This is a genomic window from Streptomyces sp. PsTaAH-137 (assembly GCF_003259365.1).
Taxonomy (GTDB): Bacteria; Actinomycetota; Actinomycetes; order Streptomycetales; family Streptomycetaceae; genus Streptomyces.
Genome location: NZ_QLLY01000007.1, coordinates 56,170 through 113,840, shown reverse-complemented (window position 1 = coordinate 113,840; position 57,671 = coordinate 56,170). Strand labels below are relative to the sequence as shown.

The following is a 57,671-nucleotide window of genomic DNA, read 5'->3' as shown; positions in this document are numbered from 1 at the left end:
ACGGCCGCCGCACGCCGCCAAGCTCTCTTTCCTCTCCGGCCGGTCAGATCGCGATCGACTGCTGGAGCCAGCGGTTCACCCGATACGGCACCCACCAGGCGAACGCACCTATCTCCAGGATGAGTTGCTCGGCACGGAACTCCTCCAGGATGGGTGCGGGAACGGCCGAGCGGAGTGCGCCGTAGTCCAGGTCGCCGATCGCCGTGTCGTAGCCGGGCTCGTCGGCGGTGAATCGGCGTAGTTCGCCCCAGCGGCGGTCGCGGATCTGGATGAAGCCGGGGCCCTGGCGCCACAGGCACTTGCACAGGTAGTGGCCTCGTCGCCAAGTGCGTAGCGAGTCGTCGGCGTCGTCGGGGCCGTACAGGGCGGTGGGAGGTTGGAGATGGCTGAGCCGGCGCCAGGTCTGACCCGCACCGGGAGCGAGACGCAGCTCCCACTCGACCAGCACAGCCCGTGCGGTCAGGTCACGGACCAGAGACAGGCCGTACAGAGCGGCGGCCGGATCCGCGCCGTCCGTCAGATCGACGGGCACGGGCAAGTGCACCCGGCGCGCGCCGAGCCCCCACAAGCGGGCCGCCTGGCCGCGGGCCGGCCCGGGCAGTGCCACCTCGCCCAGGGACATGCCCGGCAGGGCGCAGGCTTCGAGGTCGTAGTCGCGCCACGCATGGACGGTGGGCGTGGTGAGCGTCGTCGTCATGTATCAGTTCCTCCGATCGCGTGCGGGACGGGTGGGGTCAGGCCGGCTCGGGGACGGCGGCGTGGGTGTGCCGCATGAAGTCCAGCCGGAGCAGGTCTTCGTTGACGGCCGCCGGAGCGATGTGCACGTACTGGCCGCCGTCGGTGAAGACGATGCCGAGCGCGAGCCAGGCGTCGAGCAGGTCCTGGACCTGCGCCTCGTCGCGGGCGGTGGCGGGGAGCAGAGCCCCTGCCTTGCGGGTGAGGGCCTGCACGCTGTGCGGCTGGTCGAGGAGGCGGAAGACGGCCAGCTCGAACGGATCGGTGAGTTCCATGGCGCGCCAGGTGAAGGTGCGGCGGCGGCTGACCAGGACGATGCGGTCGCCGTGGTCGTCGTGGGTGAGCCGGGCGTCGGTGTGATGCTTCTTCCAGTCCGCGAGCGCCGAGTTGAGGGCGCCGACGGTGGGCTCGCCGATGCCGCGGGCGGGCGCCTCGAAGACGTACGCCATGCCGTAGAGCTCCTCTTCGGGCAGGTCGTAGGTGAAGCGGTAGTGGGCCTCGGGGCGCAGCCCGGTGAAGCCCAGTTCGGGCCGCTCGAAGTAGGGGCTGAAGCGTTCGATGGCGATGCGGGCCGAGAGGTCGACCGGCGGGTCGAGGTGTTCGAGGGCGGGGAGCTGGGCGATGACGGGGTCGTAGTCCTCGGCGCTCTCCCCGGGGAAGCCGTGCAGGTAGTTCCAGGCGACGGAGAGGCCGGTCTCGGCACCGTCGCGGAGCATGCGGACGTTCTGGCAGCCGCTGACCCCCTTGTCCATCAGGTCGAGGACGCGGCTGTTGAGACTTTCGATGCCGGGCTGGACGTAGATGAGCCCGGCGTCGGCGAGGGTGCGCAGTTGGCTGCGCTTCATGTTCGCCTTGATCTCGATGTGCAGGCGCAGGTCGTAGCCGCTGTCGATGATGCGGGGCAGCACGGTGGTGAGGTAGCGCATGTCGAGGATGTTGTCGACGACGTACATGTCCAGGACCCGGTGGCGGCGGGCCAGTTCCATGATCTCGTCGTAGAAGGTGTCGGGGCTCTTGGAGCGGAACTCCATGAAGGAGCCGTTGAGCCCGCAGAACGTGCAGTGGTGCTTCTCGCCCCACCAGCAGCCGCGGGCTCCCTCGACCACGAGTTTCGGCTCGACCCAGTTGCGGGCGACGGACGAGGCGAGCCGTTCGAAGTAGCCGCTGTAGTCGGGCGGCAGGATCGCGGCGGGCGGCAGTGGGCGGGTGGCCATGGGGTTGGCGATGCTGCGGCCGTCCGCGTCGCGGTGGCACAGGCCGGTGATGGTGCCCAGGTCGCCGCCCTCGCCGAGCGCGGTGAGGAGTTCGGGGAAGGCGGCCTCGCCCTCGCCGCGCACCACGTGATCGACGAAGGGGAAGTTGCGGTGGACGGTGGCACCCTGTTCGCCGTCGCAGTTGGCGCCGCCCATGACCGTGACGATGTGCGGGGCCAGCTCCTTGACGCGACGGGCGGCGGCGAGCGCCGCGGTGTTCTGCTGGAACGTCGAGGTGAAACCGACGACGTCCGGGGCGCTCTCGACGATGCGGCGGGCGATCATCTCGACGAACTCCGGCGCGATGCGGTGCAGTTCGTGGGTCATCTTCATACGGGCGGACTTGAGCTTCCCGGTCATCGTGCGGGTGAACTCGTCCGTACGCCAGTCCGGGTCCGCGTACAGGGCGGAGGAGAAGACCCAGTCGCCGCAGCCCATGAAGTACGAGGACAGGGCGTAGTACTCGTAGTCGTCACCGGTGAACTCGGTGCGCTCGGTGATCCAGTCCGTGAACATGAGGTTGGCGTGCAGGACCTCGGCGCTCGCGCCGGGCACCCGCTCGTCCACGCTCCTTTTGAGGATGCCCAGTGCCAGCGACGGCAGGTCGATCGGTGACCAGGGCATGTTGACCAGCAGTACGCGCATGGGCGGTTCCTCCTGACGGTGGTAAGGGCCGGCCGGCCCCGGGCGCGGGGCCGGCCGGTGGAGGACTAGTCCTCGACGGTGTCGTCGCCGTCCTCGGCGTTGCGGAACGGGACGGTGACCGTGATGCCGACGCTCGGCTTGCGGTTCGTCTCGTCCTCGGCCAGCGGGTCGTTGTGGATGACGTCCTTGTGCATGGGCTTCTCCTTCGTGTCAGTGCTCTACGGGATGGTGCGCTGACCCCGCCGCGGGTGCGGCGGGGCGTCTGGGTGGGGTGGTGCGGGTGGTGCCGCGCAGCCGCTCGTCGAGGAAGTGCACCGAGCGGCGCAGTACGTGGACGTGGTCGGCGCCGTCGTAGCCGTCGTGTCCGGTGTCGAGCCACAGGGCTTCGTGGTCGGCGCCGGTCGCGCCGAGGGCGGCGAGGTAGGAACGGATCTGCTGCGGGGGGCACTTGACGTCGTGGGTGGCGGCGACGAGCAGCAGCGGGTCGCGAACGCGGTGGGCGTAGCGGATCGGGGAGCTGTGGGCGTAGGCGTCCGGAACCTGCTCGGGGGTGCCGCCGAACAGGCGCTCGTCCAGGGCGCGCACGGCGGGCGTGGCGGCGGCGTGCGCGGCTGCGTAGTCGGCGACGGGCTTCACGGCGACACCGGCCCGCCACACTCCCGGCCGGGTGCCGAGGGCGAGGAGGACGAGGTAGCCGCCCCAGGAGGTCCCCCACAGACCGCAGGCGTCGGGGCGGATCAGCCGACGGCGGGTGAGGTCCGCGTGGACGGCGGCGAGGTCGTTGACCTGGGTGTGGCCGACGCCGTCGCGGTAGGCGCGCTGCCAGCGGGGGCCGTATCCGGTGGAGCCGCGGTAGTTGACCCGGGCGACGGCGAAGCCGGATGCGACGAGGGAGTGCACGGTTCCGTCGTAGGCGTCGCGGTCGTGGTCGGCGGGGCCGCCGTGGACGAGAAACACGGCAGGGTGCGGGCCGGGCCGGTCCTCGGGGAGGCTGAGCAGGGTGTGCACCGGCCCGTCGGCTCCGGGGGTGCGCACGTCGCGCTGGATCGCGGGGACACGTCCCTCGACGGTGCCGAGCGGCGGCAGCGGGGTGTCGGCGGTGGAGACCATGCGGGGCGGGTGAGTGGTGTCGGTCCACAGTGTGTGCAGGTCGCCGCCCGGGCGCGGGGCCGCGTCGAGGAGGGTCCCGGCGCGGGTGGGAACGCGGTCCAGGGTGCGCCTGGTGAGGTCGGCGCGGTGCAGCAGCGAGACGCCGTGGCGGTCCTGGCGGACCAGGACGCCGTCGCCGTCGGGGTACCAGCGGGCGGTGAACTGGGTGTCCAGGGCGCTCCACTCGTGGGTGACGATGCCGGTGGCGGCCGTCCAGGTGGCGAGGACGTAGCGGTCCTGGTGCTCGCGGGCCAGGAGCAGGGTGGCGGGGGTGTCGGTGGCGGGGCTGAAGCCGAGGCTCCACAGCCTGCCGTGCGGACCGTCGCCCGGCAGGACGTCGGCGTCGGTGCCGTCGGGCGCGAGCAGGGTGACGGCGCGGGACGATCCGGCGGCGCGGGTGAGGGCGAGCAGATCGCCCCGGGGGGCGAGTCCGGCGAGGGACGCGGGACCGTCGACGCGCGTCACCTCGCGAGCCGGGCCGCCGCGCATTCCGATGTGCACCGCGGTGCCGGTGTCCAGGCCGGTGCCGACGGCCACGGTGCCGGAGGAGGTGACGGCCAGACCGCGGGCGGTGCCGTCGGGGGCTCCGGTCAGACCGGGCCGGTCGGGGCCGCCGTCGAAGGGCTGGAATCGCCAGTGACCCAGGCCGTGGGCGTCCTCGGCGAACCACCACACGTGGGCATCCGCGTCGATCGCCCCGTGCAGGGTGCCCTCGGGCCGGTCGGTGACCTGCCGCGCCCGGCGCGCGGCGGCGTCCCAGGCGAAGATCTCGCAGCGGCCCTCGGCGTCGGCGGTGACCACCATGCGGAGCGCGTCGGTGGGGCACACCTCCGGCAGTTGGGCGCGGTAGACCTGGAAGCGGCTCATGCGGACGCCCCGATCAGTGCGGAGCGCCGCGTGGTGTGCACGGCGAGCAGGGTGAGCAGGGCGGCGCAGCCCAGGGCGGGTACGGCGGCCGCTGTCTCAGCGGTCAGCAGACCGGCGAGAGCGGGGGCGAGCGCCGCGGCTGCTCCGGCGGCGGTCGCGAGCACCGCCCCCGCCCTGGCCTGGAGTTCGGGCCGGGTGGCCTGCAGAGCGCGGGACTGCAGCACGATCGCGGGAAGCGGTATGAGGAAGCTGAGTGCCCCGAGCAGGATCCCGTAGGTCCACGGCCCGTTGGCGAGGGCGAGGGAGGCGGCGAGCGGGATCAGCAGCCAGGTCGCCGCGACGAGGACGCGGGCGGCACCGAGGCGGGACGCCGCGCGCGGCGCGGCGAGGGACCCGGCGAGTCCCGCGGCGCCGGTGACGGCGAGCACGAGACCGACCGGGAGCGCACCGTTGCCGAAACGTTCCAGCGCGAAGAGGGTGCAGTAGTAGAGCGTCACGGCGACTCCGTTGACCAGCGCGATCCAGACGAGGACGAGACGCAGCAGAGGGTGGCCGCGCACCAGGCGCAACCCGGCCGCGGCTTCGCGCACCAGTCCGTCGCCGGATTGCGCGGCAGCGGCTTTCAGGTCCGTGCGCATCGCGCGGACGCACAGGGCGGCGACGGCGTAGGACAAGGCGTCGGCCAGGAAGGGCAGAGCGCGCAGGAGCTGGTAGGCGGCGCCGCCGAGAACCGGCCCGACGACGAGGGCGCCTTGGTCGGCCGCGGCGAGGCGTGCGACGGCGCGGGGCTGGCCGTCGGGCGGGCACAGGAGGACGACGGTGCCGCGCGAAGCGGCGTCGTGACAGGCGGTGGAGAAACGTTCCACCGCGAGGGCGGCCAGCAGATGCGCCAGGGTGAGTCGGCCCAGGACCAGGGCGAGGGCGACGGACCCCATGGCGAGGGCGGCGACGAGTGCGGACCAGAACATGATGGTCTTGCGGGCTCCGCGGTCGGCGGGCACTGCGGCGAGTGGCCCGAGAAGCAGGCCGGAGCCGACCGACAGGCCGGCGACGAGGCCGGCGGTCTGCGGGGAGTAGCCGAGGCTCAGCAGCAGAAGCGGGAGAACGACGCCTGACGTCTGGGTGCCGAGCGCGTCGGCGGCGTTCGCCCACCAGAAGAGGCGGAAGTCCCGTTCGGCTGCCTTCCTCGGCGGGCGGGCGGAGCTGCGGCCTTTGAACCACCGGGGCCGCGGTAACTCACCGCGCCGGTCCGGCACTCCCGCCTGGGTGGACGACTCCACGCATGTTCCTCACAAGCCGAAGGAGTTGTGCAGGATGTGTAGAAAGCGAAACGAGCGGGATCGTAGCCAGCGGTGCGAATGGCTCACAAGAAGGCGATGCGGATGGCCAGAAACCGGAGTGGGGCGAGGTGCGGGGGATGCGACTCGGCGCGGAGGTGAAGTGCGACGTCTTCGTGTGAGAGCAACGAGGTTGATGGGGCGCCAGAGTCTGATGTGACGGCTGAGGCGCCCTGTTTCATGATCATTGAGGTGCGTGCGGAGGTTTGAGCGAGCCGTCCGGGAGTCGCATCTCGTGTCGGCTGCGCCGGCTCGCTGGAGCAGCGACAGCCAGGATGGCCAGTTTCCTCCGTCCGTGGCGCGCTCCCGGGGCCTCGATCGGCCAGGTCGCCATGCGGTGCCGCGGCGCTTCGAGGTCGGGCGCCCCCGTGTGCAACTCCCCGCAGGGTGTCGGGCCCGCCTGTCTACAGAAAACGTTAGAGTCTAACAATTGTTAGTGACTTACATTTGTGCCACCATCGCCGCATCGACCTGGTGAGGGGAGCACGCGATGACGCGGCACGGCACAAGGGATCCACGGTTCACCGAAGTGGTGGATGCCTTCGAACAGTTGGCGGCAGACGACGATTTCCAGGCGCAGCTCGCGATTCGCCACCACGGTCGAACCGTTGTCGACCTTTCGACGGGCCTCGAACCCGACAACCTGCTGCCGGTGTTCTCGGCGGGCAAAGGAGCCATCGGCGTCGTCGTCGCTCACCTACTGAACGGCGGGCACCTCGACGCCGAGCGTCCGGTCGCCGACTACTGGCCTGAGTTCGCCGCGGCCGGGAAGAGTGCGATCACCGTCGGGCAGGTGCTCAGTCATCAGGCCGGACTCGTGACCGTCGACGGCGGCCTGCGGGACGCGGACTTCCTCCGCCACGAGCCGCTGGCCGTCCGGCTCGCCGCGCAGCGACCGCTCTGGCGGCCCGGCGCCGGCTTCGGCTATCACTGGCTCACCATCGGCACCCTTGCCGACGAGATCGTGCGGCGGTGCACCGGCCGCACCCTCGCCGACGTGTTCGCGCAGGACATCACGGGTCCCCACACGGTCGACGTGCATCTCGGCACGGACGCCTCGCTCGACGGACGAACGGTGGCCGTCGACGCGCCCGACGCCGAGGAACTGGCGCCGCTGGCCCAACTGCTCGCCGCGCGCCGCGACCGCGGCTGGTCCGCGGCCGACGACTTCCCGGTGCCGCTCTGGGAACGCGCCAACCACCGCGACCTGCAACGCGCGGGGGCGCCCGCCGCCGCGGCGGTGGCCTCGGCCCGCGGCCTGGCCGCGATGTACGCCGCCCTACCGAAAGTGGCGGGCCCGGACGCGCTGGCTCAAGTGAGTCAGCTTCAGGTGGCCGGCGACGACCTGACCACCGGCCGCTACTTCCGCTACGGCCTCGCGTTTCAGCTGCCCGGCGCCGATCACCTGCGCTACGGCAGCGCACGGGCGGTCGGCCACGACGGTGCCGGCGGCGCGATCGCCTTCTACGACCCCGCCGACGACCTCGCGTTCGGATACGTCCCCCGCCGCATCCCGCTGCCCGGCGGGGCCGACGCCCGCGCGATCCGCATCGCCGAAATCGCCCACCGTTGCGCGCGAGCCGCGCACCCGCAGGAGGCCTGATGCCTTTCCCCCTCACCGACTTCGAGCTGGCCGAGAGCGCCCCGTTCGGAGCGCTGCCCGACGAAGGATGGATCCCCGCGCCCGTGCCCGGCGGAGTGCACGCCGCGCTCGTCGCGGCCGGCCGGTTCGCCGACCCCTACCGCGACCGGAACGAGGAGGCCGCACGCTGGGTCGAGGCGCGGTCGTGGTGGTACCGCTGCCGCGTCGACCTGCCGGACGCCGGGGCCGGCGAGCGGCTGCGCCTGGTGCTGCACGGCCTCGACACGGTCGCCACCGTCTGGCTCGACGGGGATGAACTGGGACGGCACGCCAACATGTTCCGGCCCGCCGAGTACGACGTGACCCGCCACGCGGGAAGACCGGCCGAGCTTCTCGTACGGTTCGATCCGCCTCTGGCCGGGCTCGACCCCGACGACTCACCGCCCAGCGCACTCCTGTCCGGCGACCGGTTCGAACCGACGTCGGTGCAGCGCCGCAAGCCGACCTACTCGTGGGGCTGGGACTTCGCGCCGCGCCTGCCCTCGATCGGTCTGTGGCGACCGGTGGAACTGGTGCACGACCGGGGCGCCGCGCTCAACGAGGTCCACTTCCGCACCCGGGCTCTCGACACGACGGCCCGCACCGCGGACCTCTCGGTCGATGTCCAGGTCGACCGCCTCACCGACGCGCCGCTGACCGCCCGCATCCTGTGGGACGGCGAATGCGTCGCCGAGCAGCCGGTGCTCGACGCGCAGGCCTGCGCGACGTTCAGCGTCACCGATGTCAGGCCATGGTGGACCCACGATCTGGGCACCCCCGACCGCTACCGCCTCACCGTCGAGATCCGCGACGCGGACACGGTGGTGGCGAGGCGGTCCGAACTCGTCGGCGTGCGCACCGTCGAGCTGGACCGCTCGCCGGACCCGGACGGCGGACGGCTGTTCCGCTTCGTCCTCAACGGCGTTCCGCTCTACGCGCGCGGCGCCTGCGTCGTCCCCGCGTCGATGCAGCCCGGGTGCGTGCCGGACGAGACGCAGCACGAACTCGTACGCCTGGCCGCCACGGGCAACATGACGATGCTCCGCGTGTGGGGAGGCGGCGTCTACGGCGACGACGCCTTCTACGACGCGGCCGACGAACTGGGCGTCCTGGTCTGGCAGGACTTCATGTTCTCCTGCCTCGACTACCCCGACAACGCCGATGAATTGAACGCGGAGGTCGCTGCCGAGGCAGTCCACCAGGTCCGACGCCTGCGCAACCGGCCCAGCCTCGCGCTCTGGGCCGGCAACAACGAGGTCCAGGCGATCCACCAGCTGAGGAACGGCGACCTCGCGTCCGGCGAATGGGGCAGCCGCTTCTTCCACGAGACACTGCCCGCCGCGGTGTCCGCACACCACCCCGACGTGCCGTACTGGCCGGGCAGCCCGTGGGGACAGGACGATCCCGCCGGGGTCAACGGCGTGCTCGACGGCGACCGGCACGCCTGGGAGGTCTGGCACGGCCTGGACGTCGGCGCTCCGTCGCCGGTCGAGTACACCGACCGCGGCGAGGCCATGCACTTCGACCGCTACCGGTTCGACACCGGCAAGTTCATCAGCGAGTTCGGCATCATCGCCGCCCCCGAGCGGACCACCCTCGCGCAGTGGATCAGCCCCGACGAACTGACCCTGCACTCGCCCACGTTCGACGCACACGTCAAGGACAACCCGGTCCGCAAGGCCGAACTGCTGCTGGCGGCCGAGACCGGTCTGCCCACGGACCTCGACTCCTACATCGACGCGACGATGGCGGTACAGGCGGAGGGCCTGAAGTTCGGCATCGAGCACTACCGACGGCGTCAGCCCGGCAACTCCGGCGCCCTGATCTGGCAGCTCAACGACCCGTGGCCGGGCGTGAGCTGGTCACTCATCGACCACGCGCTGCGGCCCAAAGCCGCCTACCACGCGGTGCGCCGCGCCTTCCGGCCCGTCCTCGCGTCCTTCGTACGGGACGAGTCGGGAGGCCTCGACCTCTGGATCACCAGCAGCGGTGTCCGGCCGGTGCGCAGCGTGCTCGCCGTCGAGGTGCTCCGCCTCGACGGCTCGGTGATCCTCGCCGAGCACGTCACCGTCGACGTTCCGGCCGGGACCTCGCGCAAGGTGTGGAGTGCGCCAGCGGACCGGATCGGCAGCGGACCCGACCGGGTCGCCTGGGTGTCCAGCACCGACGGCGCCGTGCCCGGCAACCGCCTGCTGTTCGGGCGGATCAAGGACATCGACTGGCCCGCATCGACACTGGAGACCACCTACGAGGCGACCGGTCAGAGCAGCGGCGTACTGAAGCTGACCTCACGCGGTTACAGCTTTCAGGCGCGCGTGACCTGCGACGACCCGGGCGCGCGATTCTCCGAGAACTACCTCGATCTGCGGGACGGCGACACCGCCCACATCACCGTGACCGGCCTCTCCGCGCCCACGGACACCGCAACCTTCACCGCCCGCGCCTACCGCGGGCCGAGACCAGGAGCCCAGTCATGACCGAAGCGGTGCCCGTCGCCCCGACGACCTCGGCCCCAGCCGCCACCTCGGCCAAGAAGAACGTCATGGTCGGGACAGGGCTGTTCATCGGTGCATTCGGCCTGTCCCTCGCCAACCACGGCGTCTCGACGCTGCTTCAGGCCGCGTCGAAGAGCATCGCCCCGGACGACCCGATCGGCTTCTACGCCACGCTGACCACCTTCGGCGCGGTCGCCTCCGTCCTCGCGATCGTCTTCGCCGGGGCACTGTCCGACCGCACCCGCTCCCGGTTCGGCCGCCGGATCCCGTGGCTCGCCGGCAGCGGTCTGCTCGGCGCCACCGGGCTTGCCCTCGCCGGATTCGGCAGCGCGGGGTTCCTGGTCGTCATCGGCTACATCGCGTTCATGATGGCGCTCAACGCGAGCATCGCCGCGTCCACCGCCGTCGTACCCGACGTCGTCGACGCACGGCGACTCGGCCTGATCTCCTCACTCATGGGCGCGGGCAACCTGATCGGCGGCGTCATCGGCGGGTTCTTCGCCGCCGCCTACATCACGCGGCCACAGACGGGCCTCTCCGTCCTGCCCGCCGTCTTCCTGCTGACCGCGCTCGTGATGGTGGTCCTCCTGCCGCGCGTGTCGAGCCTCGGCCAGGCACGCACACCGGGCGGCATCCGCGGCTTCCTGCGCTCCTTCGAACTCCCCAAGGGCGGCCAGTTCTGGTGGGTGTTCACCGGGCGCTTCCTGTTCGCCCTGGCCCTGTTCATGACGGTGATGTACGCGTTCTTCGTGGCCACCGGCTACCTCGGGCTCGGCACGCAGAAGGCCGGTGACCTGCTGGCCGTCTGCACCCTCGTGATGTCGGTCGGGTCGGTCGCCGCGGCCCTGCTCACGGGGCCGGTCTCGGACCGGATCGGACGCAAGCCCTTCGTCATCGGCGCGCCGATCCTCATCGCGGCGGGCGCGGTCCCGCTGATCCTGACCGCACAGCCATGGGCCCTGATCGCCTTCTACGGGCCGGGTGGGATCGCGTTCGGGGCCTACCTCGCCGTCGACGCGGCCCTGATGGTCGACGTGCTGCCGGACCGCTCACGCGCGGCCCAGGACCTGGCCATCCTCCAGGCCGCGAACAGCCTGCCGCTCGTGGTCGCACCGTCGATCGCCGGCGTTCTCACGAGGATCGGCGGGTTCGAGGCCTCCTTCGTGGGCACGGTCGTGGCGGGCCTGGCTGCCGCGCTGTGCATCCTCAGGGTCAAGGGCATCCGCTGAATGAAAGACGGTTGCATAAGATGACGGCATGAGTTTGCGAGAGCGGAAGGCCGTGCTGACCCGGCGGCGGATCGTGGCCGAGGCGATGCGCCGGTTCGTCGCCGACGGCTATGAGCAGACCACTCTCGAGTCGATCGCCGACGCCATCGATCTGAGCCCCGTCACGATCTACCGGCACTTCGGCAGCAAGGAAATGATCGTCCTCGAAGGGTTCCAGGAAGGGTACGGCCCCTACCTCAGCACCCTGCGCGATCAGCCGGCCGACGCCGACGTGGCGACCGTTCTCAGCCGGGCCATCCTCGCCCGCCTCACCATGACACCCGAGGAATGCAAGAGCGTCCTGATGGCCCGGGACGTCATCGACGAGGCGCCCGCGGCCCGCGCGCGGCTGTGGGACACCCTCGCCGAGCACCGCAGTGCGACAGCGGAGGCCATCGCTGAGCGCGGCGAGACCGACCCGGACGACATGGCCGTACAGCTCTCCGCGCGCATCGCGGTGCTCATCGCGGAAACCGCCGCCGACCGCTTCAGGGCGAACCCCGAGGGCGCCGAGCCCCAGGACATCGCCCGTGAGCTCATGCAGCTGCTGCGCGACGGTCGACTGGTGCTGCCTGACCCGGACGCGTGAGCGTCGAGCGGTCAGGCCAACCGCCCCTCCACGGCTTTGTCCTGCTTGAGGAGAAAGAGCGCCAGGAGTCTGTCATAGCCCTTCCGGGAGCAGACCAAGGCCGCTAACTTCCTCTGATGGACCGGTCAACTCCCAGAGAGGACCGGGCCGAAGTGGCGCGACGGCGCGCGCCGAGTTCTCCCTCTGCACGACCTGTTCAGGCTGTTCAGGCCTTCACCCCCCATATGGGAGGCACCCGTGCGCAGACGCATGCCCGGATCCACGAGAGCTCCAGAACGCCACAGACCCCGCCACCGACTCCTCGCACTGTTCGGCTCCATCCTGCTCGCCGTCGGCGCGCTGACCCCGGTCGCGGCCGCCGCGGAACCCGAGAAGGCCGCTGCGGCAGAGGACTTCCAGCAGGTCACCCTCGCCAAGGGCGTGGCCGAGACCGGCGAACCCATGACCATGGCCGTCCTGCCGGACCGCTCGGTCCTGCACACCTCACGCGACGGAACGCTGCGGCTGACGGACGCCGCCGGCACCACCAAGGTGTCCGGCAAACTCGATGTCTACAGCCACGACGAGGAGGGCCTCCAGGGCATCGGTGTCGACCCCGGCTTCTCCTCCAACCGCTTCGTGTTCCTGTACTACGCACCGAAGTTGAGCACGCCCGCGGGTGACGCCCCGGCGGACGGCGCCGCCGCGGACTTCACCCCCTTCGACGGCGTCAACCGGCTGTCCCGCTTTGTCCTCAAGGCCGACGGCACCCTCGACCTGACCAGCGAGAAGAAGATCCTCGACGTACCCGCCTCCCGCGGCATCTGCTGTCACGTCGGCGGCGACATCGACTTCGACAAAGCCGGCAACCTCTACCTCTCCACGGGCGACGACAGCAACCCGTTCGCCTCTGACGGCTACACGCCGATCGACGAGCGCGCCTCACGCAACCCGGCGTACGACGCCCAGCGCAGCGCCGGCAACACCAACGACCTCCGCGGCAAGATCCTGCGCATCAAGGTCAACGCGGACGGCTCGTACGCGAACCCGTCAGGCAACCTCTTCGCCCCGGGCACCGCCAAGACCCGCCCCGAGATCTACGCGATGGGCTTCCGCAACCCGTTCCGGATGAGCGTCGACAAGGCCACCGGGACCGTGTACGTGGGCGACTACGGCCCCGACGCCGGAACCGCGAACGCCGGCCGAGGTCCCGCGGGCCAGGTCGAGTTCGCCCGGATCACCAAGGCCGGCAACTTCGGCTGGCCGTACTGCACCGGCAAGAACGACGCCTACGTCGACTACGACTTCGCCACCAGCACGTCCGGGGCCACGTTCGACTGCGCCGCGCCGAAGAACACCTCTCCCCGCAACACCGGACTCACCGACCTGCCTCCGGCGCAGGCGGCCTGGATCCCGTACGACGGCGGCTCGGTGCCCGAATTCGGCTCCGGCTCCGAATCCCCGATGGGCGGTCCCGTCTACCGCTACGACGCCGCCTCGACCTCCGACGTGAAGTTCCCCGAGGCCTACGACGGAGACTTCTTCGCCGGTGAGTTCGGCCGTCGGTGGATCAAGCGCATCGAGCAGGCCGGCGACGGCACCGTGCAGTCCATCAACGCCTTCCCCTGGAGTGGCACGCAGGTCATGGACATGGCCTTCGGACCGGACGGCGCGCTGTACGTCCTGGACTACGGCACGGGCTACTTCAACGGTGACGCCAACTCCGCCCTGTACCGCATCGAGCACGTCACCGGCGGACACGCCCCGGTGGCCCAGGCGAAAGCGAACGTGACCTCGGGCAAGGCGTCCCTCGCCGTCACCTTCTCCTCCGCCGGCACCTCCGACGCCGACGGCGACGCCCTCACGTACGCATGGACGTTCGGCGACGGCGGAACCTCCACGGCGGCCAACCCCTCGCACACCTACACCGCGAACGGCCAGTACACGGCGACGCTCAAGGCGACGGACTCCACCGGCAAGTCGGCCACCGCGTCGGTGCAGATCACCGTCGGAAACACGGCGCCGACGGTCAAGGTCGAACTGCCGCTGGACGGCGCGATTCACGACTTCGGCGACGCCATCCCGTTCAAGGTGACGGTCACCGATCCCGAGGACGGCACGATCGACTGCGCGAAGGTCAAGGTCACCTTCATCGTCGGCCACGACAGCCACGGCCACCCGCAGACCTCGACGACCGGCTGCTCCGGCACCCTGCAGACCCTGGCCGACGGCGAGCACGACCCCAACGCGAACATATTCGGCGTCGTCGACGCCGAGTACACCGACAAGGGCGCGAACGGCCAGCCCGCGCTGACCTCCCACGCCCAGCGCATCGTCCAGCCCAGCCACCGCCAGGGCGAGCACTACTCGACGTCCTCAGGTGTCCAGGTCGTCAGCCACACTCCGGCGCACGGCGGCAAGACGGTCGGCTACATCGAGAACGGCGACTGGATCTCCTTCACCCCCTACGCCCTTGCCAACGCCACCAAGTTCACCGCGAGGGTGTCCTCGGGCGGAGTCGGCGGCACCATCGAGGTCCGAGCGGGCTCGGCCACCGGAACACTCCTCGGCACGGCCACGGTGCCGGTGACCGGCGACTGGGAGACCTTCCAGGACGTCACCGCCGACCTGAGGAATCAGCCGGCGGCCTCCACGAACCTGTACCTCGTCTTCAAGGGCGGCTCCGGTTCGCTCTTCGACATCGACGAGTTCTCCTTCACGACCGGGACCACCACCTCCCGTACGGGGCTGGTGAAGGGGGTGAATGGCAAGTGCCTGGATGTGCGGGGTGCGGCGACCGCGGACGGCACGCAGGTGCAGATCTATACGTGTAATACGTCGGGTGCGCAGCAGTGGACGGTTTCTGCTGACCAGACGTTGAGGGCGTTGGGCAAGTGCCTGGATGTGTCTGGTGGGGGGAGTGCGGACGGGACGAAGGTGCAGTTGTACGGGTGCAATGGTTCGGGTGCGCAGAAGTGGGTGGCGCAGTCGGACGGCACGGTCCGTAATCCGCAGTCGGCCAAGTGCCTGGATGCTTCCGGTGGTACGTGGAACGACAGCACACCGGTCCACCTGTGGACCTGCCATGGCGAGGCCAACCAGCGCTGGACGCTGCCGTAACGCGACGGAGGTGCACCCCATCATGCGTACCAGACCTGCCGCACGACCACGTTTCCTCAGCCGGACCGGAACGAAGACACTGCTCGCCCTGTGCGCGGGCTCGGCTCTGCTCCTGACCCCGCAAGCCGTGGCGCAGCCCGCCGAACAGACGGCTCCCGCCGCCGAACAGCAGGCCCTTGCCGCCGCCGACCCGGCGTACAAAGTGCTCGTCTTCTCCAAGACGGCTGGCTTCAGGCACTCGTCGATCGACGAAGGCATCACGGCGCTCCGCACCCTCGGCGCGGCCAATAACTTCACCGTCGACGCGACCGAGAACGCGGCGGCCTTCACCACGAGCAACCTCGGCCAGTACAAGACGGTCGTGTTCCTCTCGACGACCGGAGACGTACTCGACAGCGCCCAGCAGACCGCGTTCGAGGGCTACATCAAGGGCGGAGGCGGCTACGTGGGCATCCACGCCGCCGCCGACACCGAGTACGACTGGCCCTTCTACGAGGGTCTCGCCGGGGCGCTGTTCCAGTCGCATCCGGCGATCCAGTCCGCCACGGTCAAGGTGGAGGACCGCGCGCACGACGCCACGGCCCATCTGCCGACGACGTGGCAGCGCACCGACGAGTGGTACAACTACCGTGCCAATCCGCGCACGTCGGCCCATGTTCTGGCCTCGCTCGACGAGTCCAGCTACTCCGGCGGCAGCATGGCGGGCGACCATCCGATCGCCTGGTGCAAGGACTACCAAGGTGGCCGGGCCTTCTACACCGGAGGCGGTCACACCGAGGAGTCCTACACGGACGCCGCGTTCACCCGGCACCTGCTCGGCGGGATCCGCTGGGCGGCCGGCATGACCGAGGCGGACTGCCGGCCGGAGACCGGCTACACCTCGCTGTTCAACGGGTCGTCCACCACCGGCTGGAAGCAGGCGGGACCGGGCGGCTTCACCCTGGCCGACGGGACCCTGACCTCGCACGACGGCCTGGGCATGCTCTGGTACCAGGCGAAGGAGTTCACCGGCGACTACAGCCTCAAGCTGGACTGGCGGATGGCCGGCGACGACAACTCCGGTGTGTTCGTGGGCTTCCCGGCCTCCGACGACCCGTGGTCGGCGGTGGACAACGGCTACGAGATCCAGATCGACGCCACGGACTCGGCCGACCGGACCACGGGATCGGTCTACGGCTTCAAGTCGGCCGACCTCGCGGCACGCGACGCCGCGCTGAATCCGCCGGGGGAGTGGAACACGTATGAGCTCCGGGTCACCGGCGAGCGGCTGGAGATCTTCCTGAACGGCCGGAAGATCAACGACTTCACCAACACCGATCCCGCCCGCAGCCTGAAGCAGGGATACATCGGCCTCCAGAACCACGGGACCGATGACGACGTGGCATTCCGCAACGTGCGCATCAAGACATCGGACACACCACCGCCCACCTCCCGTACGGGGCTGGTGAAGGGGGTGAATGGTAAGTGTCTGGATGTGCGGGGTGCGGCGACCGCGGATGGCACGCAGGTGCAGATCTATACGTGTAATACGTCGGGTGCGCAGCAGTGGACGGTGGCTGCTGACCAGACGTTGAGGGCATTGGGCAAGTGCCTGGACATCTCTGGTGGGGGGAGTGCGGACGGGACGAAGGTGCAGTTGTACGGGTGCAATGGTTCGGGTGCGCAGAAGTGGGTGGCGCAGTCGGACGGCACGGTCCGTAATCCGCAGTCGGCCAAGTGCCTGGATGCTTCCGGCGGTACGTGGAACGACAGCACACCGGTCCACCTGTGGACCTGCCACACCGGCCCCAACCAGAAATGGACCCTCCCCTAGCCAGGGGAAGGTGTGGTGCCCCCGGACTCCGGCTCCGGGGGCACCACACTTTTCACGTTGGAACGGCAGGCCCCCCGTAGGTGCCGGTCAGGCCTCCGGGGAGCCGCACTGCGCGTCGGACGGCGGCGGGACGTGGTCGATGACGTCCAGCGTCTGAGGGCTGGTGGCCGCGAGCACCTTGCGGCAGATCTGCTGCAACTGCTCCAGCTCCTGTGGGCTGAGCACGTCGATGACCGTCCTGCGTACCTCGCGCACGTGACCGGGAGCGGTCTCCACCACCTTGGCCATGCCGGAGTCGGTGAGGACCGCCTCGACGGCGCGGTTCTCGGTGGGGCAGGCGCGCCGCTGCACCCAGCCGAACTTCTCCAGCCGCTGCACGGCATGCGAGAGACGGGACTGCGAGCCGTTCGCAAGCTGCGCGAGCAGGCGCATCTGACGGGTACGCCCCGGGCTCATGGAGAGCTCGGCGAGGATCGAGTACTCGAAGAAGTTGAGACCCGCGTCCCGCTTGAGCTGGGCGTCGATCGTCGGGGGCAGCGCCATGAGCGCTCCGACCAGATGGACCCAGCCTCGGGTCTCCTCACAGGTCAGCCAAGGAATGTCGTCGTCGCTCACGACGCCGAGCATACCGGGGTTGAACATTCAATCCAAAGATGTCAGCATCTGGATTGAACATTCAATTCACGTCTTGAGGAGTTCCCCATGAGCCTTCTGCGTATCGATGCCAGCATCCTCGGCCCCGCCTCCGCCGGCTCGGAGCTTGCCGACCTCGTCGTGGACACCTGGGCCGCCGAGCACCCGCAGGAGCCGATCGTCACCCGCCACCTGGGCACGAATCCGCTCCCTGCGCAGGCCTGGGCCGACGCCGTCAGCGCCGGTTACGCGCCCGAGGACCAGCGCACGGACGGCCAGAAGGCGGCCGTCGCTCTTGCCGCCGAACTCCGCGCCGAGCTGACCGACGCCTCCCAGGTCGTGCTGGCCTCGCCCTTCTACAACTTCGGCGTCTCCCAGCACCTGAAGACCTGGATCGACCTGGTGATCGCCAGCGGCGACCCGTCCGACCGGCTTCTGGAGGGCAAGAAGGTCGTCCTGCTCGTCACGCGCGGCGGCGCCTACGGTGCCGGCACCCCGCGCGAGGGCTGGGACCACATGACCGACTACCTGCGCCGCATCCTCGTGGATGTCTGGGGCGGCGATGTCACGGTGGTGGAGCGGGAATTCACCCTCGTCGGCGTGAACCCGGCCCTGGACCAGTTCAAGGACCTCGGCGCGGAGCTGAAGGCGAACGCCCACGAGGCCGCCCGCGAGGCCGGCAAGAGCCTCGCCGCCGCGCACTGACACCCCGACCAAGCGTCCCGACCGTTGCCCCGGTGAGCGCGTCCGCTGTCTGATCCACGATGCCCGAGAGGGATCTGCAGGTTCGTACAACGGACGCGGCGGAGCCAACGGTCGGGTCGCGACCGGGGGCCGCGGTTTCTAGAGTTGAGCGGGGGCACGCAGCTACGGAGGCATGGGACATGGAGCAGCAGGAGATCCTGAATCGGATCAGTGCCATGGTCGACGACGAGAAGCGGCTGCGTGCCGCGGTCGCGGACGGCACCATCGACACCGCCACCGAGCACGAGCGCCTGGCATCCGTGGAACAGGCTCTCGACCAGTGCTGGGACCTTCTGCGGCAACGACGCGCGAAAGCCGAGTTCGGTGAGAATCCGGACGAGGCTCGTGTGCGACCGGCCCGCCAGGTCGAGGGCTACCAGTCCTGACACGCGAGCCGTAGGCGGCAGCAATCCATGACGCTGGAAGATTTCAGTGCAGGTCCGGGGCCTGTGTGGCCGCCTGCGGTGTGTCGCGTACGAAGAGGGTGACGGTCGCGCCCTCCCTGAAGCCGTGTCCGCGCATCAGCGTGGCCGACGCGGTGTTGCGGGATTCGACGTCGGTGACGACGGCGGTGGCGCCTGCCTTCACGAGCTGCTCGCAGCACCGCTCGACCAGTCGGTGGGCCAGGCCCTGCCCACGGTAGGCGGGGTCGGTGGCGATCCATTCGAGGTTGCCCCAGTCGGCGCGCTGGTCGAAGCCCATGGAGCCGAGGACGAATCCGGCGAGCCGGCCTTCCGCGGCCGGGTCGAGGGCGGCCCAGCAGGAGGAGTCGATCGCGTCGAGGTGGTGCGCGACCGCTGACAGGGACCAGGACGTGTACGGCTTGAGCGATGTGTCGAACACGCTGTGTCCGAGGCCGAGGACGTCCACCACTCGCTCGACGGGCAGCGGCACGAGATCGATGTCTGGCATGCCCACACGCTAGGTGCCCGTCTGCCGGGCCGCACCCGGGCACACGCCCGTCGACGGGGCCAACCGCTCTCGCCGCGCGATCATCGGCCGAGCGGAAGCCGACGCTGCCGCCTGGCCGGCGGTCGTCATGGCTTCGAGGTGCCCTTCTGGTTCCTGCTGGTGCGGCCGTGCGTGGGCCGCCGGTAGAGCCACGGGCGCAGCAGGCGGGTCCAGCGGGGCATGATCACGAAGGTGAGGAGGGCCACGTTCATGGCGACGACCAGCAGGCCGCGCAGGGCGGGCCAGGTGGGTATGGCGAGCCAGTCACCGAGGTGGGAGACGACGGTGGGGACCACGAGGGTCAGGGGGTAGAGGGCGACGACGGTGGCCAGCCACTGCTTCCAGCGGGGCGCGGCAACGGGAGCGCCCGCAGGTGTGCTGGGAACGGGGAACCAGAAGTCGAGGCCGTGGTGGACGTTGATGTCCTCCTCACGGGAGAGCAGCGGGGCGACATCGTCCATGAGCGCGGCGCGGGTGGGGGACTCGAGCCAGTTGATCAGGTTGCCGTGCGTGTCGAAGCGCAGGGCGAGGGTGTAGCGGTGATCGTTGTCGGCCGGGCGGAGGACGTTGATGCCCTGGTGGCCGGAGTACTCGGATGCCGCGGGAATGATGCGGTCGAGCCAGTCCTCGTAGGCGTCGTGGCTGTCCGGTTTGACGTGGTGGGTGATGAGGGAGGTGACGGCCTCCGTGGGATGGCTCATGGGGTTCTCGTCTCGGCTCGTGGTGGACCGTGCCGTCCGGTTTCGGGGTGCGGTCGCCGCAGTCGGAGAGGCTCGCTCCACGTGCCCGGGACCGGCGCCTCACCGGGCTGCGGGATCACTACGGATTCCTCATCGGTGCGGCGCGCCGGACTTCCTCGTCCTCCCCGACGACAGTGTTCAACGGCGGGTGGTCCCCAGATCGGCGCGGATGACAGCGGCCCCGGCGGTGTGCCGGGGCCGCTGTCATGCACGGAGGTGTCAGGAGGCAGCGTCGAACGGGTCGGGGACGACATGGCCGCCGACGTTGTTCCAGAAGTTCTCGAGGACGAAGCCGTACTCGGACAGGTTCTGCTTGAACGGGTCGAGCATGGCGCTGGAGTAGGAGTTCTTCCAGTCCTCCTGGAGCTCGCAGGCCAGGGCGAAGGTGCTGACCGGCTCGGCGCCGGCCTGGACCATGCGGGCCAGTGCCGCGTCGGCCTCGTAGTGGTTCCAGGCGCCGGCGGCGTCGATGACGGGGAAGACCTGGTAGCCGTCGTTGCGCAGGGACAGCGTGGGGAACAGGGTGCAGGTCCCGATGGTCACACCGGCCAGGATGATGTGGGTGCGGCCCGTCTCCTCGAGAAGCTTGAGCAGGGCGGCGCGGAAGGTCGGGTCCTCGTAGGCGTTGATGATGCCCGTACGGCGGATGATCGGGACCTCGGGGAAGAGCTCCTTGATCTCGGGGAGGATGTCGCCGTTCTGCCACTGGGCGTTGGACGAGGTGATCAGGACCGGCAGTTCGAGGGCCTTGGCGGTGCGGGCGAGGCCGACGACGTTGCTCTTGAGTTCGGCCGCGCTGGAGGTGTCGCGGGAGCTGGCCATCAGGCCGATCTGGTGGTCGATCAGGAGCACGATGCTGTTGTCGATGGTCGGCTTGGAGTGGCCGAACCGACCGGCGGCGCGGGCCTCGTCGAGGGAGACACGGTCGGGCAGCGGGGTGTCGGTGATCGGGCTGATGATGTCGGCAACGCGCTCGGTCATGATGAAACTCCTTGCGGATGGTGTGTTCTGGTGGTGGCCAGCTATTGCCGGGGCGTGGCGGTCAGGGCCAGGCCGAGGCGAGCCGGGGTGGCGGTTGTCAGGCTGTGGGGGTGTAGTCGGTGTAGAAGCCGCGGCCGGTCTTGACGCCGAGGTGTCCGGCGTCGACATAGCGGTGCAGCAGCTCGCGGGGCCCGGTGGGCAGGTGCGGGTTCTCCGCCGCGTAGTGGTTCTCGATGTCCAGGACGACGTCGAGTCCGACCTGGTCCATGAGGCGGAACGGCCCCTGGGGCGTGCCCATGTTGATCTTCCACATGGCGTCGATGTCGGCCGGGTTCGAGACGCCCTCGGCGACGACGCTGAGGGCTTCGCGCTTGATGGCGGCCCAGATGCGGTTGAAGATGAAGCCGGTGCTCTCGCGGTGGGCCTCGAAGGGGAAGACGCCGTAGTGCGGCAGCTCGCGCAGCAGTAGATCGAACACCCCGCGGTCGGTGTGGCCGCTCGACATCAGGTCGACCGCGGTCATCGCGGGCGGCATGTAGAAGTGCATGTTCAGCACGCGTTCGGGGTGATCGAGCTGACCGCTGAACTGGCTCGTCGGATACGACGAGGAGTTGCTCGCGAGGATCGTGTCGGTGCCCGCGGTGCGGTCGAGTTCGGCGAAGATCTCCTTCTTCAGGTCCAGGCGCTCGGGGATGGCCTCGACGACGAGCCAGGCATCCGCCAGCGCCTCGTCCAGGTCGGTGGTCGCCACCACCGTGCCGGGCGTACCTCCCTTGATTCCAGCGGCGACGTGGGGCAGCTGCTCCTTGATGTAGGCGAGCGCGTTGTCACCGGCCTGCTGCACGGAGTCGAAGAGGCGAACCGTTCCGCCGCGGGTAGCGAACATCATCGCGATCCGCCGGCCCAGAGTGCCCGCGCCGATGACGGCGACAGGACGGGACTGGGTGTCCGTGGGGAGGGTGAAACTCATGGTCGTCTTCTTTCGCGTCTTGGGGGCTACGGGCGCCGCTCACATCCAAAACGTAAGATGAAATGCCCTATTTGCACCAATGTTCGACATGCGATGGATCGATCACGCCGACCGATTGGGGACGTCGTCGCCTCGCAAGGCCCAGGAGGAAGCGGTCGCCATGTGCTTGCCGCGGTCCATCGATCGGTTCAGTCGATGGGCCGACCTGAATTCCGCTCTGGATCGACGGCCGAACGGGGGGCTCTCCCGCTCGACCTCGTCGAAGGCCACGGGAGGGCCCCCTCCCCGCGCGGCCTGGCAAACGGGCGGCGGATGCTGAACGGCTCGCTGCACGACGTGGCGCGGTTCGCGTCTCCGGCGCCGGCGCGCGCTGCTACGCCAAACGGCGCCCCTGTCGGAGCGCCGCTGTGCTGCACCCGGTGACCCCGTCAGGCATTCCGGGCGACCGTGTGCGACCGAAAGAGGAGAGCGGCCGTCCCTTCGCCCATCGTCATGCCGGTCGGGTGCGCCGGGACGGTTGCCAGCCGGGGCCGGGCACCGCGGCCCGCAACTGGCGCGTGTACTCCTCGCGCGGGTCGGTCAGCAGGCGGCCCGTGGGCCCCTGTTCGACGACCCGGCCGCCGCACATGACCAGTGCGCGGTCGCTGATCTGGTGGACGACCGCGAGGTCGTGGGAGATGAACACATAGGAGATGTCGCGCTGTTCGCGGACATCCGCCAGCAGGTTCAGGATCTGTGCCTGGATCGACACGTCCAGCGCGGCGACGGCCTCGTCCAGGACGAGGATGCGCGGTTCGACGGCGAGGGCGCGCGCCAGCGCGACGCGCTGGCGCTGCCCGCCGGACAGCTGGGCCGGCCGCATCGGCAGGTGCCGCTCCGCCAGTCCCACCGAGTCGAGGAGTTCCACCACGCGCCGGTGCCGCTCGGCCGCCTCCATCGGGAAGTGCAGGGCCAGCGCGGTCTCGACGACGTCACCGACGCTCTGCAGCCGGTCGAGGGAGGAGTAGGGGTCCTGGAAGACGATCTGGATCTCCCGGGCCCGTCGGCGTCGCTCGCGCGAGGACAGCCGGCCGCGCGCCGGGCGCGGGCGCCCGCACACCGTCAGTACGCCCGCGTCCCTGTTCTCCAGGCCGAGCAGCATCCGGGCGACCGTGGTCTTGCCCGACCCCGACTCTCCCACCACGGCCAGACACTCACCCGCCGCGAGTGTGAACGACACGTCGTCCACCGCGACGGCGTCCCCGTAGGTCTTGCCCAGCCCGACGGCCTCCAGGACCGGCGATGCCGACGTCCCGTTCTCCGTCGCCTCGCGCGGGGCGGGCACCGTCATGTTCTTCCGGTCGTTCACCATGCCGCGACCTCCTCGGCCCGCAGGCACGCCACGCGCGCGCCGTCCGTCAGTTCTCGGTACTGCGGCTGCTGCTGTTCGCACGCGGGGGCCGCGTGCGGGCAGCGAGGTGCGAACGAGCAGCCCGCGCCCGCCTGGCGTGCCTCGAACGCCGCGACCGGTCGGCCCGGGATCACGGGCAGTCTGTGCACCCGCTCGTCGAGGCCGGGCCGGGACCTGAGCAGTCCGGCGGAGTAGGGGTGCCGAGGGCGTTCGGTCAACGCGTGCGCGGCCTGGGTCTCCACCGTGCGGCCCGCGTACATGACGGCGAGGCGGTCGCAGGTGGCCGCGGCCAGTTCCAGGTCGTGGGTGATGAGGAGCAGCGCCGTACCGCGCTCGCGGCGGGCCTCGTCCAGGATCGCCATGACGTCGGATTGGGCGGTGACGTCCAGGGCCGTGGTGGGTTCGTCGGCCAGCACGAGGTCGGGTTCCGCGGCCAGCACCGAAGCGATCATGACGCGTTGCAGCAGGCCGCCGGAGAGTTCGTGCGGGTACTGGCGCAGCCGTCGGGCTCCGTCGGGGATGCCGACGTCGGCGAGGAGGCCGATCACCCGTCGCTCGGCCTCCCGGCGCGGCACACCGCGCTCGGTGACCAGGGCCTCGGTCAGGAAGTCGCCGATGCTGTGGACGGGATTGACGTGGGCGCGCGGGTCCTGGAAGACCATGGCGATGCGGCGCGCGCGCAGGGCACGCAGTTCGCGACGGCTCAGCGTGTCGACCCGTCGGCCGTCGAAGACGATGTGTCCGTGGGTGCGGGCCCCGGGCGGGGTGAGGCCGATGACGGCTCGCGCGGTCATGGACTTGCCCGAGCCGGACTCGCCGACCAGCCCGACCGCCTCGCCACGTCGCAGGACGAGGTCGACCCCGTCGACGATCACGCGGCGTCCTGGTTCTCGCGCGCCGGCCCGGTCGCGGCGGAGGCCGTGGGTGGTACCGGTGTCGGGGAGGTCGAGGCCGAAGCCGCGCAGCGCCAGCAGCGGATCGTCGTCGGAGTCCGGGGGGATCGCGGGGGAGTGGGGGCTTGTCATCGGTTCTTCTCCATCCGGTCGCCGAGGAGGTTGACCGCGCACACCACGAGGGCGATCGCGGCGCCCGCGGCGACGGCCTCGATGGCGTTCCCGCGCATCGCGCTGTCCAGACCGGACTTGACCATCAGTCCCCAGTCGGCGGTCGGCGGCTGAACTCCCAGGCCGAGAAAGGAGATCGCCGCCAGGTCGATCACGGCGTAGCCGAGCGCGGACACCGACTGGGCCACGACGAGCGGCCGCAGGTTGGGCAGCAGGTGGCGCAGGCAGATGGTCAGGGCGGGCCGGCCCTGCACCCAGGCCGCAGCGATGTAGGGCAGCGCCCGCTCCCGCAGTGCGGCACTGCGCACCACGCGGGCCACGTACGGGGTGTAGGCCACGGTCAGTCCGACGACCACCGGCGTCAGGCCCGGTCCCATCACCGCGACCGCGACCAGGGCGAACACGATGCCGGGGACCGCGAACAGCACGTCGAGGACACGGGAGACGACGGTGTCGACCCAGCCGCCGCACCAGGCCGCGGTGATGGCGAGGGCCGTGCCGATGACCGCGGACACGGTGATGACGAGAACCGGTCCGAGGAGGGTGGGCCGCGCGCCCCAGATCAGCCGGGAGAGCACGTCGCGGCCCAGGGCGTCGCCGCCCAGCCAGTGGCCGGGGGCGGCGTAGCCGAGGGTGTTGAACAGGTCCGGCAGGTCGGGGTCGTAGGGCGCGATGAGCGGCGCCGCGAGGGTGAGGCAGACGACGGCGGCCAGGAGGAGGGCGGCGGCCCTGGCGAGGGGGTCGCGCGGCACCGCTCTGCGGGCCGCGAGGAGCACGGTGGTCATCGGGCCATCCGGGGGTCGAGGACGGAGTAGAGGAGGTCGACGACGAGGTTGACGACGACGAAGGAGGCGACCAGGACCAGGACGACGGCCTGTACGACGGCGAAGTCGCGCTGCATGATCGCGCGGACGAGGAGCGAGCCGATGCCGTCGAGCGCGAACACGTTCTCCACGACGACCGCACCCGCGAGCAGGCCGGCGACGGTGAGGCCGACGACGGTGGTCACCGGCACGGCCGCGTTGCGCAGCACGTGGCGGCGCACGATCCGGGATTCGGAGAGGCCGCGGCTCCGCGCGGTGTCCACGTGCTCGCGGCCCATCTCCTCGCGCACGGAGGCGCGGGTGATGCGGGCCAGGTACGCGGCCGAACCGATGGCGAGAGTGAGGGCGGGCAGGGTGAGGTGGTGCAGTCGGCCGCCGAAGCCCTCACCGGCGCCGAACACCGGGAACCAGCCGAGCCCCCGGGCGAACACGATGACCAGCACGACACCGACGACGAACACCGGCGTGGCCAGGAACAGCGAGGAGACCCCGCTGACGAGGGCGTCGGTGCGCCCGCCGCGCAGTGCGGCCAGGCTGCCCGCCGCGAGTCCGCCGACCACGATCAGGACGGACGAGTAGCAGACCAGCCACAGCGTGGTGGCGATCCGGGTGGCGATGAGCGCGGTGACGTCCTGCCGGTAGACCAGGGAGCGGCCCAGGTCGCCGCCGAACGCGTCGCCGAGCCAGCGGACGTAGCGCACGAGAAAGGGATCGTCCAGGTGGTACTGGGCGCGAACCGTGGCGATCTGCTCCGGGGTCGCGGTCCGGTTGCCGAGCAGGAAGGACATGGGTCCGCCGGGCACCAGGTACAGCAGCCCGTACACGAGGAAGGAGGCGACGAGCAGCACGGCGGCGAGGCCGATCAGCCGCAGCAGAACGAACTTGACGGTGGCGTTCATCGGGTTCAGCGTCCCCCCAGTCCGGTGGCCCACGGGTAGTAGAGGTACGGGAAGGACGGCACGGCGCCCGTCACCCGGTCGCTCATGTAGAGGATCACGGGCAGGTTGTTGAGCGGCATCCATGTCACGTCGTCGGCGACGCCGCGCTGGACGCGGGTGACGAGGCGGGCGCGGGCGGCCGGGTCGGCGGTCGCGCGGGCCTTGCGCACGTCGGCGTCGACGCCCTGGAACCCGCTGAAGTTGTTGTCGCCGTTGCCCAGGAACACGGTGTACGCGTCGAGGGGGTCGGGCACGTTGCCGTACCAGGTCGACAGGAAGGCGTCGATGCCGCGGCGCGCCTTGGGATCGTTGTAGAGGTTGCCGTACTGCTCGACGGGCACGACGCGGATCTCGATGTCGAGGCCGAGCTGCTTGCCGGTGGCCTTGATGAGGTTGCCGGTCTGTTCGTGGACGGCGGAGCTGCCCTGCACCGCGATGGTGATCTTCCCCTTCGCCGCGGCTCCGGCCCGGGCGACGAGGGCCTTGGCCTTCTTCAGATCGGCCTTGCCGTGGGGGAGCCGGTCGTAGGCGTCCTGGAAGGTCTGCTTCTCGTAGCCCCAGTACGCGGGGCCGGCCAGGGCGCGTTCGGCGGGTGCGGTGCCCTGGAAGACGGCGGCGCCGAGCGCGCCGCGGTCCAGGGCGGCGGAGAGGGCCTGGCGTACCTCGCGGTTCGCGTACGGGCCCGTCTTGGTGGAGTCCAGCAGGGCCCAGTAGCTCAGGGAACGGCCGAGGGTGACGGTTCCGGTGGGCGAGGACTGGAGCTGGCCGATCGCGGCCGGTGGCAGGTAGAAGTACTGGCCGTCGACCTCGCCGGAGCGCAGCGCGTTGACGGCCGTGGTCTCGTCCGCGATGAAGCGGAACGTGAGCGACTTCGACACGGCGCGGTGGTCGCGGTCCCAGTAGTGGTCGTTGCGGGTGATGGTGAGCGAGTCGCCGGAGCGCCAGCGCGTGAACTCGAAGGGGCCCGTGCACATCACGCCCTGTTTGGGGGTGCCGAAGTTCTCGCCGGTGCGCTCCATCTGCGCCTTCTGCTCCACCGCGCCGGCGGCGGTGGCCATCGCCTGGTTGAACAGGACGTCGGGCTTCTTGAGGGTGACGGTGACCTTCAGCGGGCCGGTCGCGCGCACGCTCCGCACGTTCTGGAAGTAGTCGCCCCACCAGGTGCCCAGCTTCGGGTCGAGGTGCCGGGCGAGGCTGGCGGCGACGTCCTGCGCGGTCAGCGGGCTGCCGTCCCAGAAGGTGACGTGGTCGCGGATGGTGTACACCCAGGTGGTGGGGGTCGGGTTGGCCGCCTTCGTCGCGAGACCGGGCTTGATCTTGAAGTCGGGGGTGAGGCGCAGCAGGCTCTCGCACAGGTTCGACAGCACCGTGTTCTCGGCGTAGTTGAACGATTTGATCGGGTCCAGGCCCTGCGGCTCGTAGGGCAGGTTCCAGGTGATGGAGTCGAGCGGCCGGGTCGCTTTCGGCGTCGCCGTCTTCAGGTCGAGCGCGACCGCGGGGCGCAGACCGCCCGGCCCGCCGCCGCAGCCGGCCAACCCGGCCAGGAGCGTCAGCGCGGCAGCCGCGGTCACCAGGGGCCGCCTCAGCACGGGGCACCTGCCGCGCCGAGGAGCACGCCGTCGCGGGCGATGACTTGTCCGCCGCGGACGACCAGACGGGGCCGGGGCTTTCGCACCACGGCCTCGGCGACCGAGGGGGCGTCGACCAGGATGAAGTCCGCGGGACTGTCCGGCTCGAAGGTGATCCGGTCCAGACCGAGCAGGTCCGCCCCGCCATCGGCCACCAGGGCGTAGCAGGCGGCCAGTTCGCGGTCGGTACGGGCGTCGGTGCGGTAGGCCAGGAGGTGAGCCCGCTCCATCATCTCGGCGTTGCCGAAGGGCGTCCATGGGTCGCACACCCCGTCCGAGCCGATCGCGACCCGTGCTCCGGCGCGTCCGAGGGCCTGGAACGGGACCACGGGGTCGGCGCCCAGCGCGCACGTCGTGACGCTCACGCCTTCGGACGCCAACAGCTCGGCGGTGCGGGCCAGTTCGGGGGCATCGAGGTCGGCGAGGGCGAAGGCGTGACTGACGGTGACCCGGCCGCCGAGGCCGGCCGACGCGGTCCGCCGGGCGATCTGCCGGATCTGCTCCAGGCCGATCTCGCCCCGGTCGTGCAGGTGGATGTCCAGCTCGACCCCGCGCCGTTGGGCGATCCCGAAGAGCAGATCGAGCTGTCCGGCGCCGTCGCCGTCGATGCCGACGGGGTCCAGGCCGCCCAGAACGTCCGCGCCCTCGTCGAGAGCCTGCTCCAGCAGGACGTCGGTGCCCTGCGCGGCAACCACGCCCAGCTGGGGGAACGCCACGATCTGCGTGTCCAGCAGATCCGCCCGCGCCGCGGCCGCCTTCCGCACACCGAGCACGTTGTCGAGGCCGTACTGCGGGGCGACGTCGACATGGGCGCGCACGGCGCGGGTGCCGTGCGCGATCGCATGGTCGAGCAGGGCCCCCGACCGTTCGGCGACCGGGCTCATCCCGGCGCGCACCGAGGCGTCGTACGCGATGAGCGCGGCCAGCGAGTCGGCGGACTCCCGGCTGAGCCAAGGCTCGCCCCAGGTCGTCTTGTCCGGATGCATATGGGCGTCCACGGGGGCGGGCAGCGCCAGGAGACCGGCTCCGTCGACCACTGTCTCCGCCCCCGCAAGAGCCCCTGGTTCCTCGGGCGCGCCGGGGACGAACCGTCCCCGCTCCATCACCAGATCCCGGGGTTCGCCCTCGCCGGTGCGCACCCCCGTGACCCGCAGCCGCTGGTCGAGGTTCATCCAGTCATCTCCCCACGCATGATCGCCGAGTTGTCGAACTGGCCGATAGAAGTATCAGACATCTGATGTCTGGAGAAGAGGTTCTGCGAGATCATGAGTGCCATGGCGGGCTGCACTGCGCATAATCGGCTCGGGCATCGGGCGTGCCCGCAGATCATGACGGACGGGAAGACATGAAGAACGTGGGACGCACATCCCTGGTGGATGTGGTCATCGACCAGCTGCGTCGGGAGATCACCAGCGGACGCTGGCCGGTGGGCGAGAAGATCCCTCCCGAGAGTTCACTGGTGCGAACTCTCGGTGTGAGCCGCCTGTCCGTGCGTGAGGCTGTCCGCGCGCTCGTGCACGCGGGCCTGCTCGCCACCCGGCAGGGCGACGGTACCTACGTGACAGCTTCCGACGAGACGAGCGTCGCACTGACCCGCCTGCTCGCGGACGTGGCCGACCGTGACGTCGAGGAGGTCCGCCAAGGCCTCGATGTGGTCGCCGCGCGCCTGGCCGCGCGGCGGCGCACGCCGGCCGATCTGGAGGAGCTGCGCGCCATCGCCGCGCGCCGTCAACTCCACTACAAGGCAGAAGAGTTGAAGGAGTTCGTGGAAGCCGACATCGCCTTCCATTTGTGCGTGGCCCGAGCGGGTCACAACCCGCTGCTCCTCGACCTCTACACAACTCTCAGCACCGCGCTGCGCGACACCATCCTGGCCGACGACATGCGCCATTCGACCACGGACGCGCACCAAGACCTGCTGGAAGCCATCGAGGCGGGCGACCCGGTGGCCGCCGACGCCGCCGCGCAGGCGATCCTGGCCGTATGACGGATGCGCGCGGACGCGCCGCGCGGCCCCGATGTGCTACCGCAACAACGCCCCGTCTCAAGATCTCGGCGGCCTCCACCGCGTGCTGGAGGGGATCGGGCCGCGATAGGCATCGGCGGCCGCTTCGCGGGATGTGCCCGTGAGGCGACCGCACGTGCCGTTTCCCTGGAGTCCGGTGAGTGACTCCCGCTGCCGGTGGTCGTCGTGGATGGTGAAGGCCACTGCGCCGTCGGCGGACAGAGCGCGTACCCCTTGGCCGGTCTGGGTCGGGCGCTCAACCGTGCCGCCGGCGCCGACCCTCACTCCGCGTCCTGTTGAGCGGAGAAGTGCCGGAGCAGTGTGGTGAGGAACGCGGAGGCGGACGCGGACAACTCTCCGTGCCGGTAGACCGCCGTGAGGGGGTGTACAGCTCCGCGGTCCGTGATCGGCAGTACTCGGATGGGCTCGTTGGACAAGGTCGGGGCCAGCGCTCCGGTTACCGCCGACCGGGGCACCACGGTCGCCCCGAATCCGCGTGCGGCCATGCGCAGCATGTCTTGCAGGTGAAACACCTCGATGCTGTTGCGCGGACGCTGTTCAGCCCGGGAGAACGCCTCATCGACCTGGCGGCGGAGTCCCGTGCCCTGCCGGAAGCGCACCAGAGGAACCTCGGCGAGCTGCCGCAGCGTGACGCTCTCCTGACCGGCCAGCTCGTGGTCAGGGTTGACGACAGCGACCAGAGCGTCGCGCCCGAGCCGCTTGTGGGTCAGTTCGGCCGGGAGTTGACGCGGGCTCAGTCCCACCACGGCCAGATCGAGCTCACCGGACACGACGGCATCGACCATGCTGGGGCTGGGCGCGTTCAGGATCCGCAGCCCGATCTCCGGGTGCGCCTGGTGGAAGTCGTCCAGCACGGCGATCGTGTCCACGGGGCACGCCAAAGACTGGATGAAGCCGAGGCGCAGGGTTCCCGTCCGCAAGCCTGACAGGGCGTGCGCCTCGGTCGTGACACTGTCCGCGGCTTCGAGAGCCCGGCGGGCCAGCGGCAGGAGGTGTTCGCCCGCCGCGGTGAGCCGCACGGTTCGGCTGGTCCGGGCGAACAGCTGAGTGCCCAGCTCCTTCTCCAACCGCTCGATCTGCTGGCTGAGCGTGGACTGGACCACATGACATGCCTCAGCGGCACGAGTGAAGTTCCGCTCCTCCGCTACAGCGATGAAGTATCTGAAGTGACGCAGCTCCATACGGTCACGCCCTCTCACGGGTACGCCAACGACACAAGCAAGCCAAACCGACTTATATAGGACTAGTCACTCAAAGTCCTGGATGTGGGTCCACCTATCTGTGTCACCGATTGCCGCGCGAACCTGATCCCGGAACCCCGGCCTGACGGAATGCCACACGAGGGCGACACAACCGCCGTTACCTCGCACCGGCATCCATGCCCCATGACCGTTGTCGCCTGAAGGCGCTGTGAATCGGCCCACGATTTGCGCCAGACGGTTGGGCAGCGGCCTCTGGCCGGTGGAAAGGGCGGAGCCCATGATGTGCGGGATCTGATCACTTCCACGGGAGGACTGTGATGGGAGCAAGGCTCCGGCGCGCACTGGTCGTCGCCGCAACAATGGGCATGTCGCTGACGTTCCTGACCGACAGGGCGGTTGCTGCCGCGGGACACGACGAGCGGAGCGCCTACATCAGCGCCGCGGGCAAGGTGGACTACGAGGTGCACCTGCCGCCCGGCTACGGACCCGGGAAGAAGCTGCCCGTGGTGGTGGCACTGCACGGCTGCGGTATGACCGGGTCCGGCATCAACTCGATGAAGGACCTCACCGGGTTCAACCGGATCGCCGACGCCGAGGGCTTCATCGTCGTCTATCCCTCACAGGACCTGCTGCGCAACGGCCTGGCCTGCTGGAACGCGTTCGAACCCGCGCACCAGCACCGGGGCAGTGGTGAGCCGTCCCTGATCGCGGGCGCCACGAACGATGTGGTGCAGCGTTACCACGCTGACGCCACACGGGTGCACGTCGCAGGTGCCTCCTCGGGCGCCGCTCTCGCGGTGATCATGGCGGTCACGTACCCGGACATGTACGCCTCGGCAGCCTCCGTGGCCGGCGGGGAGTACGCCCTCGACAAGGTCAAGCCCGACCCGGACGCGGTCAGTCCACTGGACACGGCCAAGCTCGCTCACGCCGAGATGGGGCCGCGCGCCCGTCAAGTTGCGCTGCTGATCGAACAGGGGAGTGCCGACACCACGGTGCCGCCATGGGTGGGCGACCGCCTGGCCTCGCACTGGGCCGCCGTCGACGATCTCGCCCCCGACGGCATCCTTGACGGAGACGTCGACGATGTACCCGATGGCACCAGCCGGGTGGCCGCGCCGGGGGAGCGTCCCTACACCCACACCGTGTACACAGCGCGAGGTGGCGGGCCCACGCTGATAGAGAAGTACGACGTGGAGGGTCTGGAGCACAAATGGCCCGGGGGAGGCAGCGGCCCGTTCGCCGACCCCTCGGGCCCGGACATGAGTTCCCTCGTGTGGAAGTTCTTCTCCGAACGTCACCTCTAACCCCACGCCGCACACAGGCCGAGCGGCCTGCGCGACTGCGGCCTGGGCGGCACGTAGGCCGGAACAACCTGCGGTTCGAACTCAACTCGCCGAGACCGGCTTGTGCGGCGGCGCCGGCCCAGGGCTGGTGCGTTGAAGCTGTGTGTCGATTCGTTGGGAAGGCAGGCGGTCCTTCGGAGGAGAACCTCCGTGGACCGCCGGCGCGCATCGCGGCGGATGCGGCAGTTCTCCACTCGCGCCGACGCCCCCGCACGGCAACGAAGTTGTTGGCGCTATCGGGACTGCCAGCACACCTTCACGATGGGCCTGCTGCTCTTTCTCACGTGGGAGGCACACGTGGCCGATGCCCGAGCCGCCTGTGCCCTGGCCCCGCCCCTCGGCAAACACCATCCGTTGCTCTGCGCTGCCTTCCTGGAAAGCGACGGCGTGCCGCGCACCCGGTGGGTCAGCAGGCTCCTGCCAGGTCGGATATCCCAGTCGGTCATAGCAGTTGACCGACCGATACACATGGCCATTTAGCGTCTTCTGACCCGCGCCTACTCAGCCCGGGCCCCAGCGCCCCGTTCCGGAGCAGCCCGGCCCGGGCGTTAGCCTCGGCGGATGATTCCTCAGCCAACACCGAAGGCCGTCACTCGTCATCGCGATGGGCGGATCCATGCCTACGTCGTGGGCGACGGCGTCTACGGGACGCTTGAGCCGTCAGCGGTGTTCCAGCCGCGGGATGGTGACGAGGTCGTAGCGTCGGCGGTCAGGCAGGATCTGCAGCGGGTCGTATACACGACGCTGAACGGAGTCGTCTGCCTCTCGTGTGCCGGCGACCTCATATGGGCCTCGGACTTCGAACCGCACTCCGATGTACCCCGTGGCCACTGGCCTGGCTGTGCGCTGTCTCAGGACGGCCGGACATTGTGGGTCTATCGGCCGGACGCGATGGCGGGACGCGGGGGCGGGGACCAGTGGGTGGTGCACGACGCCGACAACGGTGTGGTTGTGGCCCGCAGGGAGCTGGAGACGGTCGGACATGGTGCATCGCACCACGTGCATCCCGTGGACGGCAGCGTCTATCTCGACATTGGTGAGGGCCAGGACGGCTCCGTCATTCTCCGGGGTACGGGCGGAGCGGACAGCGAGCCGGAGTTCGTGACATACCCATGGTCGGACCGCTGCCTGATCGACCTGGCGCCGTCAGGGCAGCAGTTCATGACCGTGGACCACGGACAGGCGGACGTCGCCTTCCACGATCACCCCGACGGGGGCGTGGTCTTCACTCTCCCCATTGAAGCCTTCGGTTACGACCCGGAGGAGGCCTTCGTGGAATGGAGCGGCGGCTACCTGACCGAGGACACGGCCATCGTCACCCTGGGTGGGGGGAGTCAGGATGAGGAGGAGTGGTTCCGCTATCACTTGGTCGACGTACGCACCGGCACCCTCAGCGGCGAAATCACCGTCGAGGCCAGCAATCCGTACGAACTGGTTCCCTTGGGTGACGGTTCCTGGCTCACCGGAGGCGCCGGCGGCGACCTCGTCCGTCGGTCCCGCGCCTCGCGGCCGTTCGCACCGCCGCGCCCGGCCGAATCGACCTCTCCCTGCGGAAAACAGAAGTCATGACGGCGGACACTCGATGGCCACTGATCCCTCAGGCGCCCGAAGGCCTGAGCCGACGAGCCCGCTCCTTCATCGAGGCGCACGGGCTGCGTGTTCCCCGCCGCGACCTCACCCTTCATCGGGAGGCATGGCTACAACACGGGATACCTCCTGCGGAGATCGACCGGGCCGTGGCCTTCCAAGAGCGCTGGGGTGGCATTGCTCTGCCCCCTGCCCCCGTATACGAGGGCGGTCCGCGGGTTCTGGAAGCCGGTGTGCCCGAAGGCTCGCCCGTGAGCGGATGGCGGTTCTCCGCGGGCGGCTGTCGCGTCTCGATGGCCTATGGGTTCATGATCGGGCCGGGAGGCGAGTTCGGGATCGACGCCGACCACTGGACACCGCTGCACGCCAGCACAGAGGGTTGGGTGGAAGCCTTGGCGCTGGCCGACCATGCGAGTCACTGGGCCAAGACGATCACGAAGATCCAGGGTGACGCCGTTGAGGAGCTGGACCTCGACGGATTCGAGCCGGTACCTGAAGTCGAGGGACTTGCTGACACCTGGTGGCGGGGCAAGGACTCCCTGATCGCCGTCTACCGCGGCGAAGCCTCGGGTTTTGACGCCCCCCACTGCTTCAGGGCCCATGTCTACGGCGGACTCGATGCGTGGGGCCTGCGGGGTACCTGACCCTCGAAGATCCAGCTCATCGGGTCGGCCGCTGAGCGCTCGATTTGGCACGTGTGCATTTCAGCTGGCACGAGAGCGCGGGCACTCGAAAGGTGGGTGAAGCAAGGGCGCGAACTTCGGCGACGAAGTCGAGGCGGATCGCTTGGATGCACGCGTTGAATGTTGGCCGTACGCGCTCCCGGCGGGCGCGTTGCGGATCCTGCTGCACCGGCCCACCCTGTCGATCGACGGGGCGTCCGCCGTGGGGATCTTGCGGGGGTCACCATAGGCGCGGCTGGTGACAACGCCCTGTTTTACAGAGCCTGTTGGAGAGAAGGCTCGACCCGCCGCAGTGCCTCGAAGCGTCCGTCGACAGCGGCCTCGACGAGTAGAGGCTCCACGCCAGCTGAATCGCGGCCCGGATTCGGCCTGTTGGTCGATCGCTCTCCAGCAGCCTTCCAGCGCTTCGCCGAGGACTACTACGAGGTCTCCATCGACCTGGGGGCGGTGAGCCGGCTCTATGCCTTGAGGCCGCTGAACCAGGAACTCGTATCGTTGCTGAACCCGGAGGTCGCCTTGGCGGACCTGGCCCAGGACATCCGCGAGATCGGCTATCCGCAGCTCGACCAGGAGCCGGCCTGAACGCTGTCGACCTCTCGGACGAGCTGCTCGGCGTGCTGGAGCATTCGGAACTGCTTTCAACACGAACGGCAGTTGCCGAAGGTTGCAAGAAGCCTGGCTAAATGGTCGAGGTGTCCGTAGCCCCAAGACGTGTCGCTCGCGAGCTCGTACGTAGCTCGGGGTTCACCTGCCGCCCGTCGAGATCCATGGCCATTTCACGGTGCAGACCACGACAGGGGCGACGAGCATGGTCAGTAACCAGAGGCCCACACTCGCTGGTGAGTAGATGTAGTAACGCCAATGCTCTGGCAGGGGCAACGGCGCGAGTAGCAGCAAGATCAACGTGGCCCATGTGGCCAGCACGGCGGCTGCCATGCGTGCTGCGACCATCTGCGCCGCCCCCCTCAACAGTGATTGTGGACTCGGCGAAGCAGCGCGGCCTCAACCTGGTGAACGGGAAGACTATTCCATTGCGGCTTGGCCGTTCGGCAGTTCAGGACGGTCAGCCCGGCACGCAGCCCGGACCGCACCCCGGAGGGGGCGTCCTCGATGACCAGACAATCCTCCGGCCTGGCACCGAGCTGCGCGGCCGCCTGCAGATACGGCACCGGCGACGGCTTGCCCTCCGTCACGGCGGCCGCGTCTACGACGACCTTCGGGACCGGCAAACCCGTCCGTGCGAAACGTCCGCGTACCCGGTGCTCGTAGTTCGAGGTCACGAGTGCCCATGTCCCGGCGTCCAACGCAGTCAGCAGTTCAGAGGCGCCGTCGAAAGCCGTATATGAACCGCTGCGGACGTCCTCGTCCTCCAGCTCATGCAGCGCGGCCAGGCACATTCGGGGGTTCTGATCGGGGGGGGGGGGGCAACCTGCGCGAACGTTCGGGTTCACCGATCACGGCACGATCATCCCATCGCCTCTTGAGCAGGCAATTTGCGGGACCGTCCACGATGACCTGCACGTTCGCCGAGAACCGGTCGTTGCGGCGGCAGGAGCCGACCTGCCGGCCGCGGAACGGGACCAGGGCGCCGCCCACGATCCACATCCGCCGGTCGAATCGCCCGGGCGGACGACGGGCTCGCGCGTAAGCACTGACCCGAGCCCGCCGGAGAAGCCATGTCGCACAGCCATGGCGATCGAGGCCATGCCCCCTGTCGGATCACGGCGCTTCGTCCGCCATGGGCACAAGACCCAATGCCACTGGCAGCACGGGTGCATGGCGTGCCAAAAAGTCCCACAGCCGGTCAGCGACCGGGCCGTGAGGGCGGTCCCGCCGGCGGGCTACCGAGAGTTCCTCGACCACGCCGGGAAAGTGCCGTCCCGCGATGCTGAGCAGGGTGCCGTCACGCAACTCGTCCTCGATCATGAACCGCGGCACGTGTCCCCATGCCATGCCGTGCACGATGAGCTCCTTCTTCATGAGGTGGTCCGGAACGGAGCTACGGAGGGCGCCTGCGACCAGGAAATGGCCTTGTTCGCTCGGATGCCGCGCTGAATCCCGGACGACGCACTGGGTGAAGGCCCGCATGCGCTGCGGCGTGATGTCGATGTCCGGAGGGAAGGGCAGGAAGCCGGGCGCGACGACGGGCACGAGAGCGACGTGCCCCAGACCGATCGACTCCATCCGCACGTCGCTATGGGGGACGCGGTGCACGATGAAATCGGCCTCGTCCTCCAGCAGTCGCTCCCAAGGGCCGGTGACCGTCTCGAACTGCAGGTGCAGTCGTGTCTGCGGGTGCTGCGCGAAGAAGCGACTGAGCATCCCGAGTACCGCTGGAAGCGGGCACAGGTCGCCGAGCACCACGCGCAGTTCGGCCTCTTCGCCCATCGCCAGCTGCGCGGCGAAGGACCGCAGCTCGTCGGCCTCGTGCAGCAGGAAGCGCACCTTGCGGTGGAAGGCACGTCCCGCCTCGGTCAGTTGAACCCGATAGCCCGAGCGGTCCAGAAGCTCCAGGCCCAGCTGACGCTCCAGCTTGGAGACGGCGGCGTACACCGAAGGGTGCGAGCGGTGCAGCCGTTCGGCGGCGGCCTGGAAGCCGCCGTCGAGCACAACGGCGTCGAAGCACTGCAACTCGTGGAGCGTGAAGTTCGACATTGTCCAAGCAAGCTACAAGGCTCGTCCGATGTTTGTAATAGAAGTCTGCAAGTGGCGTTCATAGGCTCAGGGCATAACCGCTCGATCGCTGGAGCTGACATGACTTCTGGTACCCGTTCCGCCATCACCACCGGCGATGGCGTCCGCATCGCCTTTCGCTTCGACGGTGACGAGAACAAGCCGGTGCTGCTTCTCTCGAACTCCATCGGCACCGACCTGCACATGTGGGACGGTCAAGTGCCCACACTGAGCGAGCACTTTCGGCTGCTTCGCTACGACGCGCGCGGCCACGGCGCCTCGGATGCTCCCAACGGCCCGTATTCCCTTGACCGGTTGGGGCGTGACGTAGTGGAACTGCTGGATGGTCTGGGTCTGGAGCGGGTCCACGTGCTGGGCCTGTCCCTGGGTGGAATCGTCGCGCAGTGGTTGGGCATTCACGTTCCCCGGCGCGTCGAGCGACTGGTGCTCTCCAACACCGCCGCGTACCTCGGACCGCCGCAGCAGTGGGACCGGCCGATTGCCGAACTACTGGAAGCCCCCGACATGGAGACCACCGCAGACACGTTCCTCCATAACTGGTTCCCGGCCCGCATGCTCCAAGGCGACAACGAGGTGGTCGAAGGCTTCCGCCGCACCCTGCTCACCACGCAGCGCGAGGGCGTGGCAGGCAGCTGGGCCGCGGTGCGCGACTACGACCTTCGTCGCACTGCCACCCTCATCCACAACCCGACACTGGTCATCGCCGGCGAGCACGACACCGTCACGTCCGCCGATCACGGCAGGGAGCTCGCCAAGACCATTCCGAACGCGCGTTTCACTGTTCTGCCAACGGTGCACATGGCGAACGTCGAAGGGCAGGCAGAGTTCCTGGACGCAGTGGTGGCCTTCCTCACGGAGCGGTCATGACCTGTAGGTGCGCGCGGGACTCCTCCAACCGGAGTTGAAAGCGCGGTTCGAGTGTCCGGAGACTGGCGGCGGGGCCAGCATCACGCTGGTTCCCGGCAGTCCCGGAGTGCTATCGGACCTGCGTGGGGCCCACTCCGGCTGGTGAGACGTACAGGCCGGGAGATGGCCGGTCGTGCGTGATGGGCCTGAGGATCAGGAGGCCGCGGCAAAGAGGCCGACGCCGCCCACGAACGAAGGCCGCGACACCCGCACAGCGCCCCGCGTAAGGCCCTCGTCGCCGATCTGCGCTGGTACCCACAGCTCTACCGTGGCCGGACGTCCGAGCCGGCGGCTGAACAAATATCGTGACGACCCCTTCTCCGTACCGACTAGTCGGTACTAGCGTCGCGGCGGCGAGCACGTGCTCAGGCGTGCGGCTGACCAGCACAGGAGGCAAGGTGTCGATCTCGTCGCCGACAACGACAACGTCGGGAGCCGCGGGGCCGGCCTCGTCCGCCCTCAGAGGGCTGGGCGGACGACGGCTCGACCGCTATCCCGAACGCGGGGCCCGATACTGGTACTTGGGGATCGTCGTGCTCGTCACGATCGTTCTCTACTACCAGTTGTACGTGCAGTTCGCGGTGTCGACCGCGATCATCAGCCAGTACCACATGACGTTCCTGTACTTCGTGTACATCTCGGTGGCCGCCAACGCGGTCGGCGCGTTCGCCTCTTTGGTGGCCGGGCTCGCAGACCGCTGGGGCCGGGCGAACATCGTGGTCTACGGACTTCTGCTGGTCGGCCTGCTGACCACGTTCGCGCTGCCCAACGCTCCGGGCAAGACGAGCTATCTGCTCACCTACTGCGCCATCTCCCTCGTCGAAGGCATGATCCTCGTCGCCACCCCTGCCCTGATCCGCGACTTCTCCCCACAGCTGGGCCGGGCCTCCGCCATGGGGTACTGGACCATGGGCCCGATCATCGGCTCCCTCGTGGTCACGGCCGTCACCTCACGCACCTACGGAGGTGACACGAGCTGGCAGGACGAGATCCGCTTCGCCGGCATCAGCGGACTCGTCCTGTTCGTCATCGCCCTGTTCGGGCTGCGGGAACTGGCCCCGGCCCTGCGCGACCAGATCATGGTGAGCCTGCGCGACCGCGCGCTGGTCGAGGCCCGCGCCAAGGGCATCGACACAGACGCGGCACTGCACGGTCAGTGGAGGCAGATGCTGCGCCTCGACGTCATCGGTTCCGCCGTCGCCATCAGTCTCTACCTGCTCCTCTACTACGCGGCCGTGGGCAACTTCGTCCTCTACTTCTCCACGGCCTTCGGCTACTCGGCGCAGCGTGCGAACGCCCTGCTCAACTGGTACTGGGGTGCCAACGCGATCTCCTTGGTACTCTCCGGCCTGCTCTCCGACAGGCTGCGGGTACGCAAGCCGTTCATGCTGGTGGGCGGGGTCGGCTCGGTCGGGTTCACCCTCGCGTTCGCGCTGCACGCCACTCAACAGCACACCGGGTACTACACGTTCGCGTTCATCGTCGCCGGGATCGGCGTGACCAGCGGTATCGCCTACTCGCCGTGGATGGCGAGCTTCACCGAGACCGTGGAGCGGCACAACCCGGCGGCCACCGCCACGGGCCTGGCCATCTGGGGCTGGATCGTGCGCATCACGGTGGCGCTCTCCGCCGCGTGCGTCCCGCTCGTCGTGAACACCGTGACGCCGCTGATCGAACACGGGGCCGAGGTGAAGGCGGCCTCCGTGCGGGCGGCTCCTGCGCTGGCCATCACCGAGGCACACCCGAAGCTGTTCGCCGAACTCGACACCTACGGTCCCGGCAAGGTGCCCCCGGCGCTGCTCGCCCGCGCACAGGATGAGGTGGGTGCCGAGGGGCTGCGGGTCGTGCAGAAGGCGGCGCCGCAGTTGAAGATCCTGCGCGAGCACGGTGCCGACGTGCAGCAGGCCAGCGCGGACAACCCCGGTGCGTGGCAGACCTGGTGGTGGGTGTGCCTGGGCGGACAGGTGCTGTTCCTGCCCTTCGTCTTCGTCATGACCGGCCGCTGGCGCCCGCGTGACGCCGTACGCGACCTCAAGGAGCACGAGGAGTCCGTGGCCCGCCAGGTCGCCGACCTCCAGCACGACCGCCAGGAAGGGAGCACCGCATGAACACTCCGACCGCCCTGCACGCGCTCACCGCGCTGGAGCAGGCCGCCGCCGTCCGCGCGGGCGACACCAGTCCGCAGGAGCTGGTACGCCACCACCTCGACCGCGCCGAGGCCTACGACGAGCGCTTCGGTGCCTTCGTCACCCGCACACCCGATGCGGCACTTGCCGAAGCTGCCGCGCTGCGGGAAGGCCCGGGAGCGGAACACCCCTCGCCCTTGTTCGGTGTGCCGACCGCGGTGAAGGACCTGACCGACACCGCCGGGGTGGCGACCACGTACGGGTCGAAGGCGTTCCTGTCGCACGTGCCGTCGGCCGACGCGCACAGCGTCACTCGGCTGCGCGCGGCCGGCACGATCAGCATCGGCAAGACCAACACCCCGGAATTCGGCTGCTGTTGCTACACCGACAACGATGTCCGCGGTCCGGCCCGCAACCCTTGGGACCCGGCGCTTTCGGCGGGCGGTTCCAGTGGCGGGTCCGCGGTCGCCGTGGCGCTCGGTCTCGTGCCGGTCGCCCACGCGAGCGACGGCGGGGGCTCGATCCGAATCCCGGCGAGCATCTGCGGCCTGGTCGGCATCAAGCCCTCACGGGGGCGGGTGAGTTCGGGACCCGCGGGCGCCGAGGTCACCAACCTGTCCGTGCAGGGCCCCTTGGCGCGCTCGGTGCGGGACGCGGCGGCGCTGCTGGACGCGCTGGCCGGACCGGAGCCGGGGGATCCGCACTGGGCGCCGCCGCTGCCTCCGGGCGAAACGTTCCTCGGGCACGCCGAGCGCCCTCCCGGCCGACTGCGCATCGGCCGGTACGCGACGCCCGCCGACGACGGAATCACCGTCGATCCGGAGTGCGTCGCCGCGTGGGAGCACGCCGCGAAGCTACTGGAGAGCCTCAGACACATCGTTGAGGACATCCCCACGCCGTTCGGCCCCGAGATCGGCGACCACTTCGTGACGGCCTGGGGCGTCCAGTCACTCGGCCACGCCCTGGACGCGGACCGCGAGGCCCTGCTGCGGCCGGCCACCCGGGCCTGGCGGGAATACGGACGGACCCTGTCGGGCGAACGGTTCGCCGCCGCGATCACCGGGATGCAGCGTGCCTCTCGACGGGCGATCCGGGCGACGGCCGCTTACGACGTCGTCCTCACCCCGACGCTGGCGACCCTGCCGCGACCTGTCGAGTACTTCGACGAATCCGGCGATCCGCTCGTCAGTCTGCATCGCCAGACCCCCTTCAGCGCCTTCACGAGCCCGTACAACATGACGGGCCAGCCCGCGATGAACGTTCCGCTGTACTGGACGGCCGAGAAGGGCATCCCGATCGGGGTCTCGCTCGTCGGCCGTCCGGCGGACGAGGCGACGCTGATAGCACTTGGCGCCCAATTGGAGGAGGCCCTTCCATGGCGTGACCGGTACGAGCAACTGCTCTCGCCGTCGGCCCCGACACACTGAGAGGAGTCGCCCTGAGGCAGTTTCCGCTCGGTCGCCGCCCCTGTGCAGAGCAATCGTCAACAGGGAAGGGGACGAACGGAGATGCCCTTCGCGCACCGTTGGGACCCGCCCCTCGAAGATGGCCGGGTCCCAACGGTGCGGGAAACGGCTGGTCATGAAGGCGATCGGCTCATTCGGCGACGGTCAGGTACTCCTCGACACCTCCGGCCTGGGACCGAAGGCGCTGACCGCCCTGGTCGACTCGCAGTGACAGACATACGTGCCCGAGCTCATGGGCCCCGCGCAGCAACACCTCGGCCGGGCGCGGCTGCGCTGGGCGGGGGCCGTTCCACACCCGCACAAGGGCGTGGAGAGCCCCGCTCGGCCTGGAGCTGACCTGCCAGTCACTGAGCGTTTTCAGCGTTGCTTCTCCAGGGTGAGGACGGCTTTGGTGATGACGCTCATGCGGTTGGGGCTGATGCGGGATCTGCGGAAGATCTCCCAGGACTTGAGCCGCGCGATGCCCCGTTCGACGGGTGCCCGGGCCGCGGATAAGGCCCGGTTCTCGGTCCGCTCGGTGAGGGTGAGTTCACCGCCCGGCGGCCGGCGCTTGGCGGTGGTGACCCAGCCGCCTGCACCGATATAGGCCATGTCAGCGAGGATCGGGACGCCCTGGCGCGCGCAGATCCGGAGAATCTTGTGGGTGCGGGCTGCCGTCAGATCGTGGGTCCGGCCCGGCAGCGCCGGCGACAGCCACAAAATCTCCCCGGCCGGGTCCGTAACGACCTGCACGTTCACCCCGTGCCGCTTGTGTTTCGCCGAGTAGTCCGCCCTGCCGTCCCCGACGCGGTCGCACTCAGCGAGCGTGCCGTCCAGGAGGACGAGGTCCGGGTCGTGCGCGCGCAGCGTCTTCAGCAGGCCCGGCGCCTGCTCGGCGAGCAGATTGGTGACCGCGGTGACGTAGGCGTGGGTGGTGCCGACGGATATCCCGAAGGCCGCGGCGATACGGGCAAGGGTGTCGTGGCGGCGCAGGTACACGAGTGCGACCAGCGCACGGCGGTGCGGCGGGAGTTTGCACCGCCGGTCACCCTCGCGGGTGACGATGAGCATGGTGACCCACTCGACCAGGGCGTGGGGCAGGTCGAGTGCGGCAGGATACGGAACCAACAGGGCTCCTGTGCTGCTGAGTTGAGACGTCGAACACCTCGCTCAACGGCACGGGAGCCCTGTCCGTTGCGTACCCCAACGTCACGCCGTCCCGTCACCCGATCGGTGGCCACTCCGAAAACGCTCACTGGTCGATCCGTTCTCATCTTTTCCTTGCGCACACCGCCGTTCCCGAAAGCGAAAGCCATGACAAGCAGGAACTGCTGTCCGTCGTGGGGGGGAATGGCGCCGAGGCGGCGGCGACGGAACCCTCCGTGGAGCGAATTCGCCAGATTGCCGTGTGACGCCCGGACCCCCTCGCTGGTCCGGGGTAGGGCGCCGGATCGACGCCCGACGGCTTCCGCGTTTCTGATCAGTGGCCTTGCAGTATCCCGGCTCGCAGTTCGGCGATGATACGGATGAGGAGGCGCGAGACATGCATCTGGGAGCAGCCGATGGCTTCAGAGATGGCTTGCTGGGTGAGTTCCTCGACGAAACGCAGATGGAGCAACAGCCGGTCTCGTTCCTGCAGCCCCGCGATCAAAGGCGCCAAAGTCTGCATATTCTCGATCAGTTCGTATCGGTCTTCGTCCATCCCGATGAAGTTGGCCAGCAAGGTTTGGCTTTCGTCGTGGAGTCCGCTGACGGCGGCGTCCACGGAGACACTGTTGTATCCGTTGGCTGCTTTCTGTACCTCGGTGATCTCCGAGTGACCGAGCTGCATCAGTTCGGCCAGTTCTGCGGTGGTGGGTGCACGCCCCAGTCGGGTCCGCAGTTCTTCGGTCGCCCGCGAGAGGTGCAGCCGTGCCTCCTGTAGTCGGCGGGGTACGTGCACTGCCCAAGAAGTGTCGCGAAAGTGGCGCTTGATTTCGCCGGAGATGCACGGAATGGCAAACGATGTGAATTCTGTCTCGCGGGAGAGTTCGAATCGGTCGATGGCTTTGATCAATCCGATCGTGCCGACCTGAATGATGTCCTCGCGATCCTCGTGCATACGACGTTTGAAGCGGGAAGCCACGAACTCGACCAGGGAAATGTTCACTTCGATCAGCGCGCCGCGAACCTGGCTGTGTGCGGCGGTGCCCTCCTCCAGGGCGCAGAGCCGAGCAAGATAGGCCCTGCTGATCTCTCGTGCGTCACCCGACCGGCGGGCTGAGGCGATGGCGGGAAATGTGTCGACCGAGATGCTCATGCGCTACCGCCCGGATTGTCTCCAATATTGCTCACCCCCGTTACCCGAGACCCTGATTTGCATACTCGTATATAAGGCGTCTTAAGCCGAACGTGTAAGCGGATGGAACACTAATCCGGTAGGGCGGATGTGTGTTTGAGCTCGCGGAGTAGTTCCATCGCTAGATCTGACACGCGGCGACGGCGCGGGTGGGCCCGGACTGGGTCCGGAGGCGGCTGTGTCGTGATCCTGCTCCTGCGGAGAAGCGCTCAGCCACGCAGCGCATCAAGGGCATAGGACAAGGGGCGTGCACCTGGAAGAGTCCGTCAGCGCCTGTGCGGCTGAGCCGTTCGAGTATTCAGGTCGGCATCGGTCCGAGAAGGATCATGCCGCCGGCGGAGTGCCGCCTGCTGAACGCCTGCTCCAGGCTTCGGCGTCGTGGGGTCCGGCCCCTCCCCGAGCAGCGGTCCTCGTCGGCCCTACCGTGAGCCCGTGTCATCCGTGCGAACCTTGCCGGTCGCTGCTTCAGCAGTACCGGGCCGTGGTCCTGTTGCCGCCGTCCTGCGGCGTGTACTTGACTGAGCAAGGGTCCACGTCGGCGGCCTGCAGGGCGGCTCGTGTCGCCTCTGTCTGCGCGGCGTCGAGTTGTGGCGTGCGCGAGAGCACGAAGCCGCTGCGACGTTCAGAGTCGGTGACAACCGCCCACTGGTAGTCGCGATCCAGCCCGATCACGATGTAGTTGGCGTCTTTCCCGTGGGCGAAGTGGCCGTTCACACCGAGAAAGGAGACATTCAGGCGCGCGTTGGTGGCGTCCAGTGGTTTCGCGTCGCCGCGAACGCTGCTGGTGAGTCCAAAGTAGGACGAGCAGGAGTTCTTCACGGACACCGTTCCCGTGGCGCTCAAGCTGTAGCGCGCTTTCGAGTTCTTGTGGCACTGAGCCTCGTAGACCGCGGGGACGGCGGCGACTTGATACCACTGGCCGAGGTAGCGCTGCACATCGACGCGGCTCACCGGCGTCGGTTCGCTCTCGACGCCCCGTGCAGCGGCTTCCGCCGACGCGGCCGTCAGGACAGAGGTTCCGATGACACCGGCAGTGAGGACACAGGCCGCAGCGCGACGCACGGGAAAAGGATGGTTCACGGTCGACCTCCTGAGGCGATCTGTTCATCTAGGACTGGCACGTATTCCGTCGTGCATCCCTTGACGGTTGCACCGATCGCCCATCGAGTGCATATCGCACAGTGAAGACCCCGGGCCATAGCGCCGACGGCATGAGGTGCTGTCAAACCGCAAAGCCCGGCGTCTGGTGCCCGTACGAAACGACCGGACGTGCCGCGACCGCTTCGGCCTGACCGCGGAAGATCTCGAAGGCGGTCTCGGTGTCGGGCCTGAGCCTGGGTGCGGGCTCCACTTCCGGGCAGTGGGCCGGATTTCGCGCTCTCGGAGCGGCGGACGGTATCCGCCCCGACGGACTCTGATGCGTAGATGCGTATCCGCGTCCATGACGCACGATCACGCTCCGCTTGGGTCGGCTGGCTGGGGCCGGGTGGTCCCTGCCCTGTGGCGTCCCGCTGACTAATCGTCACCGCTCATCGCTGAACTTCACGGGGTAGGAGGCAGTGGATTTCGGCTTCTTCGGTTTGCTCCAGCCTGGGAGATGAACTGGGTAGACGCCACTCGTCGAGACTGGACGAGGAGTGCCGCCATTCCCCTCGCTCGTATTCTGCGGAGAGTTCATCGAGTTCCCACCCACGACGACCACCACGGCAACGCCGATGAAGATCGCGACCTGCCGTCGAGCGTCGGCTGCCCACCGGAAGTACGCGCGCACCCTCGTGCCATCCGTGCGTCTGTACGATCTGACCCAAAGCATGCGCGTACCCCTTTGTCGAGATCTTCACCGACTTGCCCTGCGTGGCCGTGGCGTCGTAGAACCCAAGTGGAGCCGACCTGCTCCTCGTTGTCGTCGACACCGTCGGTTCTGTACGAGCACCAGCGGCTCTGCGGACGGCCTGCTTCCCAAGGCCTGATGGATTCAGCTCCGAGAGAGCGGCGGGCGCGGTCCGACGTCATGGAACGGTTCGCCGCCTGGTGGGACGTCTACGAATGTGCGCGTGCCCGCTTCCGTATCCAGAGCCCGAACGCCACTCCACACATCAGGCCCCAGCCGACCCCCGACCACAACCCTTGCGGCCAGGACCAGTCCACCGCGAGGTGCATCGCCGTTCCCCACAGCAGACCGGCAACCAACCAGACAAAGATCACTCGTGCCCACGTCATGCCGGCCCGATTACCCGTGATTCGAATCCTGACGACAGCGCAGGACTCCCACATTGCGCCGGTCTCAGGCCGCTGCCGCGTCGTGGCCGCTCTTGAACCAAGGTTGCCGTACTCGGCGAAGAGGTACCGACCGCCAACGCGGGCCCCTCAGGGGCAGCCCACCACCTGCATGAACTGGTGCGCCAAGGCCTTGGTGTCGATGTCGTTCGCATTGTGGCCGGACAGGATCAGGAAGAAGGGCGGCCCGATCAGGAGCGCGGTCGCCTGCTGAATGGACAGAGTCGTGCCACTGGCTGTCCGCGCGGCGTCCACCGTCTCTGCCGCGCTGTCTCCGAGAACGTCGCGGGAGGCCAGCAAACGGGCGACGTCCGGATCGTGCTGGGCTTCTCCCACAAGGGCCCGGTAAGCCGCTCCTGCATGGGAACGGGCCAAGAAAGTGACCAGAGCGTCAAGGTAGGTCTCTACGTCCTTGCGGACATCGCCCGTCGCGGTCACCGCCAGCTCATGCTGGGCGTCGAGCACGCTCGCCTCGTACAGCACCTCTGCCTTGTTCGACCACCAGCGGTACACGGTCTGCCGCCCCACGCCGGCCCGCTCCGCGATGCCCTTCATGGTGAGCGCCGCATAGCCGACCTCGACCAGGAGGTCGTCGACCGCGTGCAGCACGGCCGTCCGTGCGCTCTCACTGCGTGGCCGCCCTCGGCCGTTGCCTTCCATCATGCCCTCACTATAAACGAGACACCGTGTACCGCATGTGTGCTACGTTTACGGTGCACGGTGACTCGAAAAGGCTGATCGGGCTTCCGCCCTGTGCCGCGTGCCGTGCTTCGTGCAACGCATCCGATGAAGGAATCGAGAGCAATGGCTTCCACCACGCTGGAAAGTCCCGCGCGCCTCGCACAGAGGTCCAGCCCGGTCCTCGCGTGCATGAGCGTGTGCACCGCACTGGTGGTCGGCTTCGTCGCGGCGATCAACCTGGCTGTCCCTGAATTGGCCGCCAGCTCCATGGAGCCGACCTCGTCGGATCTGCTGTGGATCGTCGACGCCTACGTGGTGATCTTCGCCTGCCTGGTCATCCCCGCCGGTGCGGCCGGCGACAAGCTCGGCCGCAAGGGAACACTCCTGACCGGGCTCGCCATATTCGCGGCCGGAGCCATCGTGTCGGCCACCGCGCCGAACGTTGCCATCATGCTGATGGGCCGTGCTGTCACCGGCCTCGGCGCCGCGTGCGTCCTGCCCAACTGCGTCGGCATCCTGCTGCACGCCACCGCACCTGAACGCCGCACCCATGCCCTGGCCATCTGGGCGGCGGCCTCCGGCATCGGCGGTGTCGTCGGCAACGTCGGCGGTGGCGCATTGCTGACCGCCGGATCCTGGCGCACTCTGTTCGTCGCCGTCGCGGTCATCGCCGTCGGCTGCCTGGCCTGGGCGGCACGATCCGCACCGCGCAGCCCACGACACGAACGCACGCTGGACCTGCCCGGCACCCTGCTGTTTGTGGCTGCCGTTGTAGCCCTGCTCATCGGCATCATCGAAGGACCCGAACAGGGCTGGGGCAGCACCGTCGTGCTCACCGCCTTCGCCGCCGGCGTGGTGCTGGGCGTGAGCTGGGCAGTGGTCGAGCGGCACGTCGCGCATCCCATGCTCGACCCCCGACTCTTCCGCAGCCCGGGACTCAGCAGCGCCTGCCTCGGCATGACGGTCGTCTTCTTCGGCAACTTCGGCCTCTTCTACGTCAACGCCTCACTGCTGCAGTACGGACGCGGCTTCTCCGTCCTGCAAGCCGGCCTCGGGATCATTCCGCTGACCGTCCCGCTTCTGGTCGGCACCCGCTACGTGCCCGCCCTGATACGCCGTATCGGAGCTCCCGCCACCCTGGCTGCGGCCTTCCTGCTGGGCAGCGCCGGACTGGTGGCGCTCTCCTACGCCTCCGCCATGACCTACCCCGTCTACGCGGCCGCCTTGGTCGTCATCGGTCTGGGCATCATGCTGGCCGCCCCTTGCCTGACCGCACAGATCGCCTCGGCGCTGCCCGTGGAGAGGGCCGGTATCGCCGGAGGCTTGCAGTCGGCGACCCGAGAACTGGGCAGCGCCCTGGGCGTGGCCGTCGTCGGCACCATCCTGACCGCGGGATTCACCCACAACCTGCCCGCGGCGCTCAAGGAACGCTCGCCCGTCCCACGCACCGTCAACGACGCACTCACCCTCGCGCCGTCCCACCACCAGGCAGTCACCGATGCCTTCACCAACGGCGCCGACACCGCCCTGCGCGTCGCTGCGCTTGTGGTTCTGATCGCCGGAGGACTCGTCGTCATCGGCACCCGGCGCGCCCGCCGGAAGCCCTTGCGCTGACGCCGGGCTCTCACACTTCTCCGCGGTCGGCCGACGCCGTACCCGGATGAACAATCCCCAACTCCGTCCGTAACAGCCCCACCGGGGCAGAGGGAGGCCACGCTCATGCGTGCATTTATCACTGGAGCAACCGGCTGGATCGGATCCGCCGTCGTCGACGAGCTCCTCGCTGCCGGTCACGAGGTCATCGGCCTCACCCGGTCCGATGAAGGTGAACAGAGGCTGACCGCCAAGGGCGCGACCGCTCTGCGGGGCGACCTGGACGACCTCGCCGCACTGCGGCGCGGCGCGGCCGGGTCCGACGCCGTCATTCACCTCGCCAACAAGCACGACTGGGGCAACCCGGCAGAATCCGACCGCGCTGAACGCGCCGCCGTCGCCGCACTCGGAGACGTCCTGGCCGGCAGTGACCGGCCCCTGCTCGTCGCATCCGCGCTGTCCGGCCTCGTGGAAGGCAGGCCGGCCACCGAGACGGACGTCTCACCCGCCATCGGCCCGGACTCCAACCGGGGTGGCAGCGAGAACCTCGCCCTCGACTACGTCGCCAAGGGCGTGCGGGCCGTCGTCGTGCGCTTCGCGCCGAGCGTGCACGGCCGCGGCGACTGGGGATTCGTCAACTTCCTGACCGACGCCGCCCGGAAGCAGAGCGCCTCGGGCTACATCGGTGACGGCTCCACCACCTGGTCGGCGGTGCACCGCACCGACGCCGCCCGCCTCATCCGGCTCGGCATGGAACAAGCCCCGGCCGGCACGCGCCTGCACGCCGTGGCCGAGGAGAGCGTCACCACCAAGGAGATCGCCGAGGCCATCGGCCGCAGCCTCGGCCTGCCGGTCGTCTCCGTCGCACCCGAGAACGCCGGAGCCCACTTCGGCTTCGTCGGACACTTCTTCGCCTCGACGATGACGGCCAACAGCACGGCCACCCGACAACTCCTGACGTGGCAGCCCAGCGGCCCCACCCTCACCGAGGACATCGACGCGGGCGCCTACACCGCCTGATACCAGCATCCCTGCGGGCGGACGGCCCCCGAAGCCGTCCGCCCGCATTCCTCCTACCGCTACCAGGAGACCACCCCGTGACCACGCACACGCACACGCTTGCCGAACCGGGCGTCGCTGCCGCTCTGGCCCGGATGTTCGACGCCGCCGAACGCGACGGCCAGAACACTCAGCACCTGACCGACCGCGACACGTTGACGCCGCAGCAACTCGCCGACGCTGCGCAGGACATCTACATGCCGATCTCCGCCGACGGCGGCAAGCTCCTCTACAACCTGGTGCGCGCCACCCGGCCCGCCCGGATCGTCGAGTTCGGCACCTCGTACGGAATCTCCACGCTTCACCTGGCCGCAGCCGTACGCGACAACGGCACCGGGCATGTCATCACCACCGAGATGAGCCGCACCAAGGCAGCGGCCGCCCGTCACACCTTCGCCGACACGGGGCTCGACGATGTGATCACCGTGCTGGAAGGCGACGCCCTGCAGACACTCGCCGGGCTGGAGAACCCGGTCGGCTTCCTGTTCCTCGACGGCTGGAAGGACCTGTGCCTGCCCGTCCTGCAGCTTCTCGAGCCGCACCTCGCTCCCGGCACCCTCGTCGTGGCCGACGATGTCGAACTGCCCGACCTCGCCCCTTACCTGGACCACGTGCGCGACACCACCAACGGCTACCACAGCGTCACCTTCCCCGTGGAAGACGGCCTGGAGATCAGCTGCCGCCTGTAGCCGGGTATCCCGCGCCTCGCTGACACCATGACCCAAGTGTGACGGGCAGGGCCCGGGCGTTGGGGTGTGGTGCCGGCCGGAGCCCGGGGCACGGCGCTACTTCCAGGGGATGATCTGGATGTTCTCGGCCCGCACGGTGGCGTTTCGATGGCCGGTCGCGGACAGCGCCGCGGTGAGGATCCTCTGCGCCTTCCTCTTGGCCTCCTGATCGTCGGCAGTTTCCACAACGAGGTTGAACGTGATGTTCCCGGCGGCGTCCTGACGCCAGGAAAGGCTTCCTCTGGAGCCTCGGGGGTCGTAGGGCGCGAGTGCGTCGTTCAGGTCGCTCAGTTCGGTTTTTGTGGGCTCGTTGGAGAAGTCGACGGGCGTGCTGGCGAGGTAGTAGGTCACGCGGGGACGGTACTTCAGCCCGGGGTGAGTGGGCGTGCGACAGGGGTAACCAGCCGTGAGGCAGGGCGTCCGCGGGTGCTCACGGCTTGCGTGCGAACACCCACCGGTTGCCCGCCAGGGCGTCGTTCTCCTCGGGCAGGGGACCGCGCCCGTGTCGGCGGGTGAACTCGAAGGGCGTGTGCACCGACGTGGACCAGCCCGTGTCCGCCAGAGCACCCGCGGAATCGGGTCGCGGTTCCTTCGCGAACAGGTCGAGGAGGTCGATGCCGATCTGCTGGGTCGTCGAGGTGTAGAGCGGACTGTCGCGATACGTCATCAGGTCCGGTTCGAGTTTGACCTCGTACGCCAGGGCGCTGCCGGGCGTGCTCAGCCGGTCCACCGCGGCGACGAGGGACCTCTCGGCGTCGGCGGGGAGGTAGAACAGCAGCCCTTCGGCCAGCCAGACGGTCGGCGCGGATCGGTCGAAGCCGGCGTCGGCGAGTGCCGCCACCCAGTCGGCGCGGAGGTCGACCGGCACCGGTGCGCGCGCCGCCTTGGCACTGGCCGACAGGCCGTCGAGCACCTTGTGCTTGAACGCCAGAACCTCCGCCTTGTCGATCTCGAAGACGACTGTGCCAGGGGGCCAGTCGAGCCGGTAGGCGCGGGTGTCCAGTCCCGCACCGAGCAGGACGACCTGTCGGGCACCTGCCGTCCGAACCGACTGGAGCAGGAAGTCGTCGAGGACCCTCGTTCGCAGGCCGAAGTAGCGCGCGAAACGTCCCCACAGCGGGTTCGCGTCCCCGTCCGGCACGTGCCGCAAGCGGGTCGGCCATCCGGCGGACGCCGAGGCGGCGAGCACGAAGTGTTCCGCGAAGGGGTCACGAGCAAGAGAGTCGGGACGGTGGGTCTCGATGGCCCGCGCGGCGGCGACGAGGAGTGCGGTCGTCCCCACACCCTCCTCGACGCCCGTGTCGTGCTGGGGGGTGGCGAACACGTGTCCTCCGTTGGCGTGTGCTGTGCTCATCGGCGCTCCTGCGGGACCACGACCGGTTTGACGACGCGTCCCGCTTCGCAGTCGCGTTCGGCTTCGTTGATGTCGGCCAGGGGGTACGTGCGTATCAGCTCGTGGAAAGGGAACCGGCCCGCCTGCCACAGGGCGATCAGCCGCGGGATCAGCAGGCCCGGCACCGCGTCCCCTTCGCAGATGTGGGAGATCGTTCTGCCGCGGTCCAGCGATCCGGGTTCGATCGGCAGGGCGGTGTGCAGCCGGGCCACCAGGCCGAGCCGGCCGGTCGGGCGCAGGGACCGGAGCGCGTCGTTGATCAGCGCGGGGGCGGCCGTGGTGTCCAGGGCGAAGTGCGCCCCGCCGTCGGTCAGTTGTCGGATGCGGGTGGACAGGTCGGACGTTGTGGCGGGCAGCGGTGTGGCGCCGTAGCGTTCCGCGAGGGCGAGCCGTTCGGGGTGCTGGTCGACCGCCACGGTCGCCGCGCCCGAGGCGGTGGCGGCCATGATCGCCGCGAGTCCGACGGCTCCCGCACCGAAGACGGCCACGGTCTCGCCCGGTGCGGCGCGAAAGGAATTGAGGACGGCTCCGGCACCGGTGAGGAAGCCGCATCCGAGGGGGCCGAGCAGTTCGACGGGCAGGGCGGGGTCGACCCGTACGGCGTTGCGGGCCGGGACCACCGCGTACTCGGCGAACGACGACTGACCGAACCAGCGCGGGGCCAACGCCTCTCCCGTCGCGTCGGTGAACCTCGCGGCGTTCTCCGTGCGCCCTCCGAACAGATTGAGCGCGGCGAAGGAGTCGCAGTAGGCGGGCGAGGCGCTCAGGCAGTTCGGACAGTGGCCGCAGGAGTCGAAGCTCAGGACGACATGGTCACCTTCGCTGAAGCCGGTGTGCGGCCCGCCCGTCTCGGCCACGATCCCGGCACCCTCGTGCCCGAGGACCGCCGGCAGCGGTGAGCGGCCTGCCGAGCCCCGGACCGCGAGATCGGTACGGCACATGCCGCAGCCCGCGATCCGCACCAGGATCTCGTCCTCGGCCGGACCCGTGCGCAGCAGTACCTTCTCGACCGTGAACCGGCTCTCGGGGGTGCGCAGGACCGCCGCTTCGAACGACATCGACATGTCGGCGGTCAGCCCGCGGCGGCGGTGGCCGCGTGTTCTCGAGCATGCCGGTCCATCTCCGCGCGGAAACCGGCTATCAAGTGCGGTTCGATTCGGCCGGCGTTGCGGTCGCCGCCCTCGCAGACCGCCCCGCGTACGCCCACGATGTCGGTGCCGATACGGGTCAGCGTGCCGAGGTCGTTCGCCTTCACACTGCCCGCGAGGGCGGCGAGGAGCCCCGCCTCGTGGGCCCGGCGCACGAACTCACCGCAGACTTCCGGCGGTACGTGGTCGAAGAGACGCGTCCCGTCCTTGATCGCGGTGTCGAGCATGGCCGCGTCGGAACCCGAACGCAGGGCGATGTCCGGCAGGGAGAGCGGATTGACGCAGCCGATCCGGTGGGCATCGGCGTAACCCGACGCGACGACGAAGGCGTCCGGTCGGTACTCCTTCACGGCCCGCACGACACCGCGCATCACCTCGACAGCCTGCTCGGGGGTCGTGCATCCGTAGAGCCCGACCTTGATGTAGGTGGCTCCGGAGACGGCCGCGCCGAGCGCCGCCTGGGCCACCGTGCCCGGCTTGAACGGCACATCTCCCACGGTCGCGGACACGGGCTTGGCGGCGGGGACCGCGCCGCGGATCTCCTTGATGACCCACGGGAAGTTCGCGCCGAGCGAGCCCTCGGCGGGTCTCTTCACATCCACGATGTCGAGATGGTCCGCGGCCTTCGCACATTCGACGGCTTCCTCGACGCTGTCCGGGGAGACGAGAAGTAACAACGTGTGCTCCTTTCCGCACACCTCCCAGGACCTGAAAGACAGGACAGTGTGCGAACGCGCTGACGCATTTGCGGTCGGTTCATCATCAGCGGCGGTCCGCGACCACGGGTAGGGCGCGAGGAAGGCGAGGGAGGTGCAACCCGCGGGGCGAGTGAGCCGTGCGCGCCGGTTCAACCGGACCGCCACTCGTTCATGCCGGTTCGTCAGCATCTTCACTCTTTCTGCTGAGGGGCCGGTCTTCTCCGGACGCCGGTGCCGCAGCCCCGCATAGTTGCAGCTCGGCCGGCACACAGGCCGTCTCCTGACCTCATGAAAGGCAGACGCACATGCGCTCCGAAGCAGTCACACGTGTGAAACTGGTCTTCACCCTGTTCGACGCCGACGGCAACGGGGTCCTGGAAGCCGCCGACTTCACGCTCATGAGCGACCGGGTCGCCGCGGCGGTGCCGGAGGCCGACGAGGCGCGCAGCCAGGCCATGCGCGCCGGGTTCCGGCGCTACTGGGAGACCCTGGCCCGTGAACTCGACACGGACCGCGACGGCCGGATCACGTACGAGGAGTTCCAGGCGTGCGTCCTGTCGCCGGAACGCTTCAGCGGGGCCGTCGACGCGTTCGCGGCCGGCTTCGCACGCTTCGGTGACGTGGACGGCAGCGGAACCGTCACCCGCCCCGTCTTCATCGGCATGATGAGAGGCGTCGGCTTCGAACTGCCCAACATCGAAGCACTGTTCAACGCGTTCGCCCCCGATGCCGCCGACCGGATCCGGGTGGACGTCTGGGAGGCCGAGATCAAGAACTACTACGCTCCCGACAAGGGCGGAGTTCCGGCGGACCTGCTGGCCGCCGTCCCGTCCGCCTGACCTGACCTGACCTGACCTGACCTGACCTGACCTGACCCGGCCGGGGACCCGCTCGTGCGGGACGGGTCCCCGGCCCCGCTTGCCCAAGGCGATGCGTACGTAGCGGCCCGGCTCAGGCGATGCGCGTCTGCACGACCGCCGTGTTGTTGCCGGTGGTGCGCTCCGGGCCGCTGGCGGTGACCGAGGTGGAGAGCTGCACCGTGCCTCCGCCGTAGGACGGCGCGCGGCCGGCTATCTCGAGGCGGACCGTGCGGCCGGGAGCCAGGTCGCCGATGCTGAGCACGATGCGGCCGTCGCTGGTGAGCGTCTCGGACGCATGCCCCTCGCTGATGCGGTGCGCCAGGTACCTGATGCCGTTCGGCATCGTGGTGCTGGAGCGGACGTTCTTGGCCGTGGCGGAGCCCTTGTTGGTGAACTCGACGACCCAGCGCTGCTCCTGGTTGTGGTCGAGTTGGCGGGGACCGGAGGCGGTCACGGCCACGTCGGCGATCCTCTGCTTGTCCGTGACGCCGCCGCCCCACGGCTTCCCGTAGTCCTTGTCGTAGCGGTAGTTGTCGGTCCAGCCCTTGCCGTAGTCGCCGTCGTAGCCGCCGTACGTCGAACCGGCCCGGGGGGCCTGATGGCCGTCGCCGGAGGCGGCCGACGCGGAACCCGCGACAGCGAGCGTCGCGGTGACCGTGGTGGTCAGCAGCAGCGCTGCGAGCGTGGTGCGCCGGGTGCGGGAGCGGGGGGTGGCGTCGTGGGACATGGGTGTCCTTCCTTGGGATGCTGGAGTCGGGCGCGCAAAAACGTGTCGGTGCGCGGGCGTCATGATGTGAGTGCGGCGTACAGGATGATGTTGTCGGCGCGATGGCCGTCGACGATGGGCCCGCCACACGTGATGAGCCGGAGTTGAGGGGTGCTGGTCGGGCCGTACACCTTCCGTGTCGGGAAGCGGTCCTTGGCGACCTGCTGGATCTCCTGGACCGTGAAGGTGGCCGTGCGGCCGTCGGCGCGGGGTACGGCTATCTCGTCGCCGACCCGGACGAGGGCTACGTCGCGCAGCAGCGCGGGACCGTTCGCGGTGTCGTAGTGCGCCACGATCACGGCGGCTCCCCGCTGGCCGGGCGTCACCGATCCCGTCCACCAGCCGGGTTCCTGTCCCTTGTCGGCCGGCGGTACCTCCAGGCCGCGGTCGGGGCCGAGCCCGAGCCGCAGCATGGACGATGCGTCGACACCGGCTGACGGGATGCGCAGGCCGGTGGGGAGCGATCGTGGCAGTGGGGCCGCGGCGTGCTGGGCGTGGCGGGCGGATCTGTTCGTCACATGTACGTCCTCGGCGGCGGGATGAGCCGGTGAGCAGGCCGTCAGACCGGACAGGCCGGCCGTCAGGACGAGCGCGAGGCTCGCCGCGCACCGCATCGCAGGGCGCGATGCGCGGCTGCCACCGGCGTCCCGCCTCGGCGCACGAGGGGTCGTAATTGTCACGAGGTCTCCCTGGAGACGGGCGCGCCGGGCTCAGGACTCCTCGCGGCGGCCGCGACGGACGACCAGGTAGCCGAAGCCGGCGCCTGCCAGGGCGAGACCACCGCCGGCCGCCACTATGAGCGGGGTGTCGGAGCCGTGCGAGGAGGCGCCTTCGGCACCGGCCCGCACGCCGCCCTGCGGCAGCCGCCCCTCGCGCCCGCCCGCCACAGCGGCCGAGGTGCCCTTGTCGCGCGTGGCGCCCGTCTGGGAGTCGTGCTGCGCGGTCCGCTGGTCGCGGGTGTCCTGGTGGGGCCTCGGGTGGATCTTCTGGTCCTTCTGGTGGTTGTCGGGGTGCTTCTTCTGGTGGGCCGGGTCGGGCTTGTCCTGCTCGCTGTGCCAGCCGTCGGGGTGGACGACACCCACGAATCCGTTGGCCTGGTTGAGGATGTAGCGGTAGCCGTTCACCGTGCTGCTCCCACTGCCGGAGCTCAGGTTCGCGACCCGCTGCCCCTTGACCGTGATCCAGGCCATGTACGACCCGTCGGGAAGGGAGTACACGTGCGCCTGGGCGCCGTTGCTCAGTGAGTACTGCTGCTCCTTGCCCTGGTCCGACGAGGACTGCGAGGTGGCGGGGGAGGGCGAGGAGACGGTCTGCTGATCGGGCTGTGGCGCGGCGGAGTCCGCGAACGCGGCGGCGGCCGGGACCGTGAGGCCGGCGACGAGACCGGAGACGGCCGCGATCTGTAGTACACGACGAGAAATCGACATATCGATTACCTTCTTGCTCCGCTGTGGGTGAGATGTCGTCCTTGCGACACCTGTGAACCTACGGAGCAGCTGTGTGCGATTCCCGTCGAATATGTAACGGAAGCCTCACAGAGGGGCGAATCGGCGCAGATGGCGACTTTGGTCCCGGGTGCGCGAGGACCAGCGCCCCGAGTCGCAGGTCCCCTTCAAACGATCGAGACGATCAACTCAGCCAAAAATATTGAGCGTTGTGACGGCTGGCGCTACAACAGTGCGCGAGTCGATCGAAAAGGTGATCCCGTGTACCGCACCCCACTGCGTGCCTGGTCCTGCACAGCCGCCGCCACTGCCACCGTCTGCGCCACCGTGCTGGCCGCCTCTCCTGCCGAGGCGTCCGTGATCTGGGACGCGGACGCCTCGCAGGGCGTCGGCGTCTTCGTGACGACCCTCTGCGACAGCCCGGGGAGCGTCACGACGGGGGACTGGGGCGACGGTCACGGCCCCTTCTTCAAGTTCAACAAGCCGGTCGGGACGCCGCGCTGCGAGGCGCACAGCGTTCGTACCTCCTCGGGCGAGTACACCTTCCGAGACGACAGTACGTACTGGTTCGGCTGGGACTCCATGACCAAGACGGGCAACGCGCAGACCGTCTTCCAGTGGAAGTCCAACGGCACCAACGACCAGAACAGCCAGAACTATCCCGTGCTGATGAAGGTCGAGGACGATCAGCTCAAGGTCTGGTACGTGGCGCCCGGCGAGACCTGGATCTCCATCGGCACCACTCCCTGGACCGCGGGGGAGTGGCACTCCATCCAGCTGGGCATCACCACGGACGCGGACGGCGCGGGAACGCTCTCCGTATACAAGGACGGAGCCCTGTTCGCCTCCCGGACCGGCGCGCGCACCTGGGACGATCTGGGCAACAAACCGCGCTGGGGCACCTATTTCGGCACCGATGACACGACGGCCTCCATC

50 protein-coding genes and 1 pseudogene (1 of these 51 running past the window's edge) are annotated in these 57,671 nt (G+C 69.2%); 21 read left to right on the top strand and 30 right to left on the bottom strand.

Translation table 11 applies throughout. The features are described from left to right. Positions 1-43: 43 nt before the first annotated feature. The 5 genes from K377_RS17490 to K377_RS17475 all read right to left on the bottom strand — a co-directional run bounded on the left by K377_RS17490 (position 44) and on the right by K377_RS17475 (position 5,929). Positions 44-697 carry a DUF5825 family protein gene (locus tag K377_RS17490; protein WP_111664313.1) on the bottom strand — a complete coding sequence of 218 codons (654 nt, stop codon included), beginning with the start codon at positions 695-697 and terminating at the stop codon, positions 44-46. Between the two features lie 37 nt (positions 698-734). Further along, the gene (locus K377_RS17485; RefSeq protein ID WP_111664312.1) at positions 735-2,633 is read right to left on the bottom strand and encodes a RiPP maturation radical SAM C-methyltransferase; all 1,899 of its coding nucleotides are present in this window, start codon (positions 2,631-2,633) and stop codon (positions 735-737) included. 65 nt (positions 2,634-2,698) lie between these two features. Further along, the gene (locus tag K377_RS42305; protein WP_258395068.1) at positions 2,699-2,827 is read right to left on the bottom strand and encodes a hypothetical protein; all 129 of its coding nucleotides are present in this window, start codon (positions 2,825-2,827) and stop codon (positions 2,699-2,701) included. Between the two features lie 16 nt (positions 2,828-2,843). Further along, positions 2,844-4,649 carry a S9 family peptidase gene (locus K377_RS17480; RefSeq protein WP_111664311.1) on the bottom strand — a complete coding sequence of 602 codons (1,806 nt, stop codon included), beginning with the start codon at positions 4,647-4,649 and terminating at the stop codon, positions 2,844-2,846. Beyond that, entirely contained in the window at positions 4,646-5,929 is a 1,284-nt protein-coding gene (locus tag K377_RS17475; protein ID WP_111664310.1) for an MFS transporter, read from the bottom strand. The genes K377_RS17480 and K377_RS17475 overlap by 4 nt, the downstream gene beginning before the upstream one ends. 586 nt (positions 5,930-6,515) lie before the next feature. Here K377_RS17475 and K377_RS17470 point away from each other — a divergent pair. The 6 genes from K377_RS17470 (at position 6,516) to K377_RS17445 (ending at position 16,871) form a co-directional block, all read left to right on the top strand. Further along, positions 6,516-7,589 carry a serine hydrolase domain-containing protein gene (locus K377_RS17470; protein WP_161195131.1) on the top strand — a complete coding sequence of 358 codons (1,074 nt, stop codon included), beginning with the start codon at positions 6,516-6,518 and terminating at the stop codon, positions 7,587-7,589. Continuing rightward, positions 7,589-10,084 carry a glycoside hydrolase family 2 protein gene (locus tag K377_RS17465; protein ID WP_111664308.1) on the top strand — a complete coding sequence of 832 codons (2,496 nt, stop codon included), beginning with the start codon at positions 7,589-7,591 and terminating at the stop codon, positions 10,082-10,084. Before K377_RS17470 ends, K377_RS17465 begins: the two co-directional genes overlap by 1 nt. Next, complete coding sequence (locus K377_RS41675; RefSeq protein WP_161195130.1) at positions 10,081-11,331, top strand: MFS transporter; 1,251 nt, start codon at positions 10,081-10,083, stop codon at positions 11,329-11,331. The genes K377_RS17465 and K377_RS41675 overlap by 4 nt, the downstream gene beginning before the upstream one ends. A gap of 28 nt (positions 11,332-11,359) precedes the next feature. Further along, positions 11,360-11,959 (top strand): TetR/AcrR family transcriptional regulator, encoded by a 600-nt coding sequence (locus K377_RS17455; protein ID WP_111664307.1) that lies wholly within the window; start codon positions 11,360-11,362, stop codon positions 11,957-11,959. Between the two features lie 249 nt (positions 11,960-12,208). After that, the gene (locus K377_RS17450; RefSeq protein WP_111664306.1) at positions 12,209-15,058 is read left to right on the top strand and encodes a PQQ-dependent sugar dehydrogenase; all 2,850 of its coding nucleotides are present in this window, start codon (positions 12,209-12,211) and stop codon (positions 15,056-15,058) included. A gap of 22 nt (positions 15,059-15,080) precedes the next feature. After that, positions 15,081-16,871, top strand: coding sequence for a ThuA domain-containing protein (locus K377_RS17445; RefSeq protein WP_111664305.1), 1,791 nt, complete (start codon positions 15,081-15,083; stop codon positions 16,869-16,871). Between the two features lie 87 nt (positions 16,872-16,958). Here K377_RS17445 and K377_RS17440 read toward each other — a convergent pair whose 3' ends face one another. Then, on the bottom strand, positions 16,959-17,486 hold the full coding sequence (locus tag K377_RS17440; protein WP_181512594.1) for a MarR family winged helix-turn-helix transcriptional regulator: 528 nt from the start codon (positions 17,484-17,486) through the stop codon (positions 16,959-16,961). Positions 17,487-17,573: 87 nt separating this feature from the next. Here K377_RS17440 and K377_RS17435 point away from each other — a divergent pair, with 87 nt between their 5' ends. Together K377_RS17435 and K377_RS17430 are read left to right on the top strand one after the other, a co-directional pair. Further along, positions 17,574-18,209 (top strand): FMN-dependent NADH-azoreductase, encoded by a 636-nt coding sequence (locus tag K377_RS17435; protein ID WP_111664304.1) that lies wholly within the window; start codon positions 17,574-17,576, stop codon positions 18,207-18,209. A 179-nt stretch (positions 18,210-18,388) separates the two neighbouring features. Further along, on the top strand, positions 18,389-18,634 hold the full coding sequence (locus K377_RS17430; RefSeq protein WP_111664303.1) for a DUF2630 family protein: 246 nt from the start codon (positions 18,389-18,391) through the stop codon (positions 18,632-18,634). A 43-nt stretch (positions 18,635-18,677) separates the two neighbouring features. Here K377_RS17430 and K377_RS17425 read toward each other — a convergent pair whose 3' ends face one another. The 10 genes from K377_RS17425 to K377_RS17380 all read right to left on the bottom strand — a co-directional run bounded on the left by K377_RS17425 (position 18,678) and on the right by K377_RS17380 (position 28,906). After that, positions 18,678-19,160, bottom strand: a complete 483-nt coding sequence (locus tag K377_RS17425; protein WP_111664302.1) for an N-acetyltransferase — start codon at positions 19,158-19,160, stop codon at positions 18,678-18,680. Between the two features lie 125 nt (positions 19,161-19,285). Continuing rightward, positions 19,286-19,900 carry an antibiotic biosynthesis monooxygenase gene (locus tag K377_RS17420; protein ID WP_111664301.1) on the bottom strand — a complete coding sequence of 205 codons (615 nt, stop codon included), beginning with the start codon at positions 19,898-19,900 and terminating at the stop codon, positions 19,286-19,288. Positions 19,901-20,158: 258 nt separating this feature from the next. Beyond that, on the bottom strand, positions 20,159-20,920 hold the full coding sequence (locus K377_RS17415) for an isochorismatase family protein (protein WP_111664300.1): 762 nt from the start codon (positions 20,918-20,920) through the stop codon (positions 20,159-20,161). 97 nt (positions 20,921-21,017) lie between these two features. Then, entirely contained in the window at positions 21,018-21,890 is an 873-nt protein-coding gene (locus K377_RS17410; RefSeq protein ID WP_111664299.1) for a 3-hydroxyacyl-CoA dehydrogenase family protein, read from the bottom strand. Between the two features lie 490 nt (positions 21,891-22,380). Then, positions 22,381-23,241, bottom strand: a complete 861-nt coding sequence (locus K377_RS17405; protein ID WP_237551768.1) for an ABC transporter ATP-binding protein — start codon at positions 23,239-23,241, stop codon at positions 22,381-22,383. Next, positions 23,235-24,305: an ABC transporter ATP-binding protein gene (locus K377_RS17400; protein ID WP_111664298.1), complete on the bottom strand. Its 1,071-nt coding sequence runs from the start codon at positions 24,303-24,305 to the stop codon at positions 23,235-23,237. Before K377_RS17400 ends, K377_RS17405 begins: the two co-directional genes overlap by 7 nt. Further along, positions 24,302-25,129 carry an ABC transporter permease gene (locus K377_RS17395; protein ID WP_111664297.1) on the bottom strand — a complete coding sequence of 276 codons (828 nt, stop codon included), beginning with the start codon at positions 25,127-25,129 and terminating at the stop codon, positions 24,302-24,304. Before K377_RS17395 ends, K377_RS17400 begins: the two co-directional genes overlap by 4 nt. Further along, positions 25,126-26,067: an ABC transporter permease gene (locus K377_RS17390; protein WP_111664296.1), complete on the bottom strand. Its 942-nt coding sequence runs from the start codon at positions 26,065-26,067 to the stop codon at positions 25,126-25,128. The genes K377_RS17395 and K377_RS17390 overlap by 4 nt, the downstream gene beginning before the upstream one ends. Positions 26,068-26,072: 5 nt before the next feature. Next, the gene (locus K377_RS17385; protein WP_161195129.1) at positions 26,073-27,677 is read right to left on the bottom strand and encodes an ABC transporter substrate-binding protein; all 1,605 of its coding nucleotides are present in this window, start codon (positions 27,675-27,677) and stop codon (positions 26,073-26,075) included. Between the two features lie 11 nt (positions 27,678-27,688). Then, complete coding sequence (locus K377_RS17380) at positions 27,689-28,906, bottom strand: amidohydrolase (RefSeq protein WP_111664294.1); 1,218 nt, start codon at positions 28,904-28,906, stop codon at positions 27,689-27,691. Positions 28,907-29,106: 200 nt separating this feature from the next. Between K377_RS17380 and K377_RS17375 the strand changes: the two genes are divergently transcribed. After that, on the top strand, positions 29,107-29,721 hold the full coding sequence (locus K377_RS17375) for a FadR/GntR family transcriptional regulator (RefSeq protein ID WP_258395067.1): 615 nt from the start codon (positions 29,107-29,109) through the stop codon (positions 29,719-29,721). 299 nt (positions 29,722-30,020) lie between these two features. Here K377_RS17375 and K377_RS17370 read toward each other — a convergent pair whose 3' ends face one another. Continuing rightward, positions 30,021-30,941, bottom strand: a complete 921-nt coding sequence (locus K377_RS17370) for a LysR family transcriptional regulator (RefSeq protein ID WP_111664292.1) — start codon at positions 30,939-30,941, stop codon at positions 30,021-30,023. A 338-nt stretch (positions 30,942-31,279) separates the two neighbouring features. Here K377_RS17370 and K377_RS17365 point away from each other — a divergent pair, with 338 nt between their 5' ends. The 4 genes from K377_RS17365 to K377_RS17345 all read left to right on the top strand — a co-directional run bounded on the left by K377_RS17365 (position 31,280) and on the right by K377_RS17345 (position 35,160). Then, positions 31,280-32,269 carry a PHB depolymerase family esterase gene (locus K377_RS17365; RefSeq protein WP_111664291.1) on the top strand — a complete coding sequence of 330 codons (990 nt, stop codon included), beginning with the start codon at positions 31,280-31,282 and terminating at the stop codon, positions 32,267-32,269. 600 nt (positions 32,270-32,869) lie between these two features. Next, complete coding sequence (locus K377_RS17355; protein WP_111664290.1) at positions 32,870-33,877, top strand: hypothetical protein; 1,008 nt, start codon at positions 32,870-32,872, stop codon at positions 33,875-33,877. Beyond that, the gene (locus K377_RS17350) at positions 33,874-34,539 is read left to right on the top strand and encodes a hypothetical protein (protein WP_111664289.1); all 666 of its coding nucleotides are present in this window, start codon (positions 33,874-33,876) and stop codon (positions 34,537-34,539) included. The genes K377_RS17355 and K377_RS17350 overlap by 4 nt, the downstream gene beginning before the upstream one ends. Before the next feature lie 411 nt (positions 34,540-34,950). Continuing rightward, entirely contained in the window at positions 34,951-35,160 is a 210-nt protein-coding gene (locus K377_RS17345) for a hypothetical protein (protein ID WP_111664288.1), read from the top strand. Positions 35,161-35,618: 458 nt separating this feature from the next. Here K377_RS17345 and K377_RS17335 read toward each other — a convergent pair. After that, positions 35,619-35,993, bottom strand: a pseudogene (locus tag K377_RS17335) (HAD family hydrolase); the annotation flags it as partial. Positions 35,994-36,297: 304 nt separating this feature from the next. Beyond that, the gene (locus K377_RS17330; protein ID WP_111664285.1) at positions 36,298-37,233 is read right to left on the bottom strand and encodes a LysR family transcriptional regulator; all 936 of its coding nucleotides are present in this window, start codon (positions 37,231-37,233) and stop codon (positions 36,298-36,300) included. Between the two features lie 99 nt (positions 37,234-37,332). On the opposite strand from K377_RS17330, the gene pcaD reads away from it, so the two are divergent. From pcaD to K377_RS17315, 3 genes are all read left to right on the top strand, one after another. Continuing rightward, complete coding sequence (gene pcaD, locus K377_RS17325) at positions 37,333-38,139, top strand: 3-oxoadipate enol-lactonase (RefSeq protein ID WP_111664284.1); 807 nt, start codon at positions 37,333-37,335, stop codon at positions 38,137-38,139. Positions 38,140-38,711: 572 nt separating this feature from the next. Beyond that, complete coding sequence (locus K377_RS17320; protein ID WP_258395066.1) at positions 38,712-40,286, top strand: MFS transporter; 1,575 nt, start codon at positions 38,712-38,714, stop codon at positions 40,284-40,286. Further along, positions 40,283-41,731: an amidase gene (locus tag K377_RS17315; RefSeq protein ID WP_111664282.1), complete on the top strand. Its 1,449-nt coding sequence runs from the start codon at positions 40,283-40,285 to the stop codon at positions 41,729-41,731. The genes K377_RS17320 and K377_RS17315 overlap by 4 nt, the downstream gene beginning before the upstream one ends. 396 nt (positions 41,732-42,127) lie before the next feature. On the opposite strand, the gene K377_RS17310 is transcribed toward K377_RS17315, so the two are convergent. The 4 genes from K377_RS17310 to K377_RS17290 form a co-directional block, all read right to left on the bottom strand. After that, positions 42,128-42,877, bottom strand: a complete 750-nt coding sequence (locus tag K377_RS17310) for a transposase family protein (RefSeq protein ID WP_111664281.1) — start codon at positions 42,875-42,877, stop codon at positions 42,128-42,130. Positions 42,878-43,229: 352 nt separating this feature from the next. Further along, positions 43,230-44,048, bottom strand: coding sequence for a SigB/SigF/SigG family RNA polymerase sigma factor (locus K377_RS17300; RefSeq protein WP_111664280.1), 819 nt, complete (start codon positions 44,046-44,048; stop codon positions 43,230-43,232). A gap of 504 nt (positions 44,049-44,552) precedes the next feature. Then, a complete protein-coding gene (locus tag K377_RS17295) occupies positions 44,553-45,167 on the bottom strand; it encodes a lipocalin family protein (protein WP_202455562.1) in 615 nt (204 codons plus the stop codon). A 1,287-nt stretch (positions 45,168-46,454) separates the two neighbouring features. Further along, on the bottom strand, positions 46,455-47,027 hold the full coding sequence (locus tag K377_RS17290) for a TetR/AcrR family transcriptional regulator (RefSeq protein ID WP_181512593.1): 573 nt from the start codon (positions 47,025-47,027) through the stop codon (positions 46,455-46,457). Positions 47,028-47,129: 102 nt separating this feature from the next. Here K377_RS17290 and K377_RS17285 point away from each other — a divergent pair, with 102 nt between their 5' ends. From K377_RS17285 to K377_RS17275, 3 genes are all read left to right on the top strand, one after another. Then, entirely contained in the window at positions 47,130-48,659 is a 1,530-nt protein-coding gene (locus tag K377_RS17285) for an MFS transporter (RefSeq protein ID WP_258395065.1), read from the top strand. Positions 48,660-48,764: 105 nt separating this feature from the next. Beyond that, positions 48,765-49,658: an SDR family oxidoreductase gene (locus tag K377_RS17280; RefSeq protein ID WP_111664278.1), complete on the top strand. Its 894-nt coding sequence runs from the start codon at positions 48,765-48,767 to the stop codon at positions 49,656-49,658. A 77-nt stretch (positions 49,659-49,735) separates the two neighbouring features. After that, complete coding sequence (locus tag K377_RS17275) at positions 49,736-50,386, top strand: O-methyltransferase (protein WP_258395064.1); 651 nt, start codon at positions 49,736-49,738, stop codon at positions 50,384-50,386. 96 nt (positions 50,387-50,482) lie between these two features. On the opposite strand, the gene K377_RS17270 is transcribed toward K377_RS17275, so the two are convergent. The 4 genes from K377_RS17270 to K377_RS17255 all read right to left on the bottom strand — a co-directional run bounded on the left by K377_RS17270 (position 50,483) and on the right by K377_RS17255 (position 53,643). After that, entirely contained in the window at positions 50,483-50,776 is a 294-nt protein-coding gene (locus K377_RS17270) for a hypothetical protein (protein WP_111664277.1), read from the bottom strand. Positions 50,777-50,855: 79 nt separating this feature from the next. Next, positions 50,856-51,779 carry a class I SAM-dependent methyltransferase gene (locus K377_RS17265; protein WP_111664276.1) on the bottom strand — a complete coding sequence of 308 codons (924 nt, stop codon included), beginning with the start codon at positions 51,777-51,779 and terminating at the stop codon, positions 50,856-50,858. Then, positions 51,776-52,876: an NAD(P)-dependent alcohol dehydrogenase gene (locus K377_RS17260; protein ID WP_111664558.1), complete on the bottom strand. Its 1,101-nt coding sequence runs from the start codon at positions 52,874-52,876 to the stop codon at positions 51,776-51,778. The genes K377_RS17265 and K377_RS17260 overlap by 4 nt, the downstream gene beginning before the upstream one ends. A 14-nt stretch (positions 52,877-52,890) precedes the next feature. Continuing rightward, a complete protein-coding gene (locus K377_RS17255) occupies positions 52,891-53,643 on the bottom strand; it encodes a (5-formylfuran-3-yl)methyl phosphate synthase (protein ID WP_111664275.1) in 753 nt (250 codons plus the stop codon). Between the two features lie 326 nt (positions 53,644-53,969). On the opposite strand from K377_RS17255, the gene K377_RS17250 reads away from it, so the two are divergent. After that, the gene (locus tag K377_RS17250) at positions 53,970-54,503 is read left to right on the top strand and encodes an EF-hand domain-containing protein (protein ID WP_111664274.1); all 534 of its coding nucleotides are present in this window, start codon (positions 53,970-53,972) and stop codon (positions 54,501-54,503) included. A gap of 112 nt (positions 54,504-54,615) precedes the next feature. Here K377_RS17250 and K377_RS17245 read toward each other — a convergent pair whose 3' ends face one another. The 3 genes from K377_RS17245 to K377_RS17235 all read right to left on the bottom strand — a co-directional run bounded on the left by K377_RS17245 (position 54,616) and on the right by K377_RS17235 (position 56,717). Next, entirely contained in the window at positions 54,616-55,251 is a 636-nt protein-coding gene (locus K377_RS17245; protein WP_111664273.1) for a DUF11 domain-containing protein, read from the bottom strand. A 59-nt stretch (positions 55,252-55,310) separates the two neighbouring features. Beyond that, positions 55,311-55,808 (bottom strand): class F sortase, encoded by a 498-nt coding sequence (locus tag K377_RS17240; protein ID WP_309252231.1) that lies wholly within the window; start codon positions 55,806-55,808, stop codon positions 55,311-55,313. 192 nt (positions 55,809-56,000) lie between these two features. Next, positions 56,001-56,717: a hypothetical protein gene (locus K377_RS17235; RefSeq protein WP_111664271.1), complete on the bottom strand. Its 717-nt coding sequence runs from the start codon at positions 56,715-56,717 to the stop codon at positions 56,001-56,003. A gap of 279 nt (positions 56,718-56,996) precedes the next feature. On the opposite strand from K377_RS17235, the gene K377_RS17230 reads away from it, so the two are divergent. Further along, a protein-coding gene (locus tag K377_RS17230; protein WP_111664270.1) for a heparin lyase I family protein crosses the window boundary here: on the top strand, positions 56,997-57,671 show its 5' portion. The gene runs 51 nt beyond the window's last position; only the first 675 of its 726 coding nucleotides appear in the window; its start codon is at positions 56,997-56,999; the stop codon falls past the right edge of the window.

Excerpts from the sequence above, each read along its gene's own strand:
- K377_RS17235 (WP_111664271.1), bottom strand. The coding sequence starts at position 56,717 with ATGTCGATTTCTCGTCGTGTACTACAGATCGCGGCCGTCTCCGGTCTC.
- K377_RS17400 (WP_111664298.1), bottom strand. The coding sequence starts at position 24,305 with ATGACAAGCCCCCACTCCCCCGCGATCCCCCCGGACTCCGACGACGAT.
- K377_RS17465 (WP_111664308.1), top strand. The coding sequence starts at position 7,589 with ATGCCTTTCCCCCTCACCGACTTCGAGCTGGCCGAGAGCGCCCCGTTC.
- K377_RS17430 (WP_111664303.1), top strand. The coding sequence starts at position 18,389 with ATGGAGCAGCAGGAGATCCTGAATCGGATCAGTGCCATGGTCGACGAC.
- K377_RS17365 (WP_111664291.1), top strand. The coding sequence starts at position 31,280 with ATGGGAGCAAGGCTCCGGCGCGCACTGGTCGTCGCCGCAACAATGGGC.
- K377_RS17455 (WP_111664307.1), top strand. The coding sequence starts at position 11,360 with ATGAGTTTGCGAGAGCGGAAGGCCGTGCTGACCCGGCGGCGGATCGTG.
- pcaD (WP_111664284.1), top strand. The coding sequence starts at position 37,333 with ATGACTTCTGGTACCCGTTCCGCCATCACCACCGGCGATGGCGTCCGC.
- K377_RS17390 (WP_111664296.1), bottom strand. The coding sequence starts at position 26,067 with ATGAACGCCACCGTCAAGTTCGTTCTGCTGCGGCTGATCGGCCTCGCC.
- K377_RS17355 (WP_111664290.1), top strand. The coding sequence starts at position 32,870 with ATGATTCCTCAGCCAACACCGAAGGCCGTCACTCGTCATCGCGATGGG.
- K377_RS17330 (WP_111664285.1), bottom strand. The coding sequence starts at position 37,233 with ATGTCGAACTTCACGCTCCACGAGTTGCAGTGCTTCGACGCCGTTGTG.
- K377_RS17300 (WP_111664280.1), bottom strand. The coding sequence starts at position 44,048 with ATGAGCATCTCGGTCGACACATTTCCCGCCATCGCCTCAGCCCGCCGG.
- K377_RS17480 (WP_111664311.1), bottom strand. The coding sequence starts at position 4,649 with ATGAGCCGCTTCCAGGTCTACCGCGCCCAACTGCCGGAGGTGTGCCCC.
- K377_RS17490 (WP_111664313.1), bottom strand. The coding sequence starts at position 697 with ATGACGACGACGCTCACCACGCCCACCGTCCATGCGTGGCGCGACTAC.
- K377_RS17420 (WP_111664301.1), bottom strand. The coding sequence starts at position 19,900 with ATGAGCCATCCCACGGAGGCCGTCACCTCCCTCATCACCCACCACGTC.
- K377_RS17425 (WP_111664302.1), bottom strand. The coding sequence starts at position 19,160 with ATGCCAGACATCGATCTCGTGCCGCTGCCCGTCGAGCGAGTGGTGGAC.
- K377_RS17350 (WP_111664289.1), top strand. The coding sequence starts at position 33,874 with ATGACGGCGGACACTCGATGGCCACTGATCCCTCAGGCGCCCGAAGGC.
- K377_RS17245 (WP_111664273.1), bottom strand. The coding sequence starts at position 55,251 with ATGTCCCACGACGCCACCCCCCGCTCCCGCACCCGGCGCACCACGCTC.
- K377_RS17415 (WP_111664300.1), bottom strand. The coding sequence starts at position 20,920 with ATGACCGAGCGCGTTGCCGACATCATCAGCCCGATCACCGACACCCCG.
- K377_RS17260 (WP_111664558.1), bottom strand. The coding sequence starts at position 52,876 with ATGTCGTTCGAAGCGGCGGTCCTGCGCACCCCCGAGAGCCGGTTCACG.
- K377_RS17445 (WP_111664305.1), top strand. The coding sequence starts at position 15,081 with ATGCGTACCAGACCTGCCGCACGACCACGTTTCCTCAGCCGGACCGGA.
- K377_RS17380 (WP_111664294.1), bottom strand. The coding sequence starts at position 28,906 with ATGAACCTCGACCAGCGGCTGCGGGTCACGGGGGTGCGCACCGGCGAG.
- K377_RS17485 (WP_111664312.1), bottom strand. The coding sequence starts at position 2,633 with ATGCGCGTACTGCTGGTCAACATGCCCTGGTCACCGATCGACCTGCCG.
- K377_RS17435 (WP_111664304.1), top strand. The coding sequence starts at position 17,574 with ATGAGCCTTCTGCGTATCGATGCCAGCATCCTCGGCCCCGCCTCCGCC.
- K377_RS17280 (WP_111664278.1), top strand. The coding sequence starts at position 48,765 with ATGCGTGCATTTATCACTGGAGCAACCGGCTGGATCGGATCCGCCGTC.
- K377_RS17450 (WP_111664306.1), top strand. The coding sequence starts at position 12,209 with ATGCCCGGATCCACGAGAGCTCCAGAACGCCACAGACCCCGCCACCGA.
- K377_RS17405 (WP_237551768.1), bottom strand. The coding sequence starts at position 23,241 with ATGGTGAACGACCGGAAGAACATGACGGTGCCCGCCCCGCGCGAGGCG.
- K377_RS17395 (WP_111664297.1), bottom strand. The coding sequence starts at position 25,129 with ATGACCACCGTGCTCCTCGCGGCCCGCAGAGCGGTGCCGCGCGACCCC.
- K377_RS17265 (WP_111664276.1), bottom strand. The coding sequence starts at position 51,779 with ATGAGCACAGCACACGCCAACGGAGGACACGTGTTCGCCACCCCCCAG.
- K377_RS17250 (WP_111664274.1), top strand. The coding sequence starts at position 53,970 with ATGCGCTCCGAAGCAGTCACACGTGTGAAACTGGTCTTCACCCTGTTC.
- K377_RS42305 (WP_258395068.1), bottom strand. The coding sequence starts at position 2,827 with ATGCACAAGGACGTCATCCACAACGACCCGCTGGCCGAGGACGAGACG.
- K377_RS17370 (WP_111664292.1), bottom strand. The coding sequence starts at position 30,941 with ATGGAGCTGCGTCACTTCAGATACTTCATCGCTGTAGCGGAGGAGCGG.
- K377_RS17315 (WP_111664282.1), top strand. The coding sequence starts at position 40,283 with ATGAACACTCCGACCGCCCTGCACGCGCTCACCGCGCTGGAGCAGGCC.
- K377_RS17410 (WP_111664299.1), bottom strand. The coding sequence starts at position 21,890 with ATGAGTTTCACCCTCCCCACGGACACCCAGTCCCGTCCTGTCGCCGTC.
- K377_RS17290 (WP_181512593.1), bottom strand. The coding sequence starts at position 47,027 with ATGATGGAAGGCAACGGCCGAGGGCGGCCACGCAGTGAGAGCGCACGG.
- K377_RS41675 (WP_161195130.1), top strand. The coding sequence starts at position 10,081 with ATGACCGAAGCGGTGCCCGTCGCCCCGACGACCTCGGCCCCAGCCGCC.